Source organism: Ensifer sp. VA4, from assembly GCF_055710065.1.
Genome location: NZ_JBVQPO010000013.1, coordinates 110,141 through 164,715, shown reverse-complemented (window position 1 = coordinate 164,715; position 54,575 = coordinate 110,141). Strand labels below are relative to the sequence as shown.

The following is a 54,575-nucleotide window of genomic DNA, read 5'->3' as shown; positions in this document are numbered from 1 at the left end:
GACGCCGTGCGCAGTCGGTCAAGCTCCTCGGATGTCGGCGGTTCGGCCGCTTCGCCTGGCCGGCGTTCGCGGCCGGCCTCTTCCAGAAACCGGTCGAAGATGGCCGGCGTGCCGATCAGAATATAGCGCGCCGGCCGTCGGCTGATATTGATCAGCTGGTGCGGCACCCCGCGCATGAGAAAGATGCTCTGGCCAGCGGTCAGCCGGTGCGGGGTGCCGTCGATCACCGCCGTCATTTCGCCCTCGAGCATGTAGAGGGTTTCATCGTCGCCCTCATGTACGTGGATCGGTGTCCTGGTATCGCCCCCGCTGACATTTTCAAAGAGGCAGAACTGGCCGTTGGTCTGGCTGCCGGCGAGCAGGCGCTTCATGACGACGCCGGCGAGGATGAATTCTTTCGTGTCCATGCTGTTCATCGCAAACATCCTTTCACTGTAGCGGTTGGCTGCAGTTTGAAGAAGGCGCTGCGGCATGGTTCCATGAACAGGGGGCGATAAGAGGACCGGAGAGGCAGGAATTTGCGGCATTAGATGGCAAAGACCACCAAACGCGGCTTACACATCTGAATTAAAAAGAAATTTCCGTTAATAGCATGATCGACCGCCGCCTCAGGAAGCGTTCGCCAGCTTTCCTTCGCGGGCGATGCGGGCGTCGAGGTCTTTCAGGCGATGCTTGACGGCGGGGTTGTCGGGCCGCAGCGACAGTGCGTCCGTCAGCATGGCGCGCGCCGTCATCAGATTGCCGTCGCCGATGTGGCGGTTGGCGCGGTGGTAGAGGAAGTTGACCCGTTCCACCGGGGCGAAGCGATCGCCGAAGCGGGCGTGAAGGGCGTCAGCCCAGGCCGGGTGGCGGGCCATGGCGGCGACGGCGTTCTGGTAGGGGCGCATCGGCGCTTCGATCCGCGCGGAGCGGGCCAGGGAGCGCAGCGCGGCAAGGTCATGGGCACGACAGGCATTGATCAGCGCCAGCGCGCACTCGGTTCCGGTGAAGGCCCTGACGGTACCGTGACCGGTCATATGCACCGGGACGAGCTGCGTTTCCGCCTGCAGTTGCGCTATGCGCTCGGCATGCCGGCGATCGATCGCGTGGAACGGATCGTAGAAGAGATAGGCGCGGCCGGCGGCATGATCGGGGGCGATGCCCATGTTGGCGTGCAGGTCGGGCGAGAAATGCCTGAGAAAGCGGTTGTCGTAGGGAACGGCCTTGGGATTGATCGAGACCTGCGGGCAGAAGGCGATGGCCGTGGTGGCATTGAAGCGCCGGCGGTAGCGAAGGGCGGCATAACCGCCCTGGGAATGGCCGTAGAGGATGCGCTCAGGCGCCGCGCGCAGGATCGGTGCCGCGACCTCGACCGCCTTGACCACGCTTGCGGCCGGGAACCAGTTGGGACGGCGGCTGATGAAGCCGAGGGCGGCGATATCCGCCTTCTCGCAAAAGCGCTGGCCCCAGTAGCGGCTGCCGTTTGCCTGGATCTCCATTTCGTTGAAGGTGATCAGAAGGTAAGGCGAGGCGCCCGGGCGATGGATGACCTCGAGGTTTTCGTCCGCGTAGATGAGCACGACTTCTCCGAAGTATTTCAAGATTTGCAGTAGTATAATTCCAAATTCCGAAGCTTGTTCGGTGATGTTATATTAGCGTGAGTTCGCGTGGGATTTCCAGTGCCTGGGACTTTCTGCAGGAGGATTTCAATTTCAATTCGGCTGACGGCGTCAGCGGTGGTTGTTTCGACGGCTTTCGGCCCGAAGCGGCCATAGAGGCCCGGGTTTTTAAGGACGAGTTTGCGCCTTCATGGCCGCCCTTAGTTGGGCTATAGCCGCTTAACATAAGCGGACATGCGCAGCGCTCCGACGAGAGAGCGCACTTGCACTATAGCGGACGTTGATATCTGTTCGACCTAAGCGCGAGTCGCATCGCATCGCAACTCGCGAAAATCGTCGGTTTGGGGGTGTGTGGTCGGTCAGCACACGCGCATGAAATGGTAAATCCTGTTCAACTCGCCGCCCAACTTCGCTTTCATCTGAGCGAGTTGGGGTCCCGCAACGCCCATCACGAGTTCGAGCATCTGGCGCGCCATCTGGCCCGCGCCCGTATCTACAGCAACATCCTTCCTGCGACCGGCCCCGTCAGCGCCGGTGGGGATGGAGGCCGCGATTTCGAGACGTTTCGAACCGGTATTGCGCTACCCGTGGCCGGTTCGCTGTTCCAGGCGCGCTCATCGCGAGATCGGGCGGTTGCGTTCGCCTGTAGTCTCGAAAAGCGCATACAAGGAAAGATCCGTGGCGATGTCGAAAAGATCGTCGCAAATGGAAAGGTCGACGAGATCGTTTATTTCTGCGAGGCGAACCTCGCGATTGCCAAACGCCAGGAACTGGTAGCCGCTGCCAACGGCATGGGGATTGAGCTCCAAATCTTCGACGGCAATACTATTGCAGAGTGGCTGGCTGAGCCCGACCTGTTCTGGATCGCGGAGGAGTTCCTGCATGTCCCGGCTGAGATCAGCCCGCAGGTGCGGCCGGACGACGGCTATGCGCGACATAGGGAGGACTGGAAGACTCGGACGGTGCTTCCGGTCAGCCGTGCCGACTTCGTTGCGATCAAGACGGGCCTGCGTCATGCTATATTTGAGGCTACCGCGCGGCCGGACCTATCCTTCTGGATAGAGAGAATGGCCGCCTTCCTCGTTCCGACTGCGCCACGCGATCTGGTTCGCTCAGCCAGTTATGAGATAGCGGTCGCTCACTTGCGTGGTCGCGGCGACATGACCACTCAGGCTCATCTGGTTGCCGACTACTTTATCGACGTGGAAGTCCATACAGACATCGGCGATCTGACTACGGCCGCGACGTTACTGACCTACGCGTTTGGCGGGTACTGGCTGGGACAGTTCCGCGTGAACGAGTCAGATCTGCATGACCATCGGCGCAAACTCGCAGGTGCCGTGCAATTAGCGCTTGAGGAAGCGATCGGTCCTGGACGAAGGGCCGGCCTGCTGCACGTGCGGGGCCTTCTGGAGCAGACGCCTACAGGGCGCGGCCTCGCGCCCGACTTTTCTGCCGTGATCGCATTCTGGAACGCGATGCTGGACAGCGCCGAGCAAGCCCCACTTTATCCGATTGAAGCATTCGCGGACTTGCTGGTCGAGATAGTCAAACTCCGCGGTGACGATGCGGAGTTGCTGGCTCTCGCCGCACGAACCGACGATCTGCTGAGTAAGCGCATGGGCGGCGTCGCGGCCGGCGAGAAGGCCATCGACCGAGCTCTGTCGCTGCTCGAGCGGGACGAACCCGCGGCGGCCGTCAGGGAACTTCATCGAGCCAAAGCCAAGTGGTTTTCTGGCGAGCGACTGGCGGGAACGGTGCGCATCTTGCTACTGCTTGCCGAACAATATTGCCAACATGGTCTCGCCTATGCTGCGAAATACCATGCGATGACGGCCGCGCTTCTGACCCGTTACGAGCGGGATGACGACGTGCGTCGCTTGCAACCCGAGGCCCTGCTCGACCTGCTCGATGCCGAAGACGGTGCCGGCAATTCGTTTGGGTTTCTTCGGCTGCTTCCTGTGTTCATCCAAGCCCATGTTCTCCATGACGATCATCCACTGAATACCGAGCAGCACCCGCGCCTGCAGAGCAATCTGGAACAGTTGGCGTCCCTGCTTGGTTTCCTGAAGCGGGGTAGTTCGACGACACGCCAAGCATTAGACGAACTCGTAGGCGAGTGGCCTCCCGTACTCAGAGATCCGATTTTTAGCGCCGCGAACGAGCCGGATGGTTTTTGGAACCGTGGCACCTGGCCGGAGGCGTGGGCAGGACTTGAGGAAGCACTACTCGATCGACCGTTTGGCGATCTCGGGCTCGAGCGACGCGTGCGCTGGGAGGGGCTGGGAATCCGCTGGACTTGCGTCTTCCCCAACGACTATCGCACGACCCCGCCGGCCGAGCAGATCATCGCGGAATTGCAGCTTGTCGTTTTCGCCTTCGCGGAGAGGGACCTGGGAATCGTCCCGGTCGACATCACCGTGAACATTGAGGTTTCTGACGCGGTTGAGGGCTTGGCAATAGAAGAGCCGACCAAGGCGCAAGCGGCATTTCGTGTGACGCTGCCGTCGCGGGACCGAGGGCCGGAGGAGAGTGCCGATGTTGTGTTGGTCTTCGCTGCCATCCTGCGCGCCAGCTCCGTGCTCGATGATGAGGCCTTAACGAGGCAATTTGACCGGTCCGTGCTGGAAGCAGTCTTTGTTGGTCGGCCCTATGCGGAGCTGTTCCGGGAGTTTGTTCCTCAGGATCTATTTGCCGAACCTTTCCGCCTGTCGGTTGCGCCTCTCGATCCCGAGCGTCCGTTCGTCAGCCGCGCCGGGCGCCGCGTTCAGTGGTTCGACGGACAGGGTCCAGCGTTCGAGTCGGAACGTGCCTTCGGTGATGCGCAAAACAGGTACGACAAGGTCCTTCCATCGCTTCAGTACACGATTTCAGACATTGCTCACAATCCCGGTGTTCGCCCGCGACTGGTCGAGATGCATGAATGGGGAATGAAGGATTGGGAAATCCTGAGCATCTTAAGCAACATCGCAATGGGCGTTCGGCTTGACGCGCCGGAAGGTCTGGCGTTCGAGGAGCTGAGGAGCCGGGGCATGGCCCTGCTGGACAAGGTCGAAACAGAGGCCGATGCACTCGCGCCGGCAGTGTTTACCGATGAGCTGCTGCACGCCCATGCCAAGGTCTATCTCGGTGCATTTCTCAGCAGTTGGCAGCTTCATTGGCCGCCGAGTGCGGATTACGAAGGAGTAGAGAGGTTTCTAATCTCGCGGTTTCGCCTTCGCGACATCGATGTTCCTCATCAAGATGTCTTTGGGTGGGGTCAGGATGATGCGCTACCCGACCCATAGGCCATCTCCGCGATGGCCTCAGGAGACTGTGGAAGCTACCTGACTCGATGGGCGGCTGCCGACCGGCAGCATATCGCCGCTTGCTGACCGAAAGCGGCCGGTCAGCCTCCGGCCCCAAGTCGGTCTTGCTCCCAAGCCGAGCCGGCGTCCGCTATTGGCTCAAACCCGCCGGGGCCACCATGACCGATTGGTGGCATTCACGGAGCAATTCCGCGCCTTTCCTGCAGCGCCGCGCGTTTTATCAGACGCGCAAAGGTCGCTGTCGCACTTTGATTTACTGCATGTCTTCGTCCTCAGATCGAGGTCGATCTAAGGAGACATGCAGCCGCCGCAAACCGCTGCGCACTTTTGCGCGACATGCTTTAGATCTTCACCAGCATCGCCGTCGTGTACATGAAGGCGAGGCCGGCGGTCATGCCTGCCATGACCGGCATGGTCAGCAGTCCCGTCAGGCGTCCTTCATGGCTTCGGGTCATCGCTGCGGCCACCTCGACGATCACCTGCAGGATTGCGCCGGCGCCGATCGCGAGTGCGAGCGCCGACCAATGCGGGGCGTAGGAGAGGCTGCCCAGCCACATGCCGAAGACGGCGGGGCCGCCCGCCAGCAGGGCCAGCGCGCCGAACCGCCAGAGCGGCGGTCGTGTCTTCAGGATCGGCGCGGCGATGGCAATGCCTTCGGTGATGTTGTGCAGCGTGAAGCCCATCACGAGGAAGGTTCCGAGGCCGGCTGCGCCGGCGGCGAAGGCAGCGCCGATGGCGAGGCCTTCGCCAAGATTGTGCAGCCCGATGCCGAGGGCGATGTAGGTGGCGAGCGCAAGACCGCTCGGCCGACCCTCGCGTCGCGAGATGGCCATCAGCAGCAGGAACGCCGCGGCGGCGGCGAGGAAGACCATGGCCGAGCCCTGGAAGATGGCGGCGGACTGCCCGGCAAACTCGAGCGCCTCCTCGATCGTATCGATGAACAGGAAGCCGAGCAGGCCGACCGTCATCGCCAGCAGGAAGCTCATCATGGCCGCTCCGGCCCCGCGCAGCGCCGGATAGAACATCAGGCCGATGACGATCGGGACGATGCCGACAAAGGCACCGAGCAGGGCCTGCGATGTCAGGGTATCGGAGGACGCGACCGGCGTCGGCACGGCGACGGGGACTTCATGCTCGAAGGTTGCCCCGGTATTGGTGACCAGCGTCACCTTATGCGCCTCCCCAAGCACCCAGGGGAACGGGACCGAAACCCAGGCGGAGCTGCCGCGCGCGATCGGTCCGGGCGGGGTCTGGTCGAACTGCCAGTAGGCGGCGTCCACCTGAACCTGCGCAATGGTCATCGCCTCGGAACCGCCGCCGCGGACGAGAAGGCGCAAGCCGTCATAATCGAGGATCGTGCGTTCGACCGTCAGGTTCTCGACCGGCGGTGCGCCGTTGTTGAAGCTGGCGAGCGGGTTGGCGACCGTAAGCCACCAGAAAGCGGCGATCAGGACCGCGAGCGGGGCCAGCAGCCACAAGAGGTTCCGTCGCCTTGGCCCGGTTTCGACGGCCTGATTGCCTTCGATCGTCACACGTTCGTTCATGACAGTGCCTCGACGACATCGAACATGCCCATCCAGCCGAGTTCGGTGAACTCCGACTGGTGTGCATGGAACATGTAGAGACCGGGTTCATGGTTCTGGTCGGCGTAGCTGAATTCGAGAATGCCGCGTTGCGCCTGGCACTGGGTGATGAGATCGACCGTCTTCAGCGTCGGCGTCAGCGACGTTCCGGTATCGAAGTAATTGAAGAAGTTTCCATGCAGGTGGAAGGAGTTGATCGGGTCGAACTCGGTCACGTTCATCAGATAGATGCGGACCGGCCGGTGGCGCACGATCTTGATCGGCTGCTTGGCGAAGCAATGGGCGATGGTGTTGCAGGCGTAGAACTCGTTCTCGCCGTCGAAATTGGTATCGAAGGCGTTCATCACCATCGCCAATTCCTGCCATTCGGCGTTCTCAGGCGTGCCGAGCAGGCGCGAGCGGGCGACGTCGACGAATTCGGGATGACGGTTAGGGTCGGGGTCGACCACGAACATGCCGTACATGCCCTTGTGCATGTGCCTGGCGAGCGGCGTCGCATGACAATGATAGAGATGGCAGCCGAACGGCTTGGCGTCGAATTCGTAGACGAATTCCTCACCCGGCTGGATCACGCCCGCGCCCGGAACACCATCCATGCGCGCCGCATGGATGCCGTGGAAGTGCATCGAATGTGGATGGGAGCCGTAGTTCCTGAAGACGATCCGCAGCCGGTCTCCTTCGGTCGCCCGAAGCGCCGGGCCGGGGACCCGACCGTTGAAGGTCCAGGCGGGAAACATCACGCCCGGCGCGATCTCGATTTCCTTCTCCTCGGCCGTCAGCTCGAAGGTACGCAGTCGGCGGCCGTCCGGCAGCGTCGACACCGCGCCCGCGTACCAATCGGTCAGCATCGCGGTCGGATCGAAGCCGTTGCGGGCATTGTCGACGTCACCGACCGTGATCATCGCGCCGTGGGAAACCGCATGATTAGGCGCGGCCCGTGTCGGTGTTCCCGGTCCGGGCGAACCGCCGTGGCCGCCATGACCGGCTGGCATCGGCTGTTGGCCGAGGGTCTCGCGGGCCGTCACGGCCGCCCCCGCCGTGGCGGCAAGGCCAGCACCGAGAAATCCCCGTCGACTGAGAAGGGATGGCAACCAACGAGCCATGATCGCCTCCTTATATAGCAATTTCGATTAATAGAAGCACAATGACAAGAATATAGCAATGGCTATATTGTCGTTTGTCAACCCGCGGCCCGGTGCCTGCTGCATGTCTTCCTCCTTGAATCGACCTCGGTTTAAAAGGCGCGCGGCGCTGTAGCGGCGTGAAGAACTGTAGTCCGTTGCAATATGGTATAGCTAAGGCTAAGATTTTTCCTGTGAAGTGCATCAAGGAAATCGCATGTCCATCAAGCCGACACCAGAGACCTTCCAGGGCGTCCTCGTTGACGCGGATACGCAGATCGAGAGCTTTCGCCAGACGCGCAACAGCCGACGGACGGAACTCGTCGAAGACTATGTGGAGCTGATCGCCGACCTGATCGCCGACGGCGGCGAAGCGCGCCAGGTCGACATCGCCCACAGGCTTGGTGTCGCGCAACCGACCGTCGCCAAGATGCTCAAGCGTCTGGCCGCCGAGGGGTTCATCCAGCAAAAGCCCTATCGCGGGGTTTTCCTGACTGCCCGAGGCAATGAACTCGCCGCGCGCAGCCGTGAACGACACCACATCGTCGAAAGCTTCCTCTGCGCGCTCGGCATCAGCCCGGAGACGGCGCGCATCGACGCGGAGGGCATCGAGCACTATGTGAGCGCCGAAACCCTCGAGGCGTTCAAGTCGCACCTCGCCAAGCTCGGCTAGAGAATGTCGGAACTGTGCCGGGTCGCCGCCGCACTTTTGAAGAGCTGCATTTTCTGGGACCGCCGGTTACGGGATTGGTTCCGTCGCTCAGACCCGGTCGAGGAACGAGAGCACCCGTTGCGTCAGCAGCTTGGTGGCCTCCGCGTCATAGGAGGGCAGCGAGCTGTCGGCGAAGTAATGCTGGTCGCCGGGATAGAGGAACAGCGCGGCGTCCTCGGCCTTTTCGACGAGCTCGCGGGCGGCGTCGATGTCGCCTTCGCCGACGAAGATCGGGTCGTTGTCCATGCCGTGGACCTGGACGGGCACGCGTTGCGGCCAGGGGCCGAAGGACCACTGGCCGCTGATCGGAATGCAGGAATAGAAGAGCAGGGCGCCACGGGCGCCGGGCCGGGTCTGCGCGAGCTTCTGCGCCGGCAGGACGCCGAAGGAGAAGCCGGCATAGACGAGACCTTGGGGAAGCGTCTCGGCGAGGCGCACGCCGCGCTCGCGCATCTCGTCGAAGCCGACCTCACCGACATAGGCGAGGCCTTCCTCGATGCTCTCGAAGATGCGCCCCTCGAAGAGATCGGGCAGGTGCACCGTGTGCCCGGCGGCCCGCAGTTCGTCTGCGAAAGCGCGCATGCCCGGGGTCAGACCCTGGGCGTGGTGGAAGATCAGGACCTCGGCCATCGACGGCTTCTCCTATTCAAAATTGATCTGGCGTTCCAAATTCCTGTTGCCGCCCGGAGGTTCAGGCGGCGTTGCGAGGGCTTGAGAAAATTTTCCTGTCGCAGCGATAGCACATTTCCTTGACGTCTTGTTGCCATCTTCGCCCGCTTCCTTGCGAATCCGCATTGGCCACGATTCTGAAGGAAAGATGTCATGACAGGGAAGCTGCGAATTGCCGTGTTGTTTGGCGGCCGCTCGGCGGAGCACGAGGTCTCGCTGATGTCGGCGCGCAACGTCGTCGCCGCGCTCGACCGCAGCCACTACGAGATCGTGCCGATCGGTATTACCAAGGACGGGCGCTGGCTGCTCGTCGAGCTTGAAAACGGCGAGCTGCCGCCGGCCATTCCGGCCGAGGGAACGCAGGTTGCGCTGATCCCGGGCGGCAAGGGGCAGGCGGTGACCATTGCCGCCGACGGAACACAGGGACTGCTGCCGGCCGTCGACCTGATCTTCCCGGTGCTGCACGGGCCGTTCGGCGAGGACGGGACGGTGCAGGGCTATGCCGAGACGGCCGATGTCGCCTATGTCGGCTGCGGCGTTGCGGCCTCGGCAGTGGCCATGGACAAGGCGCTCGCCAAGCGGCTGCTTGCGGCCGAGGGGCTGTCGGTCGCCCGTGCCATCGCCCTTCACCAGGGGGATGGCTATTCCGGCGAAACCATCCTGGAAACGCTGGGACTGCCGGTCTTCGTCAAGCCGGCACGGCAGGGGTCGTCCGTCGGCGTCAGCCGTGTCGACAGCCTCGAGGGGCTTGCAGCCGCGCTGGACGAGGCGTTTCGCCACGATGACAAGGTGCTGATCGAGGAGTTCGTGCAGGCCCGGGAGATCGAATGCTCGGTGCTGGAAGACGCCAAGGGCGGGATCACCGTGTCGCGGCCGGGCGAGATCATCCCCGCCGAAAGCCACGGCTTCTACAGCTACGACGCCAAATATGTCGATGCGGGCGGCGCGATCGTGAAGGCGCCGGCGGATCTGGCCGAGGAGGTGAGCGCGCAGGCGCAGGAGATGGCGGAGCGGGCCTTCCGGGCGCTTGCCTGCGCCGGCATGGCGCGGGTGGACTTCTTCCTGCGGCCGGACGGAAGCCTCGTCATCAACGAGATCAACACCATTCCCGGCTTCACCAATATCAGCATGTATGCCAAGGCGCTTGCGGCAGACGGCATCTCCTACGGCGCGGCGGTGGAGACGCTGATTGCGCATGCGCTGGAGCTCCGCGGGGCGCAAGCGCAGCGGCCGTGAGGTGCCACGCAACTGCGCTTGCTGGTTGCGTTTGCATAGTAAAGCACGTCGCGATCTTTCAGATTCGCTCCTTGTGCTTTAAGCCTTTGATATTTCGCATGTCGTTATCGCAATACCGCTGCGCACTTTTGCGCGACATACTTTAGGGTTGCTGCATTCATTGTGGGTTCACGTCATTCCGCGAAACTGCGCCTGTTTCCAAACGGACAGGTGATGAAATGAAGAAGATTGCCATCGTCGTAATGGCGGCGGTTACGGCTCTTTCGGGCATCACGCCGGCGAACGCCGTGCCGGCTGTTGCCATCGAGCGGGTGCAGAAGAGCGATGTCGAGCTGGTGCGTAACGGACACGGTAACGGACACGGCTGGGGCCATGGCCGTTACCGGCCTTACCGCCCCGGCTATCGTCCCGGTTACCGGCCGGGATGGCATGGCGGTTATCGTCCGCGCCCGGGCTGGGACGGCGGCTACCGCTATGGCTATTACAATGGCTACCGCGGCTATCGCTACGAGCGCTACGGCTATCGACGCCATTATGACGGCTGGTGGTATCCGCTGGCGGCCTTCGGTACAGGAGTCGTGATCGGCGGCGCCATTGCCGCCCCGCCGCGCCGGTACGAGCCGGGCATGAGCCAGCGTCATGTCGACTGGTGTTATGCGCGCTACCGCTCCTACCGCGCCTATGACAACAGCTACCAGCCCTATGGCGGCCCGCGCCAGCAGTGCTACTCGCCCTATTGATCGAGGGGTCCGCGTTCCAAGGAGAGGCCCGTCGGTCGTCGTGACCGGCGGGCTTTTTTGTGGGGCTTGCAAGCCGGCGAGATCGCTCCTTGCGCTCTAAGCCTTTGATATTTCGCATGTCGTTGTAGCAAAACCGCGACGCACTTTTGCGCGACAGGCTTAGCGGCTGCTTTTCGGAAGTTCTTCGTCGAAGCGGGTCTTTTCGCGCGCCGGGTCGTCGTCGATGATCTTCTCCTCGCTGTCTGCAGGCAAGGCGTCATCCGGCTTCACATTGGCCTCGTCGCGGCTTGGCACGGGCGGCACCCGGCCCTGATCGACCGGCGGCAGGTCATCGCCCTCCGGCAGTTGGTCGGCCGGCACGGGCGGAATCTTGCCGAGGGGCGCGCTGCCCGGCCCGGCCGGCCCAGGCCCGTCTTCCGGTGTCTGGCTGAGATCCCGTGATTTCGGGTGCGGCTTGCTCATCCTCGCATCTCCTCGGTTGATCCTTGTTCAATTGATCCTTGTTCAGGAGTAAGGCGAGGGGGCGGGAAAGGTTCCGATTTCAGGGGGAGTGGCAAGCCCTGTTTGCCTGCGGCCATCGAGACAGGCAGCGGCGCCGGAACGCGCGTGCCGCGGCTGCCAGGCGGGGACGGGTCTACAGCACGTCGCGATCTTCCGGATTCGCGCCTTGCCCTTCAGGTTATTGATTTCGCATGTCGCTATCGCAAAGCGGCTGCGGACTTTGCGCGACAGGTCTTAGAATTTCAACCGCGCGTCGTCGTGCTCGGGAGGTCGGTGCGCGTCCTTGCGGCGCATTCCGTAGGCAAGCGCGAGCCCCAGGATGGCGGAACCGACGACGATGGCGGCGAGTGCGAAGAAATTCTCCATGGCATTTTCCTCCCAAGGGGAAGCTTAACACAGAATGCGCGCAAACAAATGGCGCGGCACCGAGATTGCGCGTCATGGTTACTCAACGCGTTTCGGCGCCGGAGGTTCAATCGAGACGCGCCGATGCGAGGCGCGACATGCTTAGTAGCCGGAGCTTCCGCCGCCCTGGCTCATGCCCTGGGCGCCGCCTTGCATGCCTTGGCTTCCCTGGCTTGGGGCAGGGGCGGAGTTGCGACTGGCCTGGTCGGTGGTGCAGCCGGCGAGCGCGAGAAGCGCTGCGAAAATCACAACAAACAGGTCTCGTGGGGTCATGGAACCCTCCCGTCGTCGTGGGAGCGACCCTTGGCCGTCTCGCCATCGAACCGGACACGGCGCGCCTCTCGGCCCCCGGCGGGAGATTGGGAAGACCGCTGGGCACGGGGCGACGTCGTGCGCCGATCGCCACTATATCACCAATCGATGACGCGTGCCGGGAGGCGGATGGGGCGAGCGATGCCGCCGAAACGAAGTCCGCCAAGAAAACGAACATAACGAGAACAAATTTTGTCCGGAGGGCTTGCCAAGCGTCAGGATGCGGGCTAAGGATATTACAGGCTGGCCGTTTCGTCATTGAAGCGGCCTTTTTGATTCCGGGCTTCAGCCGAGCGGCGCTCGCGACAATGGAGCAACGGCGCGGTCATCGCCGATCGTTACTTCGCAGGGTTACGTGGAAGACGGGCTGGCGCTCGTCACGCTTCCTGCTTGACAATCTTGCCGGAAACGACGCGGACAGGTTCGGGGCGCGGGCGCCCGATGCTGCGAAGCCAGCGCGAGGCCTCTTTCGGGTCACGCTCGACGCCGAGCCCCCTTTGATAGATGGTGACGAGACGGGCCTGCGCAGCGGGATGACCCTGGCGGGCCGCCTGCCGGTTCCAGTGAAGCGAGGCGGCGTAGTGTTCCTCGCTGCCGTCGTTGAAGTAGATTTCGGCGAGTTTTGCCTGGGCCTCGACGTTGCCGGAGGTCGCCAGTTCAAGCAACCTGGGCGAGATATTCGCTACGGAGGGGCGTGGGGTGATAATGGTCTTCAACTTACTGAACGCGTTGCGGATCATCTGACACCTGTTGCATCCATCGCATGGTTCCCACGGCGGGACTTCCAGACTGACAAACTGTTCAAAAATTTGAACTACTTTGGCTCGTTCCCGGCTGCCGCCTGCGCGGCATCGGCACCCGTCGCGCATTTCCTCCCGCAAGGCCCAAGGCAGGGCGATCCGGCGCGACGTATTGACTATCTAATACAACCTGAAGTCAAGTTTGCAAGCGTGACTTTCGGCGTGACACCAGCAATTTTTTGTGACCTGCCGTCACGCTTGGCGCACGCTTTCGCGGCGGGTGCGGCGCTTGACGATTGCCAAGCGGCCGGCTGCTGCAGGCGCCGAGGCAGGGTCGCTGGCCGGCGGCTGCAATCTCTGCCGACGCTGGGCCGGCAACGGATGCACTGGCCCGAGCGGAGCAAATCCCATGACGAGCAAACCTGCCAAGGACCCGAAGACCGGGCGCTTTCTGCCGCGTGCCGACCGCGCGGGCGCGATCCCCCGGCCGCGCGCCCGCAAGGCGGTACGCACCAGGCTCGGCGAGCTCTTTCTGGAAGACATGCTTTCGGCCTGGGAAGCCCGAGGGGCGGCGGCGATCCATGCGCTGATCGAGAAGAACCCGCATGATTTCCTCAAGGCCGTGGCGGCGCTGATGCCGAAGGACGTGACCATCAATCCAAACCAGATCGGCGAGATGACGGATGAGCAACTTCTCGAGCGGATCCGCAAGCTCGACCAGGCCATCGGGCCTTTCCTTGCTGCTCAGGGAGCGGATGGAACTGGCGATGGAGATCGGGCGGCGGCAGAACACGAATAGGCTGCGCTATTACCGGCCCTATGCGAAGCAGACGGAATTCCACGCGGCCGGCACCCGCTTTCGCGAGCGGCTGTTCATGGCCGGCAACCAGCTCGGCAAGACGCTGGCCGGTGCCGCGGAAGCGGCGATGCATTTGACAGGCGACTATCCCGAATGGTGGGCGGGCCGACGGTTCGAGCGCCCGATCACGATGATCGGCGGCTCGGAATCGCACGAGCTGACGCGCGATGGCGTGCAGCGGCTGCTCGTCGGCCCGCCGATGAGCGAGGAGGACTGGGGCACCGGCTATCTGCCGAAAGCAGCGCTTTCCGGCTGGACGCGGCGCGCAAGCGCTTCCGGCGCGCTCGACAGCGTGACGGTGCGCCACGCTTCGGGCGGCACCTCGACGCTGCTTCTGAAAGCCTATGAGCAGGGACGGGCGAAATGGCAGGCAAACACGGTGGACTATGTCTGGTTCGACGAGGAGCCGCCGGAGGACGTCTATTTCGAGGGCATTACCCGCACCAATGCGACGGGCGGTTCGGTCGCCGTGACGTTTACACCGCTGAAGGGTATGAGCGCGGTCGTCGGCCGCTATCTGCTGGAGCCTTGCGAGGACCGGACCGTGGTGACCATGACGATCGACGATGCCGAGCACTATACGCCCGAGGAGCGCGCGAAGATCGTCGCCAGCTATCCGGCGCACGAGAAGGAAGCGCGCACCAAGGGCGTGCCGACGCTCGGTTCCGGCCGGATCTTCCCGGTGACGGAGGAACAGATCCGCGTCGAGCCTTTCGAGATACCCCGGCATTGGGTGCAGATCGGCGGGCTCGACTTCGGCTGGGACCACCCCTTTGCCGCAGCCCTTTGTGCCTGGGACCGGGATGCCGATATCTTCTACGTAACCCGCTGTTACCGCGAGCGCGAAGCGACGCCGATAATTCATGCGGCGAGCTTGAAACCCTGGGGCACCTGGCTGCCCTGGGCCTGGCCGCATGACGGGCTGCAGCACGACAAGGGCTCGGGCGAGCAGCTTGCCGCGCAATATCGTGGGCAGGGGCTTTCCATGCTGCCGGAACGGGCGACCTTCGACGATGGCAGCAACGGTGTCGAGGCGGGTGTCTCCGACATGCTGCAGCGGATGCAGACCGGGCGCTTCAAGGTGTTTTCCACCTGCGGCGAATGGTTCGAGGAATTCAGGCTCTACCACCGCAAGGACGGCCGGATCGTCAAGGAACGCGACGACGTGATTTCGGCCAGCCGCTATGCGCTGATGATGAAACGCTTTGCCCGGGTGAAGGCGAATGACGCCGCCTGGGTTTTTACCGATCGGAAGGTTCTTTGATCAGCTTACCCAAGGCCGCTCCAACGCAACCGATCTCGTTGCTGCTCACCAAGGGCGGCTTGCCTGTGGCGCCAGAGCCCGGGTCGGTCCGCAGGACACTTCAATACACAACGCCAGGAGAAATCGATGGTTACCAGCGTCGTCACCACGTCGGGGAACACGACATGCATGGATTTCAGCACGAACCAGTGGCACGGCTATGTAGGCGGAAGCACGCCCTATGGCCTTTGGGTGGATGGTCCGCTGCATCCGTGGCGCGATGCCAACGGCACGCCGACGTTCATCACCGGTCATTCCGAAGGGTACCGCTACAACGTCGTCTACGACTGGCACAATGGTCAGACCTGGACCAACTGGAATGCGGGCAGGCATTGGAACTCCCCTCGCGACACAGTTGAAGGGCACTATGCCAACCGGCATTGGATCATGTCCCCATACGCCCGCGGCTCGCTGGTGGTTGGCCTGACGCACCACGAATTCTACCAATCGTCCACGACAATCGGTGGGGTGCCAGGCTTCAATTCCCATGCCTACGGATTTAATACACGGTGGGTCAATGCAATCGGCTATGTGCGCTCGACCAATGACGGCCAGGCCTGGACGGTCCCGAATCCCGGGGATTTCGGTCAAAATCATCACAATGTTCGCTGCGTGCTGATCCCGGAGCCGTGGTCCTATCAGTCCATCAACACCGCCTACGGATTCCTGCATCCTTCGAACATCGTGAAGGAAGGCAATTACTACTATGCCTTCGTGGAGGTTCGTAACCTGCCGGGGAATACGACGTTGCTCGACAACGGCTTCGCGATCATCCGCACGTCCAACCTCGACGCTTCGGTCGGCTGGCAACTCTATAACAATGCCAACCAGTGGGAGACGGTGAACCACCAATACTATCAGGGCAACATTGCCCCGCAACAGCCGAAGATCTTCTTCAAGGTGGCGGGCTACAACCCTTACACCATGTATGACCAGAACGGCCGCATGGCGCAAAGCATCCGCTATCATGTGCCCACGCAGAAATGGGTTCTGTTCGGCTATACCGGACTGCAGGCGAATGGTTTTTGCTACTGCGTGTCGGATAGCTTGGCCAACCCGCAATTTGAGGCGAACGGCCGCCGAATGGTCAGCCTCGCTGGCGGTGGCGCCATGAACGAATATCACAGCAATCACTACATCAGCGTGTTCGATCCGAATTCCCAGGATCAGAACTATCAGACGATCCTCGGCAACAGCGCGGTCGTCATCACAGCTGATGAAGGCGTGCGGTACAAGATCGGCACGATCCAGATCAGCTGATTTCACAAGCAAAAACAACGCGACGACGTTCTTCGGCCAGCCGCTACGCGCTGATGATGAAACGCTTTGCCCGGGTGAAGGCTGATACCCCGCCTGGGCCTTTACCGATCGGAAGGTTCTCTGATGGCAGCGATGACGAAAACGGAACTGACGGACCTAGTGAGCCAACTCGTCGGGGATTGCGAGGATTATCGCGACCAGCTCTCGGCGGCGCGTGTCAGGGCGATGGAATATTACGACGGGGTGATGGCCGATGTGCCGGCGGAGGCGAACCGCTCCAAGGTGGTCTCGCGCGATGTGCGCGCGGCGGTGAAGAAGGTGCTGCCTTCGCTCATCCGCACCGTGCTCGGCAATGACAAGGTGGTGGAATACCAGCCGGTCAACCAGGGCGACGAGGCGGGCGCGGAGCAGGCGACCGACTATATCAACTACGTCGTCTTTCCCGAAAGCGACGGCTATGACGCGGTGCAGGACGCGGCGCACGATGCGCTGAAGCTCGGCAACGGCGTGATCCGCTGGTGGTACGAGAAGAGAAAAAGCGTCGAGGTCTCGACCCATAGCGGACTCGACGAGGCGGCCCTGGTGCAGCTCATCGCCGACGACACGGTGGAGGTGCTGGAACAGGCGCAATCGGTCGAGCGGATCGAGCTGCCGACCGGGCCGGTGGAGCAGCCGGTCTTCACCGTGACGATCCGCCGCACGGCGGAGCGCGGGGCGACGCGGCTTGCCGCGGTGCCGCTCGAAGAATTCCTCGTTCATCCGGATGCGATCTCGATCGACGACAGCCCGATTGCCGGCATCAAGCGGCGGATGCGTCGCTCCGATCTCATCGCCATGGGCTATGACCGTGAACTCGTCGAAGGCTTTGCCATTGCCGGCAATGCCGACGGCGAGGACGAGGAATTTGCCCGAAGGCGCGGCATCTTCGGCGACGGCGAGGAGACGGCGACGGCGCTGCAGGAGGTGGACTACTACGAGCTCTATGTGAAGGTGGACGCCGACGACGACGGCATTGCCGAACTGCGGCGGCTGGTCTTTGCCGGCGGCACAGGGCCGGACAATCTGCTCGAAGACGCGGAATGGGACGAGGTGCCCTTTGCCGACCTCATCACCGAGCGGCGGCCGCACCAGCGCGAAGGCAACGCGATCACCGACGACATGGCGGAGATCCAGCGGGTGAAGACCGTGCTTCTGCGCCAGACGCTCGACAACCTCTACTGGCAGAACAACCAGCAGCCGATCGTGCAGGAGGGAGTGATCCAGAACCCGGAATCGGTGCTGAACCCGAAGTTCGGCCAGCCGATCCGCGTCGGCCAGGGCGTCGATGTGCGCGGCGCCGTCGGCTATACGGCGGTGCCGTTCGTGGCGGGGGAATCCTTCTCCATGCTCGGCTATCTCGACCAGGAGGCGACCGACCGCACCGGCATTTCCGACGCGTCGAGCGGCCTGGCACCGGATGCGCTGCAGAACATGACGGCGAAGGCGACGGCACTCGTCGAGCAGGCGGGTATCGGCCAGACGGAGCTGATGGTGCGCACCTTTGCGCAAGGGCTTCGCCGGGTGTTCAAGGGCCTGCTTGGTCTTGTCATCAAGCACCAGGACCGGCCGCGGACGGTGCGCCTGCGCGGGCAATGGGTGAGCTTCGACCCGCGCCACTGGAACGCCGGCATGGACGCGACCGTCAATACCGGGCTTGGCGCCGGAACGCGCGAGCGCGACATGCTGATGATCCAGATGATCCAGCAGTTGCAGGAAAAACTGCTGACCACCCTCGGGCCCGACAATCCTTACGTCTCGCCGGACAACCTCTACAACGGCATTGCCAAGACGGTGGAGGCGGCCGGGCTGAAATCCCCCGACCTCTACTTCACCAAGCCGACGCCGGAGGATATCCAGCGGCGGCTGCAGGCGGCTCAGCCGCAGCAGCCGGATCCCGGCATGCAGCGCCTGCAGATGGAGGCGCAGCTTGCCGCCGAAAAGGCGCGCATGGAGAGCGAGACCGCACGGCGCAAGCTCGAGATGGAGCGCGAGCTGAAGCTTGCGGAGATCCAGCAAAACGGCGCCTTGAAGCGCTACCAGATCGACGCCGAACTCAACCTCAAACGCGAGCAGAACCTGGCCGAAATGGCCGGCGGCACGGCGCCGACTGCGGCGCATATCGGAGGACAACCGGGATGATCAGAAGCGGCGGAGGAGATTTTGATTGCACGACCAATGTGACGAGGGCGATACGCGGTATCGGACCATTTGGTGAGGTGGAAGAAACAATGTGGCCCTTCGCACTCGACAGTCAGTTGCGCAGTTTGGGTAAACACGTCGGCGAAGCCAATGATCTCCAGAGCCTTCGGCACTTGCTGGGGAAAAAAGGCCGCGCGGGCGTCAATAAATAATCTGCGACAGAACCTGGGGTGGCAAAGAACGGCCACAATCTTCAAGGTAGTGTCGCGCCCACTTCTCCATCATGAACACGAGCGCTAGACCGTCCGCGTTCTTGTTTGCTACGCGGTCATGCTGATCGTTGCGAAGCTCGTCTATCAGCATCACTTCCAGTGGTACATGGCACCCTATCATACGATCTACTTTATCGTCGCGTTCGTACCGCTTCCCACCGTCTCCCTTCGCAGGCGCATTCTGTTGATCACTGCCTTCATGCTGCTCACCGTTGTGGCTCGATCATACGACTGGGCGGTTATGTTTGGTCCGTTTGAAGTCTCATCGTTCGTCTCGGGCTTGGTTTCATCTTCTCTGAATAGCTGGATCAGCCCCAACTACCTGGTCTTCGTCCTCACCTATGTTTTCCTGGATACCCGCCTTGTGCGGCGGTTCTGTCCGGCGGTCGCATGACTCTACAACGGCATTACCAAGACGGTGGGGGCGGCGGGGTTGAAATCGCCCGACCTCTACTTCACCAAGCCGACGCCGGAGGATATCCGGCGGCGGATGCAGGCGACTGAGCAGCAGCAGCCGGATGCGGCGATGCAGCGCCTGCAGATGGAGGCGCAGCTTGCCGCCGAGAAGGTCCGCATGACTGTGAATACGACCATCCGGGCGAAGGCCGTGGCGATCGAGAAGCCAGACGAAGAAGGCGCGCGGATCAGGGATTAGGCTGCGGACACAGGCCGCCACCGGAAAGGAATGCTTTCCAGAGGTTGCATTGGAAAGTTCCGGTATTCCTGCTTGTCTTCTTGTCGACGTTCCTAGAATGTTCTGCCATTAGGGCGGGCGGTACGAACACCCATGTTTTTTCCGGGCCGATAGCCTCAATGCGTTTTGGGTGGAGATCACATTTCTGGTGGGTTTGCTGGGACCACCCTACAGTTCGCTTGAACCTGCTGTTGCGCCGCATGCTGGCACCAGAAGCCGACGAAAGGTCAGAACACGCGCCGGCGCGATTGGCGACGCCCTCCAGGACCTGCTAAGAACAGGGAAACTCGCAGCGGAGGGGCGTGAATGTTTCTAATCGACCGTGAACTCGAGGCGCTTGTGGCGTTCCGGCATGCCTTGCACCGGCGGCCGGAGGTTTCGGGCGAGGAGCGGGAGACGGCGCGAACGATCGTGGCGGCGCTTGACGAGACGAAGCCGGACGCCGTCGTCACCGGCCTTGGCGGGCATGGCGTGGCAGCAGTTTACGAAGGGCGCGAACCGGGGCCGACGGTGATGGTGCGCGCCGAGCTTGACGGACTGCCAATCGAGGAGATCTCGGAGATCGGCCATCGCTCGCAGATCACGGGCAAGGGGCATCTCTGCGGGCATGACGGGCACATGACGATCCTGATGGCGCTGGCCAAAGGGCTTGGACGCGAGCGCCCGGCGCGGGGCCGCGCGATCCTGATGTTCCAGCCGGCGGAGGAAAACGGCGCGGGTGCCGCGGCCGTGCTTGCCGATCCGAAATTTGCGGCGATCCGGCCGGACCTGGTCTTCTCGCTGCACAATTTCCCGGGATTAAGCTTTGGCCATGCGGCGCTGCGCAGCGGACCGGTCAATTGCGCCTCGCGCGGCATGCGGATTTCGCTGTCCGGCAAGACGGCGCATGCCTCGACGCCGGAGGACGGCATTGCCCCGACCTTCGCGATGGCCGCTCTGCTTTCCGGTCTGACGGCGCTCGGCAACAACGGGCCGCTCGACGAGACCTATACGCTTGTCACGGTGACGCATGCGCGGCTCGGCGAGGCGGCCTTCGGCATCAGCCCCGGCTATGCCGAGATCTGGGCGACGCTCCGGACACTGACCGACGAGCGCATGGCCGATCTCGTGGCCCGCGCCGAGGCGCTGGTCGCCAGGGAGGCGGAGGCTGCCGGGCTGAAGGTGGCGATCGGCTACGAGGACGTGTTCCACCAGTGCAGCAATGCGGAGGCTGCGGTGACCGCGCTCGAGCGCGCCATGGACGAGGAGGGCGTCAGCCATGACAAGGGCGAGGGCGTGCTGCCGATGAAGGGATCCGAGGATTTCGGGCTTTTCGGCCGGGTGGCGCCAGCGGCGATGTTCTTCCTCGGCGCCGGCGAAAACCATGCGCGGTTGCACAATCCGGACTATGACTTTCCAGACGATCTGATCGGCATCGGCGCCAAGGTGTTCATGCGGGCGATCCGCAACGAACTGGGGTGAGGGCGGCCGGCGACCGCTTGCACGGCGGGCGTCGTGGCGGCACTCTCCGACATTGCGCAGTTTCGGCCGAGAGCCGTTTCACGTCGCGTCGGATGTGCGCTGAGAAGGAGCAGGGGATGAGGCAGTCCAGCATTCGTGTCGCGCTTTGCCTGGCGCTGGCCATTGCGGCGATGACCGCCGCTCACGCGGCGGATACGCCCGGCGCTGACGCTCTAGCCCAGCCGCAACAGGCCCAGGATAGCAGCCTGCAGGCCTTCATCAGGGCCAATCCGGATTGCCTGGAGTTCACCGACCAGTGCTCGCACTGCGCAGTCGTCAATGGCATTGCCGAATGCTCGACGGCGGAGATCGCCTGCATCAAGCGAGAGAACCAGTGTACCAGGCGGGCGGGGAAATAAGGCGGCGTTAAAGCCCGCCGTTGCAGGCGAGGGGCACTGGCTGCTTCCGTTGCCAAGCTCTGAGTGCAAATCCCAATACGGCTCATCCTAAAAGCACCCCTAAAGCACCGATGTTAGCGCCGTGTTCAGGATCGCCGGTTCTGGACGCGGATAGAAGCTGACCCAACAACCACCAATTTACGCAACAGTGCGCGGCCTTCATCTGACGCACCTCGATGGGCCGTCGGAACGAGCGGTTGCGCGTATGACAAGGAGAATGAGATGGGTTTTCTGATCAATCAGGGCTTGAATCTGGTCGGTAGGAAGCTTGGCAAGTCGATGTTTAACGACATCCTTAATGTGCCCGAAGCCTATGCAGACAGGATTGGCCAGGACTTTGGCAATGAATGGCACGATGCATATGAAATCTATCGCCAGAATCCTGGTTTCTGGGAAGACGCATACGGCAAGGACGCGCAAGAACTCAAGGGCGGCCCGAAGATGGCTCCAGTGTCACGGACCTCCGACTGCCAGAAACGCCTGCCCCAGAAACACCTGTCAATGAAGTGCAGCCCAACGGTCGTGGCTTTTGGGAAAGCCTGTTCCCCGGCCGATCCTCGCTGCGAGAGGCGCAAGGCCGATGGCGTGAGTAGTCCGAGGTGCCAATTGCTCTTCGCTAAAACCCGCGGGTGACCGCGAGGTAAGCGATCAGGCACAGAACCCAGAAAAGCGCGGCTGCGACCATGCTCATGTCGGAGTTCAGGAGGAGGCGTCCATCCTCCTGGCGCTTCAGGCCCAGCCAGTTGAAGCCGGTGCCGGAGGCATAGATATCCTCGACCTGCACCCGACCGAAGCTGAAAAGCGGAACGATCAAACGTGCCACACGGTGCAAGAGAAAACCGAGAACGATTATATCGAGAATATTGAGGACGATCCCGGCGATGGCGTCCAGGACAACTCCGACTTTCTTCATGCACCAATTCTCCTAACAGTGAAGCCAATGGCGGCGAGGCACAGGCCCCAGAAGCAGACGGCTATGATCTTTGCCACGCCGGCGCTCATCATCAGACGGCCATCCGCCCCACGTTTACGCCGAACCAGTTAAATCCAGACTTATTGTCGTAGAAATCTTCCACCACAAGTCTGCCGAAACTGAAAAAGCGAACAAGCAGGCGCGCGGTTCCGTAGAGGAAAAACTCGGCAACCAGCCAACCGATGTTGTCCATCGCCAGCCAGAAGGCGCCATCGAGCGCGACGCTTTCGAACCATCGTATCTTGCCTTGCTTTTCCATCGCGAAGTCCTGCCGGAAAGATCCTTAAGGCCGCGCTGCGCTGCCCGGTTAGGTGGCATTTCAGCTCCGGCTTCGCATATGGGTAGCGCGGAACAAAAGCAGAATCAAGACGGTCTTAATTGGACTGAACGGCTCTGGCTATTCGAGGCTTTCGAGCGCGATGTAGAGTGTGCCGAGCTCCAGGCGGCCAGAGGCTGTTCTGTAATAGAGCCTTTCGTCGTGCGGTTGGCCGTTTGCGACCAAGGCCTCGTCGTTTCCATCCCAAAGGTGCAGCAGGGATCGGCGCCATCCCAGGACGGCGCAACGCGCAAGCGGTAGCTTCTGCCGCTCATGAAGAAGCGTAAGCGGACGTCATAATCGCCGACGGTGAGGGTGCAGACGCTATCGTAGCCGCACCAGTTCGTCGCGTGATCGAAGGTCTTGTCGGCCTTGAGCAGGAAGGCCTTGACGAGGTAGCGCGGCTTGCCGAACTGGCCGGCCGCCGAGGCGGGCGAAACCGCGGCGGCGAGAAGCAGGGCGGACAAGATCAAGCTCGATAATCTTCTCACGGGTTCCTCATTCGATAGACGAGCGCGTTTCGGTGACTGGCGCAGGCACGCTCCAGTCGGGCCTTGCACTGGGAGGGGTAGCCCGGACCGAGGCTCTGACGCCGAACGGCCGGCAAAATCTCATTGGTACTCGCGATGGCGACCCAGGGTAGCAAATCGCCCCGTTTCGCACATCGGTAGCGCGGAACAAAAGCAGAATCAAGGCGGCGTTCGACGCAGAATTTCGGTCGAAAACGACGGCTCTCCAAACGAGGTCAACAGCATGAAACCAGAGGAAAGGGCAGCGGCTGCGCGCGCCATTCTCGACGTGCCCTATTTCAACGAGGTGATGAACGAGCTGGAATGGGCGGCGATCAACGGCTGCATCCACGCCGGTCTCACCGACGATCAGGGCCGGGCGGCCTATGCGGCCGAAGCCCGCGCCATCCGAAACTTCCGCGCCAAGCTCAAGTTCCTGACGGAGCAAGCCAAGGCTGACGGCAAGGGCGCACCCGCCTGACGGGCAAGCGCTTTCATGAGGTCGTTCCAGGCAGATGCCTGTCCGGCCCAATGCATTGAAGTATCTCTCAAAAAGGTCACGCCATGACGAACGATAGTGCCAACCTGCCTTTTGGCGGGAGCAAAACCGTTGACCCCGCGACCGGGCTTGACGATGCCGATCTCGATTTCTGGGAGCCCGAAGACGAGGCCAACCCGGAGCCGGGAAGGGCAAGCGAGTACGGACGGGACGAGACCCGTGGCGAGGGCCACGACGACCCCGCACATCCCGACGACGAGCCGGCCGAGCCTGACGAGGACGCGGCGGCCAACGAAGCCGAGGATTTTCTTGTTGTCCTCAAGGGCGGCGAGGAAGTGCCGTTTTCCGAGCTGAAGCTCGGCTATATGCGCGACCGCGACTATCGCCACAAGACGCAGGACATCGCCAATCGCGGGCGGGCGCTGGAGGGCATGGCAAGTCGCGTGGCGCAATCGGCCAATGCCTTTGCCAACCTCATCGCCAGCGAGATCCCACCGGAACCGCCGGAACACATGGCCGCACTCGACCCGGACGGCTATCGCCGGCAATGGGCGCTGCACCAGGCGGGGCTCGAGCGGATCGACGAGATTCTTTCGATTGCCGAGGCGCCGGCAATGGTGATGGGCGCGCTTTCGGAGGCCGCCAGCGACGAGCAGCTCGAGGCGGAAAACCTGAAGCTGATCGAGGCCTTTCCCGAAACGGCCGATGACGAGGGGCGACTTTCCTTCTTCGCCGGCGCGTTCGAGGTGGCCGAGGCGCTCGGCTTTTCCGAAGCCGAAGTGCGCGAGGTCACCGATCATCGCCTGTTCAAGCTCGCGCATTATGCCCGCCTCGGCCTTGCCGCCGAGCAGGCAAAGAAGCGGGCGATGAGCAAGCTTGCCCGAGCGCCGGCGCCGGTGGTGCGGCCAAGGCCGGCCGGCAAGGCAGAGCAGGCGCCGGGACGGAGCCGGGAAGCGATGAAGCGGCTCGCGAAGAGCGGCTCGATCCGCGACGCGATGGGCGTCGATTTCGACTGAGCGCGGCGGGCGGCATGCCGGAAGTCCATCATAAACAGAGTCCGGAAACCGCTTCATCTCTTTGTTTTTACGTGGTTTCGGCGGAGCGTTCCTGCTCAAAAACTCCGATCGACATTTGATGGCAGCACGCGCGTCTTTGCTGACGCGGGCGGTGCCGACCCCTCTCAAACAATCAAGGACACTATCATGGCTGTCGTAGCAAACACCTTCACGACCTCGCAGGCCGTGGGCAACCGCGAGGAGCTTTCCGACGTCGTTTCCCGCATCACGCCCGAGGATACGCCGATCTATTCGCTGATCGAAAAGGGCAAGTGCAACACCCACCACCCGGAATGGGAGACGGACGAACTCGCCGCCCCCGGCGAGAACATCCGCCAGGAGGGCGACGAATATACCTTCGGCACCATCATCGCGCCGACCAGGCTCGGCAACTACACCCAGATCCTGCGCAAGGATTGGATCATCTCCGCCACCCAGGAGGTGGTGGCCGAGGCCGGCAACGTGCAGAAGCGCAAATACCAGAAGCTGAAGAAGGGCGTGGAGATCCGCAAGGACCTGGAATACGCGATCGCCGACACCAATGCTTCGGTCTCGGGCGCGACCCGTGAGTTCGGCTCGCTGCCGACCTGGCTCACCACCAACGTCTCGCGCGGGGCAGGCGGCGCCAATGGCGGCTTCAACCCGACGACCGGCCTGACGGTGGCTCCGACTGACGGCGCGCAGCGCCCCTTCACCAAGGCGATCCTCGACCAGGTGATGCAGACCGGCTACCAGAACGGCGCCAATTTCCGCCACGTCTCGGTTTCGCCCTACGTCAAATCGGTCTTCGTCACCTTCATGTCCGACGCCAACGTCGCGCCGTTCCGCTATGCCGTCTCGCAGGGCGGCGAACGCAACACGATCGTGGCGACCGCCGACTATTACGAAGGCCCGTTCGGCACGGTGATGATCCACCCGAACCGGGTGCAGGCGGGCAATGCGAAACTGGCGCGCAACGCCTTCTTCCTCGACACCGACATGCTCTCCTTCCTCTGGCTGCGCAACATCCAGGAGGACAAGGCGGTGGCCAAGACCGGCGACGCCGACAAGGGCGTGATCATCGGCGAGGGCACGCTGAAGGTGCACAACGAAAAGGGCCTCGGCGTTGCGGCCGACCTCTTTGGGCTGAGTGCCGCGAGCTGATCGGGAGAGGTAATCCTTCCTCGCGCACAACCGCAGCGCTGGCGGCTTGAGCGGCTTCAAGGAGCCGCTCTCGTTCGTCGGCGCCTCGTGACGGGTCGCGGAATGCGCAGGTCGGGGCGATGCAGACAGAACAAACCCAAGCACGTTAGGTGTGAAATGGACCTGGAAGACAAGTTTCTCAACTCGATGGGACTACCCGCCCGAATTCAATCCGTTCGGGAGGCGATCAACTATTTCGATGAGAGCCCGGCATTGGCGGGCAGGAGCCCCATTGCCGACGTAGAGGCGCCGCGCGGCGAGAGCGCGCGTTTCCGGCATCCGCCGGCGGGCGAACTCTTAAGCGGTGATTTTCGCAAGGCGCCGATGCACTATCGGGGTACGCTGACTGATACGACGAGGTTCAGCACCAGCCATCAAGTGTTGCCAGCTGGCCGCCTCAACGCGACTACGGCGCGCGACAAACTCTCGGACAATATTGCCGCACGGATGAAACGGGACCTGCAGAGACGCATGCTAATGGGTGAGCACGAGGCTGCAGGAATTGTCGGCAATGGTGACCATGAGAGCGGTGGGTTCGGCGCGCTGCGCGGTAACCTCTGGCAACGCGGTTATGACACCGGTCGCGATGAAGGGAATGCTCTCGGCTATATGCAGTGGGACAAGGCGCGACGGGAGGCATTCAAGGATTGGGCCAAGCAGAACGGCTACGACGAACAATCGTATGAAGCAAACTACGGCTTTCTGGAGCATGAGCTTCTGAACACGCCGGAAAAGAAAGTCCTGAAGAAACTTAAGCAGGCGGACAATGCCGATGAGGCCGCGCGTATCATCGAGCGAGAATATCTGAGATCAGGCGAACCGAAACTTGCCGAACGTCAAAAGCTGGCGCGCCGTGCCATGAATCTTCCAAATTATGAGCCGCCCGTGCCGACACCGCGCCCTGTCGACGGGCCGCCCTGGTACCTGCCCCGGAGTAACGTAACCCGCTAGATGGGCGCCGTGGTAGCCACGGAGACGCCCGGGTCGCCGGCCTGATGTCACATGAGCCGCAATATGCCATTCCTGACGCATCTCTGACTGAACAGGATCGTTCCGCTGCCAAAATCCCGTTGCGTATGTTCTTGTAATGTTCTACAAGTCAGACGAGTTATCAGTGGACATGAAATTTTTCTGGTTGCGTTGATGTGAAGGCAAGAAACGGCGGTGCTCTGACCCTCGCTTTCCCATTTCGAAGCGTTTGTCCGACGCGTTCGAGCAACAATGTTCAAGTTACAAGGCGAGTTGGGCAGATGGGGTCTAACATTCTTAAGCGTCTTTGCGCGGTCTTCTGTCTGCTCATACTTGCGACGCCTGCTGCGGCGGTTGAGCGGGTCGATGCGGGAAGGGTGTTTGGCGAATTCCTGGCGTGCAAGGCCGACATATTTTCTCTCCTCACGAGTGATAAGGCAGACTTTCGCGCAGTCGCGATCAGCCCCTATGACCACTACGCGTCGGACGGAGTAACCGGGCACTACATCGCGTTCGCAGCGCCTGCCGTTGCTTCTGGACTGCCGCTTAGCGGGTATGTCCAGTTCGAGGCCGTCGGCATTGCCGTTCCGCACTTCGCATGGGGCTTCGAGGTGGAGCGGAATCTGCCTGAGGTCGCCAAGGTGATCGAGACGCTGCTGCCCGCCGCCAGGTTCGTTGCCAAAGATGGTCATCTGCTCGAGTTGAAGCTCAGCACCGAGCCGGAGGCACAACACGGCGACGCATCGGTCGCGCCGGAGGACAGCTACAGGAAAATCGTCATTCGCCCGGCGAACAACCCCACGCGGACGCTGGTGATGTGCGACGCTTCCAAGGATCGGATGTCGGGTCTGGCAACCGACGAGGAGGCGGGAAGGAAGCGCTTGCCTTCACCGGAGGACCTGTTCCCATCGGCGAAAGTATCGGGCGCTAAGGCCAATAAAATTCTCGACGCTTTCGTCGCCTGCAAGCCCTCGTTCTTCAAAGTGCTGTGGGACGAAAGAAAAACCTTTCCGCGGTTCCGCGTCGAAGCTTTTGAAAGCCCAGACAATATGCCTCATGTTCCCGAGGCCGAGAATACCTACAACGAAAGCGTGACGTTCGAGCGTCCCATTAAGGTTGGCGATTTTTCCGTCGTGCGCTTCTTTCAGCGAAGGACGATAGAGGAGGGTAAGCCAACACGCTTTGCCTGGGGCTTTCAGGTGATCGCACCGCCCCGTGAGGTCGCGCGCGCCGTTGCAGAGCGGTACCGGGTGAGATTCTGGGGAGATTTTTCTTCGCTGAGCTCAAAGGATGCCGCCGTCGGCCCGGTCTCGAAACACCTGGATTTCCGCTCCTATTTTGATCCTGACGAGCAGGCAATCGTAACCTGTGAACCCGACGAAAGCGAAACGAGAGACTTCCGCTTGCCGTGGGCAGAGGAGACTTTCGGATTGGCCGAGCTTGGGCCGCCTCCGCTGCTGCGGGGCAACAGGCTGGTGAACGCGCTGCTCCAATGCCGGCAGGACTTCTTCGCGGCCCTTGGTGAGGAGAAAGACGCCTTCGGCAAGATGACGTTCAAGAATGCCATGGGGCCATATCGAGAGCCTGGAGGCGTTGCGCGGGCGGCGCTGCGCGTGGCCTTTGAGAAGCCTGTCTATGTCTCGGGCTTTATGCTGACCGGGTACATTCAGCAGCGTGTTGATGTCGCCGGCCAGCCAAGGCTGATCTGGGGGTTCCAAACGCCGGGAAATGAAGACGACCTTATTCGTGTCGCCGAGAACCGCACGGGAAGCAGCTATGTCCAGAACGAAGGCTGGTCGCTCGACCTTGAGGCCGAAGCGACCGGCTATACGCCCTCTGAGGCACTCGGCTTTGCTGACGGTTTCATCGGCTGCACCACACCCCTCGCTTTCGGCAAGACGCCGCCGGTGCCGGCCGACCTCTTTCGGAACGAACATGGAAAGTAGCGACCAGGGAATATCGTTGGCGACGGGGTTTGCGCTGGCGCCGACTGACGGCGCGCAGCCCCCTTCACCGAGGCGATCCTCGACCGGGTGATGCAGACCGTCGGCTGCACGGCGGCGCTCACGCCGGCAAAGAGCCGCCGGGACGGGTGTCTCTTTCGGAATGAAGACAAGGAAGGGGCGCAGGCGCCAGGCGATGTGCTTGGCCAACGTCCACCGACTGGGTCTCGCACGGAGCGGGCGGCGCAATTGGCGGCGCTGAAGGCGCAAGACAAACATAGCCTATCGGCAGTCAAGAGTTGGGTGGTGCACGCCGCGCTTCCACGGCCGCCGCAGCGCGGTTCAAAAAAACGAATGATCATTGGCAAGGCGGTTCTTCGGATCCGCCTTTTTTCATGGAGAAATCGATGACCGAAGCAAAGAAATCGGTGCCTGTCCGCCTCGTCTACGATGTCTGGCTCCAGGATGGCGAGCGAACAGTGGCCGGGGCCGTCGTATCGCTCAGCCTGGAGGAGGCGAAGGCGCTGATTGCCGCCGGCAAGGCCGAGCGCGCCGATCCCTTGCCGGGAGAGTGAGCGATGCTGATCCGCGACGGAGCCTGGACGCTCTACGATCATGACCGGATGACGGGCCGCTCGGTCTGGCACCTCTTCGACGGGGAGAAGGATGTCTATCGCGTCGATTATCCCGTCGACAATCTGCTCAGCGAAAACCGGGACGTGCGCAACAGCGCCGAGAAGGCCTGGCGCGGCGATTGGCACCGCGTCGCCTCGGTCCCACTCAACATTGCGCATGCCTCTGGCCTGGTGACGGCGCATTCGGAAGGCGACGACCGCTTCGTCAAACGCTTCCTCAACGACGGCGACAATCGTGCCTGGCGCACCAAGGAGGGCCGGCTATGAGCATTGCAGACTATGCCGCATTGCTCGTCGATGCCGGAGAATACAGCGGCCGTAACGACATCGCCCACCTCTTTCCGCGATTTCTCGGCCTTGCCGAGCTGAAACTCAACCGGATGCTGCGCGTGAGCGATATGGAAGCAACGGCGGCGATCACCGTCGTCGAAGGCGATGCGCCGCTGCCTGCGGATTTTGTCGAGGCGCGACAAGTGCTGAGCGCGAGCGGCCGGCCGATCCGTGCCATGGCCTTGCAGCAATTGGCTGAGAGCAATCTGGCCGAAGCCTGTGGCCGACTCGGCTATGCGATCGTCGGCAACAGGATCAAGCCTTTCCCAGCGGGAAGCTACGGTCTCACCATGATCTATTATCGCAAGATCCCTCCGCTGACGGCGGAGAACCCCGTCAACTGGCTGCTCGAAAGGGCGCCTGACGTATATCTCTACGGGCTGGTCGAGGAGATCGCCATCTGGGAGCGCGACGCCGGCAAGGCAGGCGCGGCACAACAGCTGAAAATGTCGGCGCTTGCGGGGCTCGGTGTTGCCGACGAGCGCGCCCGCTGGGGCGACGCGCAAATGACTGTCGCAGGAGTGACGCCATGACCTTGCTTTCGGCAATCAACGAGGTCTGCGATATCGTTTCGCTCGACCGCTTCGACAGCATCTACGGCTCCAACGATCCCAATGCCCAGACGATGGTGGCGCTGGCGCAGGAGGCGGGCGAGGAGATTGCCCGCCGCGGCGACTGGCGGCGCCTGCTGAAGCAGCATGTGGCGATCCTCTCGCCGCTGACCCTTCCGGCCGACTGTCAGCGGCTGACGCCGGGCGGCGCCGTGCGCACCGCATCCGGCGGCTTTTTTCGCCCGATCACCAACAGCTCGCAATGGGCGGTCGCCACGAGCACCGCTTCGGCGCAGCCCTATTTCTTCCTGCGGGACAACCAGATGCTGTTCTTGCCAGCGTCAGCAGGCGTCGGAGCCATCGTCGACTACATCTCGAAGAACTGGGTGCTGGGCGACCCCTTCGAGGAGCGCAACACGCTGCAGGCGGATGACGACCGGACACTGTTTCCCGAGCGGCTGCTGGGCAAGGGCATTCTGTGGCGCTGGAAGCGGCAGAAGGGGTTGCCCTTCGACGACAGCCTCGCCGAGTTCGAGGCGGATCTGCTGCAGGAACTCAACGCCGACCGGGGGGCATCATGAGAGTGGACGTAAGGCCTGGACGCGTCGGCCAGAACAATCGCGGCGCAACCAGCATCGGGCGGCAGCAGACCTCGCAGCCGATCACCTTCCCGGCGCCGAAAAACGGGCTCGTGACGACGGCCGACATGGCGGCACAGCAGCCAGGATCGGCGAGCGTTCTGCGCAACTTTTTCCCGACGCTCGTCGGCTGCCGCATTCGCGGCGGTTCGCAGAAGCGGGGGCGGGTGGCCGACGGCGGCACGATCCGCAGTGCCTTCAAATACAAATACGGCGCCACGGAGAAGCTCTTCATGGCGACGGATACGGCGATCTACGACATGACCTCGCCGGCCGCACCGCCCGTGACGACGGCAGCCGCCGTCAGCGGACTTTCGGGCGGCGACTGGTGCACCTTCCAGCACACCAATGCGGGCAACTCCTTCCTCATCTGCCTCAACGGCGCCGATCAGCGCCGGGTGTACAATGGCAGCACCTGGGCGACGACGCCGGCGATCACCTTTCCCGACGCGACCACCATGGCGCAGCTCAACTACGGCTGGCTGTTCAAGAACCGGCAGTTCTTTTTGAAGAATGCCACCCTCGACGCCTATTATCTGCCGGTCAACGTGATCGGCGGGGCGGCGGCGCTGTTTCCGCTGGGCGGCGTGATGAAGAAGGGCGGCTCGCTGCTGACGGGCTTTTCCTGGTCGCTCGAAAGCGGCGACGGCCTTTCCGATCTCTGCGTCTTCGTCTCGACCGAAGGGGAGGTGGCGGTCTATGCCGGTTCCGACCCGAGTGACGCCAACAGCTTTGCACTGAAGGGCGTCTACCAGATCGGCAGGCCGCTCGGCAAGAACGCCTGGATCCGCGCCGGCGGCGATATCCTGATTGCCACCAGCGACGGGCTGACGCCGATTTCGCAGGTGTTCCAGCGCGATCGCCAGGCGCTCAGCCAGGTTTCTGTTTCGCGCCCGATCGAGGACGACTGGCGGCGGGCGGCGAATGCCACCGGCGCCGGCTGGGTGGTGAAGCAATGGCCCGAACAGAACCTGGTCTTCATCGCCTTTCCCGGCAACAGCGTCGTCGCGGATACGACATTCGTGCTCAATGTGCTCAGCGGCCGCTGGTCGACGATCAGCAATTGGCGGGCGAGCTGCTACGAGACGCTGCAGGGCGGGCTGTTCTTCGGCGCCGACGCCGGCTTTTGCTGGCAGGGCGATACGACGGGGACCGACGACGGGTTGACCTTTACGGCCGCCTATCTCTCGCAGTTTGCACCCTCTGGCCGGTTTGGCCAGCGCGCGCAAGCCACGCTCGCCCACGTGTTCTTCCGGGCGAAAAGCAAACCGAAAGTGCGGCTTTTTGCTCGAGCGGACTTCGACCGGTCGATCCCTGCGGCCACCAGCGTGACGGCTGGCGATGCCGCATCCTCCGATTGGGATGTCGGACTGTGGGACAAGGCGGTTTGGGACTCGCTGACGCAGCAGCTTCGCTACAGTTTTCGGCAGAATGTGCGGGCGTCAGGCGACATGCTGGCAGTCGGTTGCGCCATCACATCCGGTGGAGCGGCAAGGCTCGATCTGGAAGTGGATCTTGCGACGCTGCAGGTCGAGGCCGGGGAGGCGAGTGCATGAGGATCGTCTGGGGTGGTGCCGGCAACCCCACGGTGAACCAATCGATCGCGGACTTCGTGGCCCGCCACATCGCCGGCTGCGAACGCGGCTTTGCGGACTTTACCACCATGGGCGTCGTCGAAGGCGACGCGCTCCTGGCTGGCGTGGTGTTTCACAATTTTGCGCCGGAGGCCGGTGTTATCGAACTGTCGGCGGCTTCCACCAGCAGACGCTGGCTGACGCGGCCGGTGCTCAAGGGCATGTTCGGCTATCCGCTCCAGGAGATCGGCTGCCAGATGGTCGTGCTCAGGGTTTCCGAGCGCAATGCCGGCATGATCGCGATTGCCGAACGGTTCGGTTTCACGCCGCACCGAATTCCCCGCCTTCGTGGGCGGGCTGAAGCGGAAATCATCTTCACACTCACAGACAACCAATGGCGGGCGCACCCCGCCAACCAGAGGTAGGCACCATGGGAAAACCCAAAGCTCCTAAGCCGCCGGATCCGCGCGCGACCGCGGCGGCGCAGACCGCGACCATCGGCACCGCCATTGCCAATGGCACCCTCGGCAATGTCAACCAAGTGACGCCCGACGGCAGCCTGACCTATTCGCAGACGGGCAGTACCAAGTGGAAGGACCCGTCGAGCGGCGCTTTCTACGACATTCCCACCTGGACGGCGACGCAGACGCTCTCGCCGGCACAGCAGGCGATCAAGGACCAGACGGACGCCGCCGAAAAGAACATGGCGACGCTCGCCAACAGCCAGTCGGCACGGTTGAACGATCTGCTGGGGCGACCGCTCGATCTTTCCGGCGCACCGGCGGCCGGCAACCCCAACGCAATCAACCTGCCGCAGTATCAGCAATACGCTCCCGGCCCGGCGCTGCAGACGACGCTGCCCAGTACGGGCCGCGCTCAAGGGGCGGTCGCCAACGCCGGAGCGATACAGAGCTCGCTCGGCAATGCGGGTGACATCAGGCGCAGCTACGAGACGAACTTCGACACGAAGCGCTATGAGGATGCGCTGATGGCGCGCATGAACCCGCAGCTCGACCGAGACCGGGCGGCGCTGGAGACACAGCTTGCCAACCAGGGCTTACAGCCGGGCTCGGAAGCCTATAACCGGGCAATCGACCAGGCAAACCGGCAGGCAAACGACGCCCGGTTCGGAGCCATTCTCAATGCCGGGCAGGAGCAATCCCGGCTCGTGGGTCTTTCGCAGCAGGCGGCGGCCTTCGAGAATGCGGCACAGCAGCAGGCCTACGGCCAGATGCTGCAAGGCGGCCAGTTCGCCAACCAGGCGCAGAACCAGCAGTACACCCAGAACGCCAACAACCTTCAGTTGGCAAATGCCGCGCAGCAGCAGAATTTCAACCAGGCGCTCGCTGCTGTCGGCTTCGGCAATGACGCCTTGCAGCAGATGCACCAGAACAACCAGTCGACGACCGCCGCCAACAACGCGCTGAAGGATCAGAGTTTCAACGCGCAGCAGGCGCAACTTGCGGCACAGAATGCGGCGCGGACGCAATATCTCAACGAGATGTATGCCCAGCGCAACCAGCCGATCAACGAGATCTCGAGTCTGCTTTCCGGCGCCCAGGTTAGCAACCCGAATTTCGTGCCGACACAGGGGCAACGGATCGAGCCGGTGGACTATGCCGGGCTGGTGCAGAACAAGTATCAGGGAGAGCTTGACGCCTATCGAACGCGCCAAAGCGCCGCCAGCGGCGCGCTTGGCAATCTGTTCGGCATGCTGCCCTTTGGCAAGAACGTCTCGGACCGCCGCCTAAAGAAGGACATCAAACGGGTCGGCACGCTCGACGGGCATTCGCTGTACGAATACCGCTACAAGGGCGAGCCCGGCAGTGGCCCGAAGCACCTTGGCGTAATGGCGCAGGAGGTGGAGAGAACCCGCCCCGATGCCGTCAGCCGCGGGGCCGACGGCATGCGCCGCGTCGACTACGGCCGGCTTTTTGCCGCCGGACGGAAGAAGCGATAGGGGCGCCGATCCAGGCCTCCTTGCCTTACGCCATGCCGTCTGTCGATGGCGTCTTTCAGCGCTGTCCGACAGGTCGGCATGCCGCCCGCGGCAAGGCGCGCGCTGCCAGCCAGGGCGCGTCCCCGCGCGCGGCTCCGCGCATTCCATCGACATCAGGAACAATAGGGAAGCTTGCGGCCCGCACTTCCATGGAGACAAGCCATGCCCAGAACAGGTGGCGTCTATTCACCTCCCGCCGGCACCAAAGGTGTGCCCAATACCACGATCCAGAGCGTGCCATACAACACGCTGATCGACGACCTGACGGCCGACGCCAATGCACCGCGCCCGCTGACCGCGGGTGGCACGGGAGCGACAAGCGCAAGCGGCGCCCGAACCGCTCTTGGCCTCGAGATCGGCACCAATGTCCAGGCACAGGACGCAGGCCTGCAATCGATTGCCGGCCTGACGACTACGCCCAATCAGATGCTCTATACGACGGGGACCGACCTTTATGCGACGACGGCCCTCACACCATTCGCCAGGACCATCCTCGACGACGTGGATGCGGTTTCGGTGAAAGCGACTCTCGGACTGGCGGCGGTAGCCTCGTCTGGATCCGCGAGCGATTTGACCTCTGGCACGCTGGCAGATGCGCGGCTGCCGGGGGCGATGTCGGGTAAGACGTTTAAGGGAAGCGTAGTAGTTTCGTCGGCCGCGAGCGCAGCGCTGATTTTGAATGGCCCTAGTACGAACGGCATTGAAGTGGGGCGAACGGACGGTACGGCTACTAACACCTACATAGATTTCCATTCGTCTGGGAATAACATCGATTTTGATGCACGAATTTTAGCCTCAGGAGGAAATGGTTCCATCGGCCAAGGCGGGTTAACTGTCACCGCTCAAGGAGGGGGGCTTACCCTGGCCGGGACCCCACTTTCAGGAACGTCAGCATATTTTTCTAGTACATTGACGGCTCAAGACGTTCTCTCCAACGGCTCAATCCAAATCCGAAATAGTGGCAATCGCGTACTTTGGTTGATGAACGCTTCCGGTATCAACCGCACCGCGGTCTTCCACGACGATGGCAGTGAATATGTCGGCATTAATCTCTACAACGCCTCGGGCTCGTTTGTTAGGGCTTTGCAGATTTGGCAAGCTGGTGAGTTGACGTGGAATGGAACTAACTTCGTAATTGAAGGCAACGGTTCCACTTCTTGTCAGCTGCGGATGAATGTCGACACGGATAGTCAATATCGCTTTATTGGCACTAATTCCAATGAGCTTTACATTCAGAGATCCTCAAATAATTTCGGCAGCGCGACTACGCTGTTGCGGTGGGATAATGGTAACGACGCGCTCTTCTCCAGAGACATCTACGCGAACCGCGTAATTTCGAGCTCCTCTGGCCTTGGGACCAACTTTGCTGTTGGTGACGATGTTTGGATTGGCGACGTCAATGTTGCTAATCATATGAAGATTAGCGGACGACAGGATGGAGCCAAGGGATTTGTCCGCTTTGGCAACAGCGCCAATGCTCTTGGTGTGGATGGGACCACTTCTGAAGACAGATTAATCTGGGGTTCGTGGTTACTTCAAAGCGACGGGAATCAGTATTTACCCCCCTACCTTGGTAAATGGATGAACGTTGCTTTGGAAGAAAAAGCTACCGTCTACACCGGTTCCAACCAGGACGAGACAAACTTCCCCGTTGGTCATTCTGTGCTCTGCTACTCAAACGGCGCGCGAAATCGGAACCAGGGGTACGCCACTTACCTCTCCACTGCCGCCTATCAATACACCTTGGATGTCGGGGCGAGCTCTCAGTTGGGCGGGACCTGGCGGGCGCGCGGGCAGATCACCTATTCCAGTGGCAATTCCATGGTACAGATGCAGAGGACTGCGTGATGGCGCTTTCGTTGAATGAGGTCTATTCCGTTCAAAAGACCAGGGAAGACGGCGTGCTGCTGGTCAAGTGCAACATCACCGATCTGCAGGATGCGGTTTACGATTGCGAATATGTATCGCGGCCTGAAGATGGCTTCGGTCTCAATCCGACCATCCGCAAGTGGCTCGACGACAACTGCGATTTTCCGGTCGCCGACTATGTTCCCCCGACGGACGAAGAGAGCCGCTTGATAATGCCGTCGCTCTCCGCGCGGCAATTCCGTCTCGGTCTCGTCGGCGCCGGCGTTTCGCCCGAGGCGGTGGCAGCGACGATTGCCGCGCTGCCCGCGGGCACCGAACGGGACAGGGCACAGATCGAGTGGGAATATGCCGAGACGTTCCAGCGCGGGCACCCCCTCGTCGCCACGATTGCGAACGGGCTCGGCCTGTCAGAGCTGCAGGTCGACGCCCTGTGGCTCGCGGCGGTCAATCTCTAGGCACTCTTCACGAGACAGGTGACTTATGAATCGGTCGGTATTCTTTGCCGCTCTCCGGCGACGGGGCAGCGCGGCACTCGGCAGATCTTTTTCTGTGCAACAAGAGAGGGGCGTCGAGGCGATCCTCGAGGAGGCGCGGCGCCGCGGCGTCAGCCTTTGCCATCTCGCCGCGATCCTTGCAACCGCCTATCACGAGACCGGCGGCTCCATGCAGCCGGTCGAGGAAAATCTCAATTACACCGCGAAGCGGCTCACGCAGGTGTGGCCCGCTCGTTTCCCAACGATTGCGCGTGCCGAGCCTTACGCCGGCAATCCGCGAAAGCTCGCGAACCGGATCTATGGCGGGCGGCTCGGCAATGTCGAGACCGATGATGGGTGGCGTTATCGCGGGCGCGGTCTGGCCCAGATCACCGGCAGGGCGAACTATGCGAAGTTCGGCATCGCGGCTGCCCCCAACCAGGCGAATGAGACGGCAACGGCGGTGCGCATCCTGTTCGACGGCATGGCGCAGGGGCTTCTTACCGGCAAGCGGCTCTCCGACTTCGACACCAGCGAGAGTCTTTCCAAGGCTGCGACCGGCTATCGCTATGCGGCATCCCGCGCGATCATCAACGGTGATGTCCGGCAAAATGGCCCAAAGATCGAGGCCTACGGCAGGGCATTCGAGACGGCATTGCGTGAAGCCGGATATGGCCCGAGTGGCCAGGAAAGGGCGGGGTCGACCGGGCCGGGCGTCGTCGTCGTGCTTCGGCCCGGAAAGTCGGGGTCAGGGGGCAAAGGTCAAGGTGAAAGCGCCACTTTCCGGTCCATTTGCAAGACTTTCGAACGCCTTGCCGCCGCGATCGTCGCAATTATCGCGAGGTGGGCGAAATGAGCGCCGTGGTGATCCGTATAGTGTTGCGCTACGGCGCGGGCCTGCTTGTTGCGAAGGGCCTGCTGGCCCCTGAAATCGGTCCGGCGCTTGCCGATGATCCCGACATACAGATGGTGTTGGAAGTTGGCGTCGGCCTGGTTGCCGGCGTGCTCTCCGAAACCTGGTATGGGCTGGCACGGCGTTTCGGCTGGGCGAAATGATGCTGTCCTGGCCGAAGCTTGTCCTTGGCGGGCTGTTGCTCGCCGGCGTCGCCTGGCTTGTCCACGAGATCCGCGCAGACGGTGCTCGTTCCCTCGCCAGTCTCATCGAAAGGCAGAACAATGACGCTCAGAGCCGCGCTGGTGAAAGGCGCCTTGATTATGATTCCTGCCTTGATTCAGGCAGGTTGTGGAACTTCGCAACCGGCCAGTGTTCCGGGCCTGCGGGGCGTGGTCGGAACTGATCTCATCGGCGCGCGCGGTGCGACGCCTGCGGATCAACGCCGGATCGACCGCACGGTCGTCGGGCTTTGCGCGGCAGAAATCTGGACACGGGCGGAATGCGCCAGGCATGGGGAGCGCGCCGATGTCGGCAGTTGAAATCGATGTAGCCGTTCACCGCCAGCTCGGCGAATTGGTTGCGGGCATGCGCGGCTTGCAGGAATCCATTCGCCGGATCGAGGAGGGCGCCCAGCGTGCCGAAGACAAGACCGCGACAAGCCATGCCAACGTGCATTTGCGCATGGAGCAGCTTGCCGATCGGGTTGGCGAACTCGAGGCGTCGGTCCTGGCGATCGGTACGGACGTCGCGGAGATGAAGCCGGTGACCGACGACGTCAGGCGCTGGAAGCTGATGGGGATCGGCGCGCTGGGCGTCACCGGCATTGCGGCGATGGCGCTGGGCGTCAGCTTTGCCGAAGCGATCCGCCGCATCGTCTTTGTCGTCATTGGCAAGGGGTGAGGGCTCGAGCGTCTGAAATGAACGAACACGAAAACGCCGCGCGCCCCTCTCTCGGGCGCGCGGCGTTTTTTGCGTTTCGATCGCGCCTAAAGTTGATGCGTCTCACGCCTCACACGGCGTCGGCAAGGATCTGGCGCCTGTCACGCATGACCAGGGTGGCGATGAAGAAAGCCTGGACGAGCAGCAGGGCATAGGCGGCGAGGATGACGCCGCAGGGTACGACAAAATTCAGTTGCGGTGCGGCGCCGAGGATGACGGGCACGCTCCAGGAGACGATCGAAATGACGCCGCACCCGATCAGTGCCGTCTTCGTGGCGGGTTTGGCGCCGGCGAGCAGCGTCGAGCCAATCTGCTGGCGGACGAAGGGCAGCACGAAACGGTGAATGGCAAGGCCATTGACGGTAAGGATGCTGACGATCGTCACCTTGGCCCAGATCTTCGGGTTCAGCAGCTTTTCCGTTTCGGTCAATTGGTACAGCAGGAGAAATCCGAGACCTGAGCCCCACAGCAGAAACAGTCCGGCTGCGATAAAGCGGCTGATCCATTCGACGTGACCGACCAGTTCGGCGCTGACGATCATCCGGCGGTAGCGCGACAGCATCAGATCGAGAAACACGGCGCCACCGAGGCCAAGCACCATGCCGGAGAAATGTACCAGCCGCAGCGATGTGCGGATATATGAGACCAGCGCCGGTGCCGACGACAATGAAAAATCCAGAACGCCCATTTCCAATTCCCCCAAGAAGGCACACCAATGCGTTCGCACCCCCTGGAGGGGGCGCGTCCGATGCCGACGGACTGTCGTGATTGCTGCTTCCGGCACGGTCGCCAATGACGCCGGCGACCAATGTCGGAGTGCGCTCTTTCTATTAAAAGGTGAGTTTGAGTGTCAAGTATACGATGACGCTAATTCAGCAATTTATAGAGTGACGAGGATGGTCCCGGCAGGGATGCGAGGTCGATCACAACGCAGGCATTGCGTTCGACGCGCCTGCAACCATTCGCCGGCCACCGTCCGGTACGGAGAAGCGCAGGCGGTATTCTTTCGGCGAAAGGCCGAGGATCTTGCGGAAGATCTTGCGATAGGCGTTAGTGTCATCGTAACCGCTCTGCCAGGCGACCTGCTCGATCGACAGATGCGAACGCTCCAGGAGGTCGCGTGACTTGGCGATCCTGAGCCGCTGGCAATATTCGGTGGGATTGAAACCGGTCGCCTTCTGGAAACGGCGCAGGAAGGTGCGGTCGCCGAGCCCGGCGCGTTCCGCCATCATCTGCAGCGTCACGCCCTTGGTGCTGGTGCCGTGCAGCCAGTGCTGGATCTTGAGGATGACGTTGTCGCCGTGGTCGAGCTTCGGCGCGAAGACGCTGTAGTAGCTCTGCTCGCGGGCTCCGGGGTCGATGATCATGAAGCGCGCGGTCGCCAGCATGACGTCGGTTCCCAGGAACCGGTCGACGAGCTTCAGCCCGAGATCGATCCACGCCATCATGCCGCCGGCGGTGATGATGTCGCCCTCGTCGATCAGCAACCTGTCGGTATCGACGCGGATGTTGCCGTAGCGGCTGGTGATCAGGTCCTGGTGCGACCAGTGCGTGGTGATGGTACGGCCAGCGGCGAGGCCAGATTCTGCCAGCAGATAGGCGCCGCCGCAGACGGAGCAGATCGTCGTGCCGCGCTCATGCTGCTTGCGCACGAAGGCAGGCAGGCCGGCGATGCGATCGCCGACCGGCAGGTCCGACAGCGTCGGCGGCAGGATCAGCGCCACGAGGCCCGAAGAAGGGCCCTGGTGGGTGTCGCGCGATTTCGACACCGAGCCGTCTTCCTGAAGCGTCCAATGGCTGATGCGGATCTGCGGAGCATCCAATCCGCTCTGCTCGACCGACTGCATGCTGGCAACCTCGAACATGTCGGTCAGGCCGTGGATCGCCGACATCAGGGCGCGCGGATAGACGACGATGCCGATCTCCGCCGGTTCGCTTTCCGGTCGTTTTGTCACTTCTGCCCCCATCGTTGTCAGCTTTGCCGGTCGAGAGGTTAGGGCCGCCGATTTATCAATTCAACCATCGCTTCCACGGAATGGAAGCCGGGCAACAGAGAGAAAGAGGCGAGGACAATGACACAGGCAAAAGCAGTTTCCGCAAGCGTTTCCAGTGGCCTTTCGCGGCGCACGGTTCTTTCGGCGGCCTTTGGCGCCGCCGCCACCGCCGCCGCGGTCAGCGCAACGAACACCGCGGCGAAGGCCGCATCCACCACCGCATCAACAGCCGGCGTCGCCGGCACTGAGGGAGCAAAGACCATGGGCAGCCGCATCATCACCCGCGATGGCGTCGAGATCTACTACAAGGACTGGGGGCCGAAGGATGGTCCGGTCGTCGTGCTCAGCCACGGCTGGCCGCTGTCGTCGGACAGCTGGGAAGCGCAGGCGTTCCATCTCGCCAACAACGGCTTCCGCGTCATCACCCATGACCGCCGTGGCCACGGCCGCTCGTCGCAGCCCTGGGACGGCAACGACATGGATCATTATGCCGACGATCTGGCCGATCTGATCAATGCGCTCGATCTGAAGGAGATCTTCCTCGCGGGCTTTTCGACCGGCGGCGGCGAGATCAGCCGTTACATCGGTCGCCACGGCACGGGCCGTGTTGCCAAGGCCGGGCTGATTTCGGCGGTGCCGCCGCTGATGGTCAAGACCGATGCGAACCCCGGCGGCCTGCCGAAGGAGGTGTTCGACGGCCTGCAGGCGGCAAGCCTCAAGGATCGTTCGAAGCTCTATCGCGATATCGCCGCCGGCCCGTTCTTCGGCTTCAACCGGCCGGGCGCGGTTGCCTCCCAGGGCATGATCGACAGTTTCTGGCTGCAGGGCATGATGGGCGGTCATAAGAACACCTATGACTCGATCGTCGCCTTCTCGCAGACCGACTTCACCGAGGACCTGAAGAGGTTCGATGTCCCGACCCTGATCATCCATGGCGACGACGACCAGATCGTACCGATCGACGCGGCGGCACGGGCGTCGAAGAAGCTCGTCCCGCATGCCGAGCTCAAGGTCTATGCCGGCGCGCCGCATGGCATAACCGACACCCACAAGGACCAGCTCAACGCCGATCTGCTGGCCTTCGCCAAGGCGTGACAATGCCGACCGGTGTCGCCGAGTGCGGCACCCGGTCGCTCGCCAAACACATCCAGATCCCCGACTGCTTCAGCCAAGGACCAGAGCCATGACCGCCTCCCGCACTTCTTCTGACGCTTTCCGCATCGACCGTCGCGAATTCCTGGCGGGCTCCAGCGCGCTTGCTGCTTCACTTCTGCTGCCGAAGGGCGGCTATGCCGCCAATGTCCATCGCTTCCAGCATGGCAATTTCGATATTTCCGTCGTCAGCGACGGCTTCCTGATGCTGCCTGTCGAAATCGTGTTGCCGGATGCCGAACCCGCGGAGCGGCCGGACATCATGCGCCGCCTCGGCGGCACGCCGGAACGCGCGCCTTTTCACACCAATATTTCGGTCATCCGCACCGGCAGCGATCTGATCGTCGTCGATGACGGCTCGGGCATCCATTTTCAGGAAAGCGCCGGCAAGCTGAGCGCCAATCTCGTTGCGGCCGGCATCGATCCGGACCAGGTGACGAAAGTGGTGCTGACCCATGCCCATCCCGATCATTCCGGCGGAACCGTCAAAACCGATGGCAAGCTCACCTTTGCGAACGCGCAATATTTTGTCTCGGAGAGGGAGTGGCAGTTCTGGACGGATCCGAATTTCGAGAAGGTGATACCGCAGGCGTTGCATGGTTTTGCCAAGGGGGCGCAGCGCGACCTATTTGCCGTTCAGGACCGGCTGACCCTCGTCGGGCCCGGCGACGAAATCGTCAGCGGCATGCAGGTGCTCGACACGCGGGGCCACACGCCCGGCCACATCTCGCTTCAGATTGCCGGTGGCGACGGCGCCGGACATGAGGGCCTGGTGATTACCGGCGACGCCGTGACCAGCAATGTGGTCTTCTTCGAGCATCCCGACTGGCATTTCGGCTTCGACACGGATGCGGAGCTGGCCTTGAAGAACCGAAAGGCGCTGATCGATCGGGCCGCATCGGAGAGGTTGGCGCTGCTCGGCTACCACTGGGCCTATCCGGGCATCGGGCGGGCCGAGCGAAACGGTGCCGCGTATCGCTTCGTGGCGGCGGCGTAGCCGCACTCTTCAGGGCAGCGACATCAGCGACGGGCGCGCCTCCACGAGACGCGCCCGTGGCTCCGTTGTCAGAGAGCGAGCTCGCTGTCCTTGATGTCGCTGATCGGCGCAAGGAACGGCAGTTCGAAAGGGCGCAACTCATGGCGCTCGGCGGTGAGCCGCGGCCAGTCGGGATTGACGAGCGCGCCGCGGCCGAGCGCGATCATGTCGGCCCCGGCTTCCATCACGGCTTCGGCGCGTGCGAGATCGTGCAGGCTGCCATTTGCGATGAGGAAGAGCCGCGGCGCATGGCGACGGGCAAGCGCGACGAGTGAAGCCTCTCCGCCCTCGAAGGCCGGCTGCCAGGCTTCGAACTCGGTCACGTGCACGAAATCGGCCGGGCTCTCGGCCAAAGCCCCGAAGACCCTCGCAGCGCCCTGTTCCCGCTCCGCCCACTTGTGCCGGAAGTCGTTGACCTTGCCCTGCGAGATGCGCAGGCCGAGCGGCACGGAAGGGCCGATCGCCGCGCGCACCGCCTTCAGGACCTCGAGTGACAGCCCGAAGCGCTCGACGATGTCGCCGCCCCAGCGATCGGTGCGCCGGTTTGAGAAGTCGGTGAAGAACTGGTCGAGCAGATAGCCGTTGGCGCCGTGGATCTCGATGCCGTCGAAGCCGGCGACCTCGATCGCCAGGCGAGCGGCATTGGCAAAGCCCTGGATCGCTTCGGCAATCTCGGCCTCGCTGATCTCGCGCGGCAAGGCATAGGGGCCGTCGCCGTGGTAGCCGGTCAACTGGGTGCCCTTCGGGCGGATCGCCGAGGGCGCCACCGTATCAGGGCGATGGGGATTGCCCTGTGCCAGGGCGCCGCCATGCATGAGCTGTGCGAAGATTCGCCCTCCTTCCGCATGGACCGCGTCGACGATCCGGCGCCAGGCCGCCGCCTGTTGCCTGTCGGTGAGGCCGGGCTGGTCCCTGTAGGTCTGGGAATAAGCCTTGTCGGTGTAGATGCCTTCGGTCGTGATCAGGCTGAAGCCGCCGCGGGCGAAGCGTTGGTAATAGCTGAGCATGCGTTCGCCCGGGACGCCTGCGGCCGAAGCGCTGATGCGGGTCATCGGCGCGACCGACAGGCGGTTGGTGAAGTCGAGCCCCTTGAGGGTGGTCCCGGTGAAAACGGGAGACGGGAGGATCTGTGGCGCGTTCATGTCAACGGTCCCCGTCGAGCGCGATCGCTTCGATCTCGATCAGCGCCTGCGGCGAATAGAGCGAGGAGACCTCAATGATGCTGTCGGCGGGGTAGGGCGCGGAAAACCACTTGCGGCGGAGTTCGATGATCTTTCCGAAATTCTCCATGGAGCGCAGGAAGATCGTGACCTTGACGATCCTGTCGAGCCCGGAGCCTGCCGCCTTCAGTGCGCGGTCGAGGTTGCGGAAGGCCTGATCGGCCTGGCGGTCGAAGTCGCCTTCGCCGACGAGCGCGCCGTCGTCACCGATCGCCGCCTGGCCTGAAACGAAGACGAAGCCGTTGGCCTTGATCGCCTGGGAGAGCAGGAAGGGCGCGTAGGGATCCGGCTTGGTGACGACCTGTTCGAGAGACATGACTTGTCCTTTCATGCTTGAGATTTTCTCAGCTTGGCGCTGTTGCCTTGGCTGTTGCAGGCAATATGCTGGGGCGAAGTCAGGCTGACAAAGGACGATTTCTCAGCCGATAGATGAGTTGAATTCATCCATGGGGGATGCGATGAGAAAGCTGCCGCCGCTTGGCGCCTTGCGGGTCTTCGAAGCGGCCGCCCGCCGGTTGAGCTTCAAGCTGGCCGCCGAGGAACTGAATGTTTCGGCAACTGCCGTCAGCCACCAGATCCGGCAGTTGGAGGAATTGCTGGAGGTCAAGCTCTTCGAGCGCGAGACGCGACAGGTGAAGCTGACGGCTGCCGGCAAGACGCTGTTTCCGGTGCTGCGCGACGGTCTCGATCGGTTCGAACAGGCAATTGCCGACATTCGCCGTCAACAGGCGGGCAAGGTGGCGCGTCTCACCTCCACCGTCGCCTTCGTCGCCAAGCGGTTGGCGCCGCTTGCCGGCTCCTTCCGCGAAGCCTATCCGGACTGGACGCTGAGGCTTGACGCCTCCCACCGTACGGTCGATCTGGAGGCGGATGCCGATGCGGCGATCCGCTTGGGCGGCGGCGACTATCCGGGCCTCGTCATCGAGCCGTTGTTTGCCGATCGTTTCGCCCCGGTCTGTACGCCACGGCTGGCACCGGCGCGTGCTGCCGATCTCGGACAGATGACGCTCATCCATTACGACTGGGGAACGTTGCGCCGCCACGATGCCCGTGCGCCGGTGTGGCGGCACTGGCTGGAGCAGGCCGGCATCGCAAATGTCGATGCGAGCGCGGGGCTTTCCTTTACCGATGAAATCCATGCCGTTCAGGCTGCGGTGGCGGGGCAGGGCATTGCCCTTCTCAGTCTCACGCTCGTGGCGGAAGAGCTTGCCTCGGGCATCCTCGTCCAGCCGTTCGAACTGACGCTCGAGAGCGACCGCTACGACCTCGTCTATAGCCCACGGATGGCCGACCGCCCGGCCACCCGTCTGCTGCGAACCTGGGTGCTGGCCCAATTCGGCGGGGGAGACTGTCGCTCCCTGCCGTAACCGCTGATCTTGTTAAAGCGCGTCGCGATCTTTCAGATTCGCTCCTTCGCTTTAAGTCTTTGATATTTTCCATGTCGTTATCGCAAAACCGCTGCACACTTTTGCGCGACATGGTTTAGTCGTCGAAGAGAAAGTCCGGCTGCCAGCGCCGACTGGTGAGGCGCAGGGACCGGTCGGGTTCGATGATGTAGGTTTCATAGACCTTCCGGCCATAGGAATCGATGAACTGGTGCGGCACGATGCTGCCGACCGGCGCCTTCTTCAGCTTGGTGCGCGGCTGGCCGCCATAGGTGATGCTACCGGGGATCGGCTCGAGATTCGCCGAATAGCCGTAGTAGCTGGAGCCGCCCGCGGTGCAGCCGCTGAGAAGCAGAACGACGGAGAAGGCGGCAAGGGCGTGTTTCATGGCGGCGATCCTCGAATTGCGGGGGCGCTTGTTGCGGAAGGCGCAGGCGGGTTCCTTGCCTTCAGGACGAATTGCGGAACGCGCTGCAACGCTTTGATCTATTGTACAATTTCCTGATGCAATTCCAAGAGCGGGCAATCATGTCGGCCCATGTGTTTCGGCAGCACCCACCTTGGGCGGGGCGACGGACGAGACAGCGCCGTGGCCGCTCCAAGCCTCCGGGGTGGTGTGGGTGCGTCGCAGCCGCAACGGGAGAATTTCGCCTTCGTACCCAGATTTGTCGCTGAGCCGAATTCCGGTCCGGGGAAAGATGCGTTACTTCTCTCGTGAACGTTTCGGCGGATCGTGCGTTTCGGCTTCGGGCCTTGCTCATTTTTCCGTCCGTCCCTTCCTGTGTAGACCGGGTATTGCATGACCGCCGAACAGTCTCTCGCGTTTATCGTCATCGGCGCCATGATGGCCTTCTTCATCTGGGGCCGGTTTCGATATGACGTGATCGCCTGTTCGGCGCTGATGCTGGCGGTGGCGGTCGGCATCGTGCCATTCGATCATGCCTTCGACGGTTTCAGCGACGATATCGTCATCATCGTCGGCAGCGCGCTGATCGTCAGTGCCGGGGTTGCGCGCTCGGGCGTGGTGGATGCGACGATCCAGCGGTTCCTGCCCAATATTACATCCGTGCGGGCGCAGCTCGCGCTGCTGGTCATCACCGTCACCGTGCTTTCCGCCTTCATCAAGAACATCGGGGCGCTCGCGATCATGCTGCCGGTCGCCTTCCAGTTTGCCCGGCGGTCGAACGTCCAGCCCTCCACCTTCCTGATGCCGATGGCCTTCGGGTCCTTGATCGGCGGGTTGATGACCCAGGTCGGCACCTCGCCGAACATCGTCGTTTCGCGCGTTCGCCAGGAACTGACCGGCGAGAGCTTCACCATGTTCGATTTCACGCCCGTTGGCGCGACCTTGGCGCTGGTCGGCTGCATTTTCCTGCTCTTTGCCTATAGGCTGGTGCCGCAGCGAACCAGCCAGCAGGTCTCCGTGCACCAGGCGATCGAGATCACCGACTATACGTCCGAGGCCGTGGTCGCTCCCGGCTCGCCGGCGATCGGCAAGCCGCTCAGCAACCTGGTCAAGCTCGGCGACGGCGGTGCCGTCGTCGTCGCCATCTTCCGTCGCGGCCTGCATCTGGCGCCGCTGCCCGACATCAAGCTCGAAGCCGAGGACATTCTGCTGTTCGAGGGTGGCCCTGCGGCGCTGGATCGCATCGTTTCCCAAGCCAAGCTGAAGATTGCGGGCGACCGTTCGCCCAATGGTCGCGAAAAGTCCGGGTCCGAGATCGAGGCAATCGAGGCGGTCGTCGGCAGCGGCTCGCCGCTCGAGGGCATGTCGGCCCAACGGCTGGCACTCTTCAACACGCACAACATCAACCTGCTCGCCGTCAGCCGCCAGGGCGAAAGGCTGAAGCAGCGGCTCGGCAGCATTCGCCTGAGGGCGGGCGACGTCGTGGTGCTGCAGGGCGCGCGGCACGAATTGACATTCTTCCTGCAGGATTTCGGCTGTCTGCCGCTCGCCCAGCGCGAGATCCTGCTCGGCACCAGGCGCAGGGCGCCGCTGCCGATCCTCGTTCTTGCCGCCGCCATGGGCTCGACCGCGGTCGGTGTCGTGCCGGTTCCGATCGCCTTCTTTGCGGCTGCTCTTGCCATGGTGGTGCTGCGCATCATTCCCTTGCGCGACTTCTACCGCTCGGTCGACGGGCCGATCCTCGTGATGCTGGCGGCGCTGATCCCGGTCAGCGATTCCCTGCGAACGACAGGGGGGACGGAGATCATCGCCCAATGGCTCGGCACCGTCGCCGCCGGCCTGCCGCCTGCGGGCGCGCTGACCCTGATCCTGCTTGCGGCGATGGCCGTAACGCCGTTTCTCAACAATGCCGCCACGGTTCTCGTCATGGCGCCGATCGCGGCCAGCTTTGCCGGGGCGCTCGGCTACAAGCCGGAAGCCTTCCTGATGGCGACCGCCATCGGCGCCGGCTGCGATTTCCTTACCCCGATCGGCCACCAGTGCAATACGCTCGTCATGGGCCCGGGCGGCTACCGGTTCAGCGACTATCCGCGCCTCGGCTTGCCGCTTTCCGTCGTGATCGTCATCGTCAGCGTGCCGACGCTGATGATGGTGTGGCCGCTGCGGTAGTTTCCTGACCTAACGGCAGCCCGCCGCCACGCATACCTTCGGGGCCGTTCGCCCTACCCGAGAACCGTGACGAGGACCGCTCCCCAGAGCGCCAAGAGCACGTTGCCGATGGCATAGCCGAGGCCGTAGCCGAGGGTCGGCACCTGGCTTCCGGCACTTTCCTGCACGGCGGCGAGCGCCGGCGCCGACGTTCCGGCGCCGCAGCAGGTGCCGGCGAGCACGCCTTCGTTCATGTGGAACACCCAGCGGCCGAGCGCCAAGGCCGCGAGATGCGAGATCAGGCAGATCAGAAAGCTGGCGATGACGAGCGCCGGGCCGGACTGGACGAGGCCCGTGACAAAGCTCGGGCCGGCCGAGATGCCGACGCAGGCAATGAAGGCGCAGAGCCCGACGCTGTCGAAGAACCAGAGGGTCGCCTCCGGCACGAAGCCGAAGGTGCGCCGGACCGAGCGCAGCCAGCCGGCGACGAGGCCGGCGATCAGTACGCCGACCGCAACGCCGAGGCCGATTTCCAGCGCTCCGAGTTTCAGCGCAGGTATGCCGATGAGGCCGCCGAGGAAGATGAAGACGCCGACATAGACCATGTCGGTCGCCGTCGTCTTGCGATCGGCATAGCCGAGCAGGGCGGCCACATCCTCGACATGCCGCTTGGCGCCGGCGATCGACAGCACGTCGCCGCGGCGGACCGTCAGCCCGGGGAAGATCGGGATCGGCTGGCCGGCGCGCAGGATGCCGCGCAGGAAGACCGAGCGCGCCTCCGGCTGCTGCCTGAGTTGCCACAGGCGCTTGCCGGCGACATCCCTGTTCGTCAACACCACGTCGAGCATTTCGACCGGAATGTCGAGAAGCTCGCGATCGTCGACCTCGGTGCCGATCCGGCTTGCATAGTCGACCAGGAAACCGCGAAGACCCGCGACCGCGATGATGTCCCCGGCCTGCAGCCGTTCTTTCGGGGTGGGGGAGATGATCTCGTTGCCCCTGCGGATCTGCTCGATATAGGCCTTCTGATGCTCGGGGACCTTCGCTTCTGCCTCTGCGACGGTGAGGCCCACCAATGTGTCGGCGATCTCGAAGGCGCGGGCTTCGATTTCGCGGCGGGCGGTGTCGCCGCGGTTATGGGGAGCGATGTTGAGCTCGGCTTCGAGCTCGGCGCAAGCTTCCTTCAGGCTGCGGCCGAACAGGCGCGGTGCGAGCTGCGACTGGACGAGGATGGCGGTGACGACGCCGACGAGGTAGGCGACCGCAAAGCCGGTGGCCACGGCCGATTCGAACTGGCTGGCGGCTTCGGGTATTGGTGCCGTCTTGCGGAAGGTATCGATGGCGACGCCGACGGTCGCCGATTCCGTCGCCCCGCCGGCCAGCACGCCGGCGGCCGTGCCGAGATCGAAAGCGAAGAAGATCGAGAGAAGGATCGCGGATGCGAGGGCCGCGACGCAGAGCGTCACCGTGACGGCGATCTGGGGCAGGGCATCGGCATTGAGGCTCTGGAAGAATTGCGGGCCGGTGCGGTAGCCGATGGCGAAGAGGAACAGCAGGAAGAAGGCCTGCTTCACGTCGTTGGAAAGCTCGGCGCCCGTCTGGCCGATGAGCACGCCGGCGAGCAGGCAGCCGGTGACGGCGCCGATGGTCACGCCGAAGATGGTGATCTTGCCGATCGCGTAGCCGATGCCGAGCGCCAGGAACAGCGCAAGCTCGGGATGCGCCCGCAGGATGCTGAATAGGTGCTCGATCACGCGGCGTCTCCTCCCGGTTCCAGGCCGAAGGGTCGTCTTCAGCCTGATGATGCGCTGCCTTCCTGCCGGCAGGATCCCGCCGGGAAATCTGGGTGACTGAACTACGGGGCGTCTGCTTGCGCCCGACTGCATGTTTCCTTCTGCAGGACGAAACAAGCAGCGTTCAAAGTGCTGCAGCGATCTCTGCGCGTCTCATGAGGCGCGGCGGCGCTGCGGGAGGAAGCGGCCGGCCACGGACTGGTCGGCCGCCTCGATCGCTTAGCTGATCTTCAGGCCCTTGGCCGCCTGGTAGGTCTGGACGTAACCGCGGGCGACCGAGCGCACGGCGCGGCCGATCTGCGAATAGGCGTCGTCATTGAGGTTGGCGAAGGAAACGCGCGCCGACCAGCTCGGCGCATCGAAGCCGGAGCCGTTCAGGAGGACGATGCCGTGGTCCTCGGCCAGCCGGAAGGGAATGTCGAGCGGGTGAATGTTGTCCTTCACCCAGGTGACGACATCCTGGCCGACATATTTGCGCAGCCAGAACTCGAAATCGATGATGCCGTAATAGTGGTCGAAATAGATGCCCGGATTGGACTCGACCCCCATGCCCTCGATCAGGTTCCAGAAGCGCTTGACGCAGATGGCGATGCAGGCCTTCTGATAGGCCTTCTCGACGTCCATCAGCTCGACCAGGCTGAAGAGCGTCATCATCACCTGCTGGGGAAGCGAAAGGCCGGCGGTGTGGTTCAGCGCCACGTCGCGACTGTCGGCGACGATGCGGTCGATGAACTTCACCTCGCGCGGCTTCGGCGTCATCGCCTTGTAGCGTTTTTCGAGAAGCTCCTGGACCGGCTCGGGATGCGCCTTGATCTTCTCGTCGAAGATGTTGTCCTCAGCAACGGCGATCACGCCCAGGCGCCAGCCGGTGCAGCCGAAATATTTCGAGTAGGAATAGACGCCGATGGTGTTGCGCGGCAGATGGCCGAGCAGGGACTGGAAGCCGGGCACGAAGGTGCCGTAGACGTCGTCGGTAAGGATGATCAGATCGGGGCGCTCGTTGTTGACGAGATCGACGAGGCGCTTGATCGAATCCGGATCGAGGGCGACGGCCGACGGGTTGCCGGGGTTGACCAGGAACAGCGCCTTCACCTCGGGGTTTTCCAGCGCCTTGATGTCCTCGTCGGTGAACTGGAAGCGATCTTCCTGCTCGGCGCTGACATTGATGGTCTTCAGCGTGTAATCCTCGAGCTGCGGCATTTCGAGATAGGGCGTGAAGATCGGCGTGCCGAGCGCGATCGTGTCACCGGCGTTCAGGATGCGGGCGTTCTTCAGCGCCTTGAAGATGTAGCACATGGCGGCGGTGCCGCCTTCGACCGGGTAGAGGTCGAACTTCACGTCCGGCCGGTGGCCGGCGCACATCGCCCACATCAGATATTCGTGGGTGATGATCTCGTTGTGATGCAGCGCGCGGTCCGGAACCGGATAGTTGTCGCCGATGATCGAGTCGGTCAGCTCGTGCACGAAGGCATCCGGGTCGAAACCGAAGGTGGTGATGGCGTAGTCGACCGCGCTTTGCAGGGTCTTTGCCGGCGGAACGCCTTCATCCTCTTCGTCAACAGCGGCCGCTACTTGAAGCTGTTTCTTCACCCATTTCTGGAAGCGCTGATGCGCGCCGTCCTGCGGCGGCATGCCGGCGACGCCGGCCTTCGGGTCGTAATAGGCGCGCTTGGCTTCCGTCAGCGCGAACTGACCGAGCAGGAAGAAGGCTTCGCGGGCGCGCGTCGCCGTCCAGTTGGGGTTGCCGCGGCCGGCATTGAGGAAGGCCTTGGCGGATTTCTGCGAGCTCGACTTGGCGAGCTTGATCAGCTCGTCCTTGATTTCGAACGGGCTGAGATCGGAAATGCTGTCGTAGAAGTTTCTGTCCAACATGATCCACACTCCCTGTGATCTATGAATTATGAACGATGGTCTCGGTTGCCGGCCCGCCTCAGGCGAGCATGATGACGATGACGAGGCCGAAGATGGTCAGCAGCGTGTTGCCGATGGCGTAGGGCATGCCGTAGCCGAGTGCCGGCACCTTGCTCTTGGCCGCTTCCTGGATCATGCCGAGCGCCGCCGTCGTCGTCCGGACGCCGGCGCAGGCGCCAAACAGGATCGCCGGGTGGAAGCGGAAGACGTAGTGGCCGATGAGCACGGAGGCGATCAGCGGGATGGAGGTCGCGACCACGCCCCAGATGAAGAGGGAAATGCCGACTTCCTGCAGGCCAGCGACGAAGCCGGGGCCGGCGCCGATGCCGACGACGGCGATGAAGATGTTGAGGCCGAGCGTGTTCAGGAGCCACAGCGCCGGCGAGGGGATCCGGCCGAAGGCGGGGTAGGTCGTACGCAGCCAGCCGAGCACGAGGCCGGCCAGCAGGGCGCCGCCGGATGTCGAAAGCCCGATCGGGATGCCGCCGATCGTCAGTGTCAGCGCACCGACCATCGCGCCGATGAAGAGGCCCCAGCCGAGGAAGGCGATGTCGGTGGTTTCGACCGGACGGTCGGCAAAGCCGAGCGCCTTGATCGCCGCTTCGACATGGCGCTTGGCGCCGCCGATGGTGACGATGTCGCCCCGTTCGACGGTCGTGCCCGGCAGGACCGGGATCTCGACCAGCGAGCGCACGATCTTGCGGGCATAGACGCCGCGCGCCCAGTCCTCGGTGCTGACGTCGGCAAGCGTCCTGCCGGCGAGCGCCTTGTTGGTCACGTAGACGTCGACCACTTCCGCCTCGGCATTGAGGAGTTCCTTGTCCTCGACTTCCGTCAGCCTGGAATCCAGGTTCTCGACGAGCAGGGCTCTGCGGCCGGAGAAGGCGACGACGTCGCCCGGCTGCAGCACCGTGTTACCGTCCGCCTCGATGATCTCGTTGCCGCGGCGCAGGCGCTCGACATAGACGCGGATGCCGGGAAGCAGGTTCTTGACCGGCGTTCCGGTGAGGCCGCTCGCCTGATCGATGCGATAGGCCCGGAGCCCGAAATCGTGATAGGCGCGGGTGATGCCCGGCTCGCTGCTCTCGGAGCCGCCGCCGAGCTTTGCCTCATATTCCCTGCAAGCGGACGGAAGGTCGATGCCGAGAAGCCTGGGCCCGAGCTGGGCGAGGATGATCGCGGAACCGATCGTGCCCCAGATATAGGTCACCGCATAGGCGATCGGGATCTGGTCGGCAAAGGTCTTGGCCTGCTCCGGCGTCAGCCCGAGCGAATTGATCTGGTCGGTCGCAACGCCGATCGCGGCCGAGATCGTCTGCGACCCGGCATACATGCCGGCGCCGTAGCCGAGCGGAAGGCCGGCGATCAGCGCGCAGAGATAGGGAACGATGAGGCACAGCACCAGGACTGAAAGGGCAAAGGCAATCTGCTTCGGCCCGTCGGTGCTGAGGCCCCGCACGAATTGCGGGCCGACACCGTAACCGACGGCGAACAGGAAGATCAGGAACAAGGTGGACTTCAGGTCACCGGACACCTGGATGCCGAGCTGCCCGATGAGAACGCCTGCGAGAAGCGTGGCGGTGACGTTTCCGAGATTGAAGCCCGCGACCTTGACGGGGCCGATCAGGAAACCGATGCCGAGGGCGAGGAAGACGGCGACGGGAGGATAGGTCCGAAGCGTCTCGACGAAGAAATCGATTGGATTCACTGCTATACCCTTCAGAAAGTTGAATTGCCGTCACTTCATTTCAGGGGATTTACGCGGCTAAGTTGATTTTGTCGGTGGCTGGTCGATGCCCAATCCCAGCTTCGCCAATTGTCTCTTCGGCCGTTGGTTTTCTCAACGGTCATGGGGTTACGTAAGCGTAACGTACGTTAAACTTCCCGGATTTTGGGCACAGGGCGGGCATGGAACAGGCGCCGGCATCGGCTTGCAAGCATCGGGCCGGGCGGTTTGCCGATCAGCGTGGGAAGGCCGCTTCGGGAGCGCGGCCGCGCTTCAGTTCCGATCCGTGGGCGCGGTAGCGTCGCGGCAAATTTCGCCGGCTATGCAACTCTTGTGTTGTATTCTTTCACGTTCGCTCATAACGGAAAACACATGGCGACGGATCCGGAGCACATGTCCGGCGGCGGCATCCGCGCGCCGCGAAGCTCGACGTGACGGTGAAGGCTGGTATTTGCGGCCAGTCTTGCGCTCCGCTTCAGATGGCGACACCTTCGAGTGCGATGATCCGTGTCCTGGCACAGCGCTCACGGATCTTCTTCAGGCGCTGATAGTCCGGCGGTTGATACCACTCGAGCAGGGAATGCATATCCGGGAACTGGACGATGACGAGTCGGTGCGGGTCCCAGTCGCCTTCGAGCACCCGGGTCGCGCCGCCACGGGCGAGATAGCGGCCGCCGTAGCGCGCCTCCGTCGCCGGCACTTCCTGTATATATTGTTCAAACGCCGCGGCATTCGTGATTTCGACATCCGCGATCAAATAGGCAGCCATGGTGGTATCTCCTTTCCACGCAGGCACCATCGAAGGATACGCCGTTCGGCCGATCCGGGCGAGTTCGCTGTCGATTCCATTCTGTCGAAGGGGGAACCGGCGCTCCTGGCTCTGAGCGAATTTTTTGTTGAAATGTGTAATGTTATTTCGTAACAAGCGTCATGACGAAACGCCGCATGTCGATAGATCTGGAGCCCATGCCCCTGGCAGTTGTTTCAGCCGCCGATTCGTGCGAGGAAGACGTTGATGGTGCTGCATCCGCGGAAATGCGGAAGCGGCTGAAAAGGGAACACGGAA

Annotated in this window: 58 protein-coding genes and 1 riboswitch (2 of these 59 running past the window's edge); of the genes, 36 read left to right on the top strand and 22 right to left on the bottom strand. The window is 62.7% G+C overall.

Annotated features, from left to right (window positions below; genetic code table 11):
• Positions 1–416 carry the 5' portion of a cupin domain-containing protein gene (locus AC0C6X_RS23100; protein ID WP_173516942.1) on the bottom strand. Its footprint begins 49 nt before the window's first position, so 416 of the gene's 465 nt are visible here — the first part of the coding sequence; the start codon lies at positions 414–416; its stop codon lies off the left edge, out of view.
• Positions 417–608: 192 nt separating this feature from the next.
• Positions 609–1,559 carry an alpha/beta hydrolase gene (locus AC0C6X_RS23095; protein ID WP_472955379.1) on the bottom strand — a complete coding sequence of 317 codons (951 nt, stop codon included), beginning with the start codon at positions 1,557–1,559 and terminating at the stop codon, positions 609–611.
• Between the two features lie 416 nt (positions 1,560–1,975).
• Between AC0C6X_RS23095 and AC0C6X_RS23090 the strand changes: the two genes are divergently transcribed.
• Positions 1,976–4,885 (top strand): hypothetical protein, encoded by a 2,910-nt coding sequence (locus tag AC0C6X_RS23090; RefSeq protein ID WP_472955377.1) that lies wholly within the window; start codon positions 1,976–1,978, stop codon positions 4,883–4,885.
• Between the two features lie 362 nt (positions 4,886–5,247).
• Here AC0C6X_RS23090 and AC0C6X_RS23085 read toward each other — a convergent pair whose 3' ends face one another.
• Entirely contained in the window at positions 5,248–6,450 is a 1,203-nt protein-coding gene (locus AC0C6X_RS23085) for a ZIP family metal transporter (protein ID WP_472955375.1), read from the bottom strand.
• Positions 6,447–7,592 (bottom strand): multicopper oxidase domain-containing protein, encoded by a 1,146-nt coding sequence (locus tag AC0C6X_RS23080; protein WP_472955373.1) that lies wholly within the window; start codon positions 7,590–7,592, stop codon positions 6,447–6,449. The genes AC0C6X_RS23085 and AC0C6X_RS23080 overlap by 4 nt, the downstream gene beginning before the upstream one ends.
• Before the next feature lie 235 nt (positions 7,593–7,827).
• Between AC0C6X_RS23080 and mntR the strand changes: the two genes are divergently transcribed.
• Positions 7,828–8,283 (top strand): manganese-binding transcriptional regulator MntR, encoded by a 456-nt coding sequence (mntR, locus tag AC0C6X_RS23075; RefSeq protein ID WP_173516938.1) that lies wholly within the window; start codon positions 7,828–7,830, stop codon positions 8,281–8,283.
• A gap of 87 nt (positions 8,284–8,370) precedes the next feature.
• On the opposite strand, the gene AC0C6X_RS23070 is transcribed toward mntR, so the two are convergent.
• Positions 8,371–8,952, bottom strand: a complete 582-nt coding sequence (locus AC0C6X_RS23070) for a dienelactone hydrolase family protein (protein WP_472955371.1) — start codon at positions 8,950–8,952, stop codon at positions 8,371–8,373.
• Positions 8,953–9,144: 192 nt separating this feature from the next.
• Here AC0C6X_RS23070 and AC0C6X_RS23065 point away from each other — a divergent pair, with 192 nt between their 5' ends.
• Together AC0C6X_RS23065 and AC0C6X_RS23060 are read left to right on the top strand one after the other, a co-directional pair.
• Positions 9,145–10,227 (top strand): D-alanine--D-alanine ligase family protein, encoded by a 1,083-nt coding sequence (locus AC0C6X_RS23065; protein ID WP_472955368.1) that lies wholly within the window; start codon positions 9,145–9,147, stop codon positions 10,225–10,227.
• Between the two features lie 218 nt (positions 10,228–10,445).
• Positions 10,446–10,967: a BA14K family protein gene (locus tag AC0C6X_RS23060; RefSeq protein ID WP_247960181.1), complete on the top strand. Its 522-nt coding sequence runs from the start codon at positions 10,446–10,448 to the stop codon at positions 10,965–10,967.
• A gap of 159 nt (positions 10,968–11,126) precedes the next feature.
• Here AC0C6X_RS23060 and AC0C6X_RS23055 read toward each other — a convergent pair whose 3' ends face one another.
• The 4 genes from AC0C6X_RS23055 to AC0C6X_RS23040 all read right to left on the bottom strand — a co-directional run bounded on the left by AC0C6X_RS23055 (position 11,127) and on the right by AC0C6X_RS23040 (position 12,925).
• Entirely contained in the window at positions 11,127–11,429 is a 303-nt protein-coding gene (locus tag AC0C6X_RS23055; protein ID WP_472955366.1) for a hypothetical protein, read from the bottom strand.
• 273 nt (positions 11,430–11,702) lie between these two features.
• Positions 11,703–11,834: a hypothetical protein gene (locus AC0C6X_RS23050; protein ID WP_280137725.1), complete on the bottom strand. Its 132-nt coding sequence runs from the start codon at positions 11,832–11,834 to the stop codon at positions 11,703–11,705.
• Positions 11,835–11,975: 141 nt separating this feature from the next.
• Positions 11,976–12,146 (bottom strand): hypothetical protein, encoded by a 171-nt coding sequence (locus AC0C6X_RS23045; RefSeq protein ID WP_173516933.1) that lies wholly within the window; start codon positions 12,144–12,146, stop codon positions 11,976–11,978.
• A 416-nt stretch (positions 12,147–12,562) separates the two neighbouring features.
• A complete protein-coding gene (locus tag AC0C6X_RS23040; RefSeq protein ID WP_173516932.1) occupies positions 12,563–12,925 on the bottom strand; it encodes a tetratricopeptide repeat protein in 363 nt (120 codons plus the stop codon).
• A 409-nt stretch (positions 12,926–13,334) separates the two neighbouring features.
• Here AC0C6X_RS23040 and AC0C6X_RS23035 point away from each other — a divergent pair, with 409 nt between their 5' ends.
• From AC0C6X_RS23035 to AC0C6X_RS22990, 10 genes are all read left to right on the top strand, one after another.
• Entirely contained in the window at positions 13,335–13,724 is a 390-nt protein-coding gene (locus tag AC0C6X_RS23035) for a hypothetical protein (RefSeq protein WP_173516931.1), read from the top strand.
• Positions 13,609–15,048, top strand: coding sequence for a terminase large subunit domain-containing protein (locus AC0C6X_RS23030; protein WP_472955363.1), 1,440 nt, complete (start codon positions 13,609–13,611; stop codon positions 15,046–15,048). The genes AC0C6X_RS23035 and AC0C6X_RS23030 overlap by 116 nt, the downstream gene beginning before the upstream one ends.
• Positions 15,049–15,174: 126 nt before the next feature.
• Positions 15,175–16,347, top strand: coding sequence for a hypothetical protein (locus AC0C6X_RS23025; protein ID WP_472955361.1), 1,173 nt, complete (start codon positions 15,175–15,177; stop codon positions 16,345–16,347).
• Between the two features lie 123 nt (positions 16,348–16,470).
• Positions 16,471–18,525 carry a portal protein gene (locus AC0C6X_RS23020; RefSeq protein WP_472955359.1) on the top strand — a complete coding sequence of 685 codons (2,055 nt, stop codon included), beginning with the start codon at positions 16,471–16,473 and terminating at the stop codon, positions 18,523–18,525.
• A complete protein-coding gene (locus tag AC0C6X_RS23015) occupies positions 18,522–18,737 on the top strand; it encodes a hypothetical protein (protein WP_173516927.1) in 216 nt (71 codons plus the stop codon). Before AC0C6X_RS23020 ends, AC0C6X_RS23015 begins: the two co-directional genes overlap by 4 nt.
• 118 nt (positions 18,738–18,855) lie before the next feature.
• A complete protein-coding gene (locus AC0C6X_RS23010; RefSeq protein WP_472955357.1) occupies positions 18,856–19,191 on the top strand; it encodes a hypothetical protein in 336 nt (111 codons plus the stop codon).
• Positions 19,192–19,230: 39 nt separating this feature from the next.
• Positions 19,231–19,452, top strand: coding sequence for a hypothetical protein (locus tag AC0C6X_RS23005; RefSeq protein WP_472955355.1), 222 nt, complete (start codon positions 19,231–19,233; stop codon positions 19,450–19,452).
• Between the two features lie 345 nt (positions 19,453–19,797).
• Entirely contained in the window at positions 19,798–20,952 is a 1,155-nt protein-coding gene (locus AC0C6X_RS23000; protein WP_472955354.1) for an amidohydrolase, read from the top strand.
• 116 nt (positions 20,953–21,068) lie between these two features.
• Positions 21,069–21,350 carry a hypothetical protein gene (locus AC0C6X_RS22995; RefSeq protein ID WP_472955352.1) on the top strand — a complete coding sequence of 94 codons (282 nt, stop codon included), beginning with the start codon at positions 21,069–21,071 and terminating at the stop codon, positions 21,348–21,350.
• A 261-nt stretch (positions 21,351–21,611) separates the two neighbouring features.
• Positions 21,612–22,022 carry a hypothetical protein gene (locus tag AC0C6X_RS22990; RefSeq protein WP_472955349.1) on the top strand — a complete coding sequence of 137 codons (411 nt, stop codon included), beginning with the start codon at positions 21,612–21,614 and terminating at the stop codon, positions 22,020–22,022.
• Here AC0C6X_RS22990 and AC0C6X_RS22985 read toward each other — a convergent pair.
• The 3 genes from AC0C6X_RS22985 to AC0C6X_RS22975 all read right to left on the bottom strand — a co-directional run bounded on the left by AC0C6X_RS22985 (position 22,006) and on the right by AC0C6X_RS22975 (position 23,151).
• Complete coding sequence (locus AC0C6X_RS22985) at positions 22,006–22,302, bottom strand: hypothetical protein (protein ID WP_472955347.1); 297 nt, start codon at positions 22,300–22,302, stop codon at positions 22,006–22,008. The two genes, AC0C6X_RS22990 and AC0C6X_RS22985, sit on opposite strands and share 17 nt — an antisense overlap.
• A 91-nt stretch (positions 22,303–22,393) precedes the next feature.
• Positions 22,394–22,621 carry a hypothetical protein gene (locus tag AC0C6X_RS22980; protein WP_472955345.1) on the bottom strand — a complete coding sequence of 76 codons (228 nt, stop codon included), beginning with the start codon at positions 22,619–22,621 and terminating at the stop codon, positions 22,394–22,396.
• Positions 22,622–22,725: 104 nt separating this feature from the next.
• Complete coding sequence (locus tag AC0C6X_RS22975) at positions 22,726–23,151, bottom strand: hypothetical protein (protein ID WP_472955343.1); 426 nt, start codon at positions 23,149–23,151, stop codon at positions 22,726–22,728.
• 280 nt (positions 23,152–23,431) lie between these two features.
• Here AC0C6X_RS22975 and AC0C6X_RS22970 point away from each other — a divergent pair, with 280 nt between their 5' ends.
• The 18 genes from AC0C6X_RS22970 (at position 23,432) to AC0C6X_RS22885 (ending at position 38,699) form a co-directional block, all read left to right on the top strand.
• Entirely contained in the window at positions 23,432–23,668 is a 237-nt protein-coding gene (locus AC0C6X_RS22970) for a hypothetical protein (RefSeq protein ID WP_472955341.1), read from the top strand.
• Positions 23,669–23,751: 83 nt separating this feature from the next.
• Positions 23,752–24,702 (top strand): hypothetical protein, encoded by a 951-nt coding sequence (locus AC0C6X_RS22965; RefSeq protein WP_472955339.1) that lies wholly within the window; start codon positions 23,752–23,754, stop codon positions 24,700–24,702.
• Between the two features lie 186 nt (positions 24,703–24,888).
• A complete protein-coding gene (locus AC0C6X_RS22960; protein ID WP_429807270.1) occupies positions 24,889–25,884 on the top strand; it encodes a DUF5309 domain-containing protein in 996 nt (331 codons plus the stop codon).
• A gap of 156 nt (positions 25,885–26,040) precedes the next feature.
• Entirely contained in the window at positions 26,041–26,874 is an 834-nt protein-coding gene (locus AC0C6X_RS22955; protein ID WP_472955336.1) for a phage tail tip lysozyme, read from the top strand.
• A gap of 299 nt (positions 26,875–27,173) precedes the next feature.
• Positions 27,174–28,838, top strand: coding sequence for a hypothetical protein (locus tag AC0C6X_RS22950; RefSeq protein WP_472955334.1), 1,665 nt, complete (start codon positions 27,174–27,176; stop codon positions 28,836–28,838).
• A 404-nt stretch (positions 28,839–29,242) separates the two neighbouring features.
• The gene (locus AC0C6X_RS22945; protein ID WP_173516914.1) at positions 29,243–29,410 is read left to right on the top strand and encodes a hypothetical protein; all 168 of its coding nucleotides are present in this window, start codon (positions 29,243–29,245) and stop codon (positions 29,408–29,410) included.
• A 3-nt stretch (positions 29,411–29,413) separates the two neighbouring features.
• Positions 29,414–29,737, top strand: a complete 324-nt coding sequence (locus AC0C6X_RS22940; protein WP_173516913.1) for a hypothetical protein — start codon at positions 29,414–29,416, stop codon at positions 29,735–29,737.
• A complete protein-coding gene (locus AC0C6X_RS22935) occupies positions 29,734–30,333 on the top strand; it encodes a phage adaptor protein (RefSeq protein WP_173516912.1) in 600 nt (199 codons plus the stop codon). Before AC0C6X_RS22940 ends, AC0C6X_RS22935 begins: the two co-directional genes overlap by 4 nt.
• The gene (locus AC0C6X_RS22930; protein WP_472955332.1) at positions 30,330–30,932 is read left to right on the top strand and encodes a hypothetical protein; all 603 of its coding nucleotides are present in this window, start codon (positions 30,330–30,332) and stop codon (positions 30,930–30,932) included. The genes AC0C6X_RS22935 and AC0C6X_RS22930 overlap by 4 nt, the downstream gene beginning before the upstream one ends.
• Complete coding sequence (locus AC0C6X_RS22925; RefSeq protein WP_472955329.1) at positions 30,929–32,545, top strand: hypothetical protein; 1,617 nt, start codon at positions 30,929–30,931, stop codon at positions 32,543–32,545. The genes AC0C6X_RS22930 and AC0C6X_RS22925 overlap by 4 nt, the downstream gene beginning before the upstream one ends.
• Positions 32,542–32,988, top strand: a complete 447-nt coding sequence (locus AC0C6X_RS22920; protein WP_173516909.1) for a GNAT family N-acetyltransferase — start codon at positions 32,542–32,544, stop codon at positions 32,986–32,988. The genes AC0C6X_RS22925 and AC0C6X_RS22920 overlap by 4 nt, the downstream gene beginning before the upstream one ends.
• 5 nt (positions 32,989–32,993) lie before the next feature.
• Positions 32,994–34,523 carry a tail fiber domain-containing protein gene (locus tag AC0C6X_RS22915; RefSeq protein ID WP_472955326.1) on the top strand — a complete coding sequence of 510 codons (1,530 nt, stop codon included), beginning with the start codon at positions 32,994–32,996 and terminating at the stop codon, positions 34,521–34,523.
• A gap of 201 nt (positions 34,524–34,724) precedes the next feature.
• The gene (locus AC0C6X_RS22910) at positions 34,725–36,410 is read left to right on the top strand and encodes a hypothetical protein (protein ID WP_472955323.1); all 1,686 of its coding nucleotides are present in this window, start codon (positions 34,725–34,727) and stop codon (positions 36,408–36,410) included.
• A complete protein-coding gene (locus AC0C6X_RS22905) occupies positions 36,410–36,886 on the top strand; it encodes a hypothetical protein (RefSeq protein ID WP_472955322.1) in 477 nt (158 codons plus the stop codon). The genes AC0C6X_RS22910 and AC0C6X_RS22905 overlap by 1 nt, the downstream gene beginning before the upstream one ends.
• Positions 36,887–36,980: 94 nt before the next feature.
• Positions 36,981–37,760 carry a hypothetical protein gene (locus AC0C6X_RS22900; protein ID WP_472955320.1) on the top strand — a complete coding sequence of 260 codons (780 nt, stop codon included), beginning with the start codon at positions 36,981–36,983 and terminating at the stop codon, positions 37,758–37,760.
• Entirely contained in the window at positions 37,757–37,960 is a 204-nt protein-coding gene (locus AC0C6X_RS22895; protein ID WP_472955318.1) for a hypothetical protein, read from the top strand. The genes AC0C6X_RS22900 and AC0C6X_RS22895 overlap by 4 nt, the downstream gene beginning before the upstream one ends.
• Positions 37,961–38,080: 120 nt before the next feature.
• Positions 38,081–38,338, top strand: a complete 258-nt coding sequence (locus tag AC0C6X_RS22890; RefSeq protein WP_173516903.1) for a hypothetical protein — start codon at positions 38,081–38,083, stop codon at positions 38,336–38,338.
• Complete coding sequence (locus tag AC0C6X_RS22885) at positions 38,325–38,699, top strand: DUF1515 family protein (protein WP_246304299.1); 375 nt, start codon at positions 38,325–38,327, stop codon at positions 38,697–38,699. Before AC0C6X_RS22890 ends, AC0C6X_RS22885 begins: the two co-directional genes overlap by 14 nt.
• Before the next feature lie 109 nt (positions 38,700–38,808).
• Here AC0C6X_RS22885 and AC0C6X_RS22880 read toward each other — a convergent pair whose 3' ends face one another.
• The 3 genes from AC0C6X_RS22880 to AC0C6X_RS22870 all read right to left on the bottom strand — a co-directional run bounded on the left by AC0C6X_RS22880 (position 38,809) and on the right by AC0C6X_RS22870 (position 40,995).
• Positions 38,809–39,426 carry a hypothetical protein gene (locus AC0C6X_RS22880; RefSeq protein ID WP_472955315.1) on the bottom strand — a complete coding sequence of 206 codons (618 nt, stop codon included), beginning with the start codon at positions 39,424–39,426 and terminating at the stop codon, positions 38,809–38,811.
• Positions 39,427–39,661: 235 nt separating this feature from the next.
• Complete coding sequence (locus AC0C6X_RS22875; protein WP_472955312.1) at positions 39,662–40,693, bottom strand: GlxA family transcriptional regulator; 1,032 nt, start codon at positions 40,691–40,693, stop codon at positions 39,662–39,664.
• 38 nt (positions 40,694–40,731) lie between these two features.
• A complete protein-coding gene (locus AC0C6X_RS22870) occupies positions 40,732–40,995 on the bottom strand; it encodes a hypothetical protein (protein WP_472955309.1) in 264 nt (87 codons plus the stop codon).
• Between AC0C6X_RS22870 and AC0C6X_RS22865 the strand changes: the two genes are divergently transcribed.
• Complete coding sequence (locus AC0C6X_RS22865) at positions 40,994–41,827, top strand: alpha/beta fold hydrolase (RefSeq protein WP_472955307.1); 834 nt, start codon at positions 40,994–40,996, stop codon at positions 41,825–41,827. The genes AC0C6X_RS22870 and AC0C6X_RS22865 overlap by 2 nt on opposite strands.
• 88 nt (positions 41,828–41,915) lie before the next feature.
• On the top strand, positions 41,916–42,881 hold the full coding sequence (locus tag AC0C6X_RS22860) for an MBL fold metallo-hydrolase (protein WP_472955306.1): 966 nt from the start codon (positions 41,916–41,918) through the stop codon (positions 42,879–42,881).
• 68 nt (positions 42,882–42,949) lie between these two features.
• On the opposite strand, the gene AC0C6X_RS22855 is transcribed toward AC0C6X_RS22860, so the two are convergent.
• Positions 42,950–44,062, bottom strand: coding sequence for an NADH:flavin oxidoreductase (locus tag AC0C6X_RS22855; protein ID WP_472955304.1), 1,113 nt, complete (start codon positions 44,060–44,062; stop codon positions 42,950–42,952).
• Position 44,063: 1 nt separating this feature from the next.
• Complete coding sequence (locus AC0C6X_RS22850; RefSeq protein WP_173516896.1) at positions 44,064–44,456, bottom strand: RidA family protein; 393 nt, start codon at positions 44,454–44,456, stop codon at positions 44,064–44,066.
• A gap of 142 nt (positions 44,457–44,598) precedes the next feature.
• On the opposite strand from AC0C6X_RS22850, the gene AC0C6X_RS22845 reads away from it, so the two are divergent.
• Positions 44,599–45,507 (top strand): LysR substrate-binding domain-containing protein, encoded by a 909-nt coding sequence (locus AC0C6X_RS22845; RefSeq protein ID WP_173516895.1) that lies wholly within the window; start codon positions 44,599–44,601, stop codon positions 45,505–45,507.
• Between the two features lie 115 nt (positions 45,508–45,622).
• On the opposite strand, the gene AC0C6X_RS22840 is transcribed toward AC0C6X_RS22845, so the two are convergent.
• Positions 45,623–45,913, bottom strand: coding sequence for a putative periplasmic lipoprotein (locus AC0C6X_RS22840; RefSeq protein ID WP_173516894.1), 291 nt, complete (start codon positions 45,911–45,913; stop codon positions 45,623–45,625).
• Positions 45,914–46,324: 411 nt separating this feature from the next.
• On the opposite strand from AC0C6X_RS22840, the gene AC0C6X_RS22835 reads away from it, so the two are divergent.
• The gene (locus tag AC0C6X_RS22835; protein WP_173516893.1) at positions 46,325–48,100 is read left to right on the top strand and encodes an SLC13 family permease; all 1,776 of its coding nucleotides are present in this window, start codon (positions 46,325–46,327) and stop codon (positions 48,098–48,100) included.
• 53 nt (positions 48,101–48,153) lie between these two features.
• On the opposite strand, the gene AC0C6X_RS22830 is transcribed toward AC0C6X_RS22835, so the two are convergent.
• The 4 genes from AC0C6X_RS22830 to AC0C6X_RS22815 form a co-directional block, all read right to left on the bottom strand.
• Positions 48,154–49,833, bottom strand: a complete 1,680-nt coding sequence (locus AC0C6X_RS22830) for an aspartate:alanine exchanger family transporter (protein ID WP_472955300.1) — start codon at positions 49,831–49,833, stop codon at positions 48,154–48,156.
• A 258-nt stretch (positions 49,834–50,091) separates the two neighbouring features.
• Positions 50,092–51,744: a bifunctional aspartate transaminase/aspartate 4-decarboxylase gene (locus AC0C6X_RS22825; protein ID WP_472955299.1), complete on the bottom strand. Its 1,653-nt coding sequence runs from the start codon at positions 51,742–51,744 to the stop codon at positions 50,092–50,094.
• Between the two features lie 58 nt (positions 51,745–51,802).
• Entirely contained in the window at positions 51,803–53,491 is a 1,689-nt protein-coding gene (aspT, locus tag AC0C6X_RS22820) for an aspartate-alanine antiporter (RefSeq protein ID WP_472955297.1), read from the bottom strand.
• 493 nt (positions 53,492–53,984) lie between these two features.
• Complete coding sequence (locus AC0C6X_RS22815) at positions 53,985–54,278, bottom strand: DUF1330 domain-containing protein (protein ID WP_472955295.1); 294 nt, start codon at positions 54,276–54,278, stop codon at positions 53,985–53,987.
• Between the two features lie 230 nt (positions 54,279–54,508).
• Positions 54,509–54,575: riboswitch (cobalamin riboswitch) on the top strand; it runs 149 nt beyond the window's last position.

What these genes read in the sequence shown, in the direction of transcription:
- AC0C6X_RS23090 (WP_472955377.1), top strand. Translation starts at nt 1,976, where the DNA reads ATGGTAAATCCTGTTCAACTCGCCGCCCAACTTCGCTTTCATCTGAGC.
- AC0C6X_RS23085 (WP_472955375.1), bottom strand. Translation starts at nt 6,450, where the DNA reads ATGAACGAACGTGTGACGATCGAAGGCAATCAGGCCGTCGAAACCGGG.
- AC0C6X_RS23080 (WP_472955373.1), bottom strand. Translation starts at nt 7,592, where the DNA reads ATGGCTCGTTGGTTGCCATCCCTTCTCAGTCGACGGGGATTTCTCGGT.
- mntR (WP_173516938.1), top strand. Translation starts at nt 7,828, where the DNA reads ATGTCCATCAAGCCGACACCAGAGACCTTCCAGGGCGTCCTCGTTGAC.
- AC0C6X_RS23070 (WP_472955371.1), bottom strand. Translation starts at nt 8,952, where the DNA reads ATGGCCGAGGTCCTGATCTTCCACCACGCCCAGGGTCTGACCCCGGGC.
- AC0C6X_RS23065 (WP_472955368.1), top strand. Translation starts at nt 9,145, where the DNA reads ATGACAGGGAAGCTGCGAATTGCCGTGTTGTTTGGCGGCCGCTCGGCG.
- AC0C6X_RS23060 (WP_247960181.1), top strand. Translation starts at nt 10,446, where the DNA reads ATGAAGAAGATTGCCATCGTCGTAATGGCGGCGGTTACGGCTCTTTCG.
- AC0C6X_RS23055 (WP_472955366.1), bottom strand. Translation starts at nt 11,429, where the DNA reads ATGAGCAAGCCGCACCCGAAATCACGGGATCTCAGCCAGACACCGGAA.
- AC0C6X_RS23050 (WP_280137725.1), bottom strand. Translation starts at nt 11,834, where the DNA reads ATGGAGAATTTCTTCGCACTCGCCGCCATCGTCGTCGGTTCCGCCATC.
- AC0C6X_RS23045 (WP_173516933.1), bottom strand. Translation starts at nt 12,146, where the DNA reads ATGACCCCACGAGACCTGTTTGTTGTGATTTTCGCAGCGCTTCTCGCG.
- AC0C6X_RS23040 (WP_173516932.1), bottom strand. Translation starts at nt 12,925, where the DNA reads ATGATCCGCAACGCGTTCAGTAAGTTGAAGACCATTATCACCCCACGC.
- AC0C6X_RS23035 (WP_173516931.1), top strand. Translation starts at nt 13,335, where the DNA reads ATGACGAGCAAACCTGCCAAGGACCCGAAGACCGGGCGCTTTCTGCCG.
- AC0C6X_RS23030 (WP_472955363.1), top strand. Translation starts at nt 13,609, where the DNA reads ATGAGCAACTTCTCGAGCGGATCCGCAAGCTCGACCAGGCCATCGGGC.
- AC0C6X_RS23025 (WP_472955361.1), top strand. Translation starts at nt 15,175, where the DNA reads ATGGTTACCAGCGTCGTCACCACGTCGGGGAACACGACATGCATGGAT.
- AC0C6X_RS23020 (WP_472955359.1), top strand. Translation starts at nt 16,471, where the DNA reads ATGGCAGCGATGACGAAAACGGAACTGACGGACCTAGTGAGCCAACTC.
- AC0C6X_RS23015 (WP_173516927.1), top strand. Translation starts at nt 18,522, where the DNA reads ATGATCAGAAGCGGCGGAGGAGATTTTGATTGCACGACCAATGTGACG.
- AC0C6X_RS23010 (WP_472955357.1), top strand. Translation starts at nt 18,856, where the DNA reads ATGCTGATCGTTGCGAAGCTCGTCTATCAGCATCACTTCCAGTGGTAC.
- AC0C6X_RS23000 (WP_472955354.1), top strand. Translation starts at nt 19,798, where the DNA reads ATGTTTCTAATCGACCGTGAACTCGAGGCGCTTGTGGCGTTCCGGCAT.
- AC0C6X_RS22995 (WP_472955352.1), top strand. Translation starts at nt 21,069, where the DNA reads ATGAGGCAGTCCAGCATTCGTGTCGCGCTTTGCCTGGCGCTGGCCATT.
- AC0C6X_RS22990 (WP_472955349.1), top strand. Translation starts at nt 21,612, where the DNA reads ATGGGTTTTCTGATCAATCAGGGCTTGAATCTGGTCGGTAGGAAGCTT.
- AC0C6X_RS22985 (WP_472955347.1), bottom strand. Translation starts at nt 22,302, where the DNA reads ATGAAGAAAGTCGGAGTTGTCCTGGACGCCATCGCCGGGATCGTCCTC.
- AC0C6X_RS22980 (WP_472955345.1), bottom strand. Translation starts at nt 22,621, where the DNA reads ATGGAAAAGCAAGGCAAGATACGATGGTTCGAAAGCGTCGCGCTCGAT.
- AC0C6X_RS22970 (WP_472955341.1), top strand. Translation starts at nt 23,432, where the DNA reads ATGAAACCAGAGGAAAGGGCAGCGGCTGCGCGCGCCATTCTCGACGTG.
- AC0C6X_RS22965 (WP_472955339.1), top strand. Translation starts at nt 23,752, where the DNA reads ATGACGAACGATAGTGCCAACCTGCCTTTTGGCGGGAGCAAAACCGTT.
- AC0C6X_RS22960 (WP_429807270.1), top strand. Translation starts at nt 24,889, where the DNA reads ATGGCTGTCGTAGCAAACACCTTCACGACCTCGCAGGCCGTGGGCAAC.
- AC0C6X_RS22955 (WP_472955336.1), top strand. Translation starts at nt 26,041, where the DNA reads ATGGACCTGGAAGACAAGTTTCTCAACTCGATGGGACTACCCGCCCGA.
- AC0C6X_RS22950 (WP_472955334.1), top strand. Translation starts at nt 27,174, where the DNA reads ATGGGGTCTAACATTCTTAAGCGTCTTTGCGCGGTCTTCTGTCTGCTC.
- AC0C6X_RS22945 (WP_173516914.1), top strand. Translation starts at nt 29,243, where the DNA reads ATGACCGAAGCAAAGAAATCGGTGCCTGTCCGCCTCGTCTACGATGTC.
- AC0C6X_RS22940 (WP_173516913.1), top strand. Translation starts at nt 29,414, where the DNA reads ATGCTGATCCGCGACGGAGCCTGGACGCTCTACGATCATGACCGGATG.
- AC0C6X_RS22935 (WP_173516912.1), top strand. Translation starts at nt 29,734, where the DNA reads ATGAGCATTGCAGACTATGCCGCATTGCTCGTCGATGCCGGAGAATAC.
- AC0C6X_RS22930 (WP_472955332.1), top strand. Translation starts at nt 30,330, where the DNA reads ATGACCTTGCTTTCGGCAATCAACGAGGTCTGCGATATCGTTTCGCTC.
- AC0C6X_RS22925 (WP_472955329.1), top strand. Translation starts at nt 30,929, where the DNA reads ATGAGAGTGGACGTAAGGCCTGGACGCGTCGGCCAGAACAATCGCGGC.
- AC0C6X_RS22920 (WP_173516909.1), top strand. Translation starts at nt 32,542, where the DNA reads ATGAGGATCGTCTGGGGTGGTGCCGGCAACCCCACGGTGAACCAATCG.
- AC0C6X_RS22915 (WP_472955326.1), top strand. Translation starts at nt 32,994, where the DNA reads ATGGGAAAACCCAAAGCTCCTAAGCCGCCGGATCCGCGCGCGACCGCG.
- AC0C6X_RS22910 (WP_472955323.1), top strand. Translation starts at nt 34,725, where the DNA reads ATGCCCAGAACAGGTGGCGTCTATTCACCTCCCGCCGGCACCAAAGGT.
- AC0C6X_RS22905 (WP_472955322.1), top strand. Translation starts at nt 36,410, where the DNA reads ATGGCGCTTTCGTTGAATGAGGTCTATTCCGTTCAAAAGACCAGGGAA.
- AC0C6X_RS22895 (WP_472955318.1), top strand. Translation starts at nt 37,757, where the DNA reads ATGAGCGCCGTGGTGATCCGTATAGTGTTGCGCTACGGCGCGGGCCTG.
- AC0C6X_RS22890 (WP_173516903.1), top strand. Translation starts at nt 38,081, where the DNA reads ATGACGCTCAGAGCCGCGCTGGTGAAAGGCGCCTTGATTATGATTCCT.
- AC0C6X_RS22885 (WP_246304299.1), top strand. Translation starts at nt 38,325, where the DNA reads ATGTCGGCAGTTGAAATCGATGTAGCCGTTCACCGCCAGCTCGGCGAA.
- AC0C6X_RS22880 (WP_472955315.1), bottom strand. Translation starts at nt 39,426, where the DNA reads ATGGGCGTTCTGGATTTTTCATTGTCGTCGGCACCGGCGCTGGTCTCA.
- AC0C6X_RS22865 (WP_472955307.1), top strand. Translation starts at nt 40,994, where the DNA reads ATGGGCAGCCGCATCATCACCCGCGATGGCGTCGAGATCTACTACAAG.
- AC0C6X_RS22870 (WP_472955309.1), bottom strand. Translation starts at nt 40,995, where the DNA reads ATGGTCTTTGCTCCCTCAGTGCCGGCGACGCCGGCTGTTGATGCGGTG.
- AC0C6X_RS22860 (WP_472955306.1), top strand. Translation starts at nt 41,916, where the DNA reads ATGACCGCCTCCCGCACTTCTTCTGACGCTTTCCGCATCGACCGTCGC.
- AC0C6X_RS22855 (WP_472955304.1), bottom strand. Translation starts at nt 44,062, where the DNA reads ATGAACGCGCCACAGATCCTCCCGTCTCCCGTTTTCACCGGGACCACC.
- AC0C6X_RS22850 (WP_173516896.1), bottom strand. Translation starts at nt 44,456, where the DNA reads ATGTCTCTCGAACAGGTCGTCACCAAGCCGGATCCCTACGCGCCCTTC.
- AC0C6X_RS22845 (WP_173516895.1), top strand. Translation starts at nt 44,599, where the DNA reads ATGAGAAAGCTGCCGCCGCTTGGCGCCTTGCGGGTCTTCGAAGCGGCC.
- AC0C6X_RS22840 (WP_173516894.1), bottom strand. Translation starts at nt 45,913, where the DNA reads ATGAAACACGCCCTTGCCGCCTTCTCCGTCGTTCTGCTTCTCAGCGGC.
- AC0C6X_RS22835 (WP_173516893.1), top strand. Translation starts at nt 46,325, where the DNA reads ATGACCGCCGAACAGTCTCTCGCGTTTATCGTCATCGGCGCCATGATG.
- AC0C6X_RS22825 (WP_472955299.1), bottom strand. Translation starts at nt 51,744, where the DNA reads ATGTTGGACAGAAACTTCTACGACAGCATTTCCGATCTCAGCCCGTTC.
- AC0C6X_RS22815 (WP_472955295.1), bottom strand. Translation starts at nt 54,278, where the DNA reads ATGGCTGCCTATTTGATCGCGGATGTCGAAATCACGAATGCCGCGGCG.